This is a genomic window from Spiroplasma endosymbiont of Lasioglossum villosulum, assembly GCF_964020195.1.
GTDB lineage: Bacteria > Bacillota_I > Bacilli_A > Mycoplasmatales > VBWQ01 > Spiroplasma_E > Spiroplasma_E ixodetis_A.
Genome location: NZ_OZ026539.1, coordinates 519,042 through 576,712, shown reverse-complemented (window position 1 = coordinate 576,712; position 57,671 = coordinate 519,042). Strand labels below are relative to the sequence as shown.

The following is a 57,671-nucleotide window of genomic DNA, read 5'->3' as shown; positions in this document are numbered from 1 at the left end:
ACTGGCGGTGCTTTATTCCAATGTTTCGTTGATACAAATTTAACTGTTGATCAAAAAAAAATGTGTATAAATTGAATTGTTTTATTTTTAAACTATCAAGATGCAGTTATTCTTTATGATGAAGAAAAAATTAATAGTTTACAAAAAGAACTTTCAGAAACATTCACAACAGATTATTATAAAAATGCTTTAAAAGAATTTAATAATGCAAATCTTATATATAAAAAAACTATACTTACCAATTTTAAAAACGTATGTTTGGAAAATACTTCACAAGATATTGTTAATATTATCACTGAATTCCATCAGTCATTTATTAAAACAATAGATGAACATAAAAAATCACTTACCTTTTTGAATTTAAATAAAATATATGAAAATCTTTTATTATTATTTTTTATAATTCACTACCATTTAGGCTATCAATTTAAACAAGAATTAATTCCAATCATTAGAAGTTTCACTAATATGATTAAAATTCCTATTTATATTGAACAAAATGATAGTCATGTTAAAATGTTATTAATGAAAAAAATTTTGCAAGATAATGAACAATTATTTGAAGATCTTGAATTAATTCAATTGAGAAATTTTATTCATAGTTTAGATGATATATTTGCTAATGGTCTTAATATTAGTAGTGCCATTGAAAAATTAATATTAACTAGACCACATAAAATAAAACATTCAATGAATATGTTATTTAAAAAACACGATATTAAACTACAAGAAATACTTTGAAAAAATAACAAAGAAAGTAATCCTACTATTGGTAATATGATTATGCACTTATTTGCTTATGAAACATATTATGTGCAAAGAAATCACAACTATGAAACATATGAACAACTAGTATTAAATAATGTTTTAACAGATCCTCTTTTTCAAAAAATATTTGTTGAATATAAAACAAAAAATCAAATTAATAAGGTTATTTAAAAATAATAATTACTTTAATTTTCTAAGTAAAAAATTAAAGTAATTTTTTTACACTTTTTTATACAAATTAAAAAACATAAATCAAAATATATATTATTTTTTTTATATCTAATCTTAATATTTAAAAATATAAATATTTTTAAATATCATTATAAAATTAACTTGTCACTACTATTGGTTTTTTCTCCAAAGTGACATAATTAACATTTTTTTATATTGAAAGGAACAATAATAAAATGTCAACAAATAAATATGATTTTGATATTGAAAAAGATAAAAATTGAGAACAAGCAGTGAAATGTAAAGAAAATATTTTTATTAAATGCCGAACAGAAAAAAATAGCATTATATGCAAATTATTAGAAGATAAAGATAAAACAGAAATGCAACAAAATGAAGTAAAAACATTTCAAACACTATTTAAAAAAAGAACGTCAGAAAATAAAAATTTATGTAATGAAAATTTAGAAAATATACAATTTGAACAAATAACTACATGAAATAAATATTTACAAAAAGAAATTAACAGTAATACCACTAATTATTTTTTTGATAAAAAAAGAAGAAGCAATACTTTTTAATCAATATTATATTAATTTTACAATAAAAATGTACCTTTAAATTTTTAGGTACATTTTTATTATTTTCTATTTTTTATTAACTTTGTATCATTCTAATTCTAAATCTTGTGCAACATCCATAACTACTTCTGACATTGTTGGATGTGGATGACAAGAAGAGGCTAATTCAACAATAGTACCTTCCGTTTGCATAATATTAACAATTTCAGCAATTATATCAGTAGCCGTTGAACATAAAATATGAGCACCTAGGATTTCTCCATATTTTTTATCAATAATTATTTTAACAAAACCATCAGTCTCACCATCAGCCAATGCCTTACCATTAATAGTAAATGGTATTTTCTTCATCAAATATTCTTTACCTAAAGATTTACATTCAGTTTCAGTTAAACCAACACTTGCCACTTCTGGGAATGAATAAATACAACTAGGCATTTTATTATAATCTACTTCTTGCTCTTTCAATGGATGATTATCAGCATCCGTTCTACCTTCTTTAACTAAAATATTATTAAGCGCTGCTAATCCTTGTGTTGATGCAACATGAGCAAGCATTCTTTGACCATTAGCATCTCCAATTACATATATATTATCAATAACATTATTGTTAGCATCTAAAGCTTCCAATTTATTATTTACGGCAAATGCTTGATTAGGCTTAATTTGAATTCCCAAATTAGTAAAACCTTCAGTAATCGGCGTTCTTCCAGTACTTAATAAACAATAATCACTAGTTACTGTTAATGGTTTTTTATGTTCTTTATCGGTTGCAACATAATAAGTTAAAGTTTTATCCTTTAATTCATTAACACTATGACCAGTAATAATATTAACACCATTTTTTTCAAGAATTTTAGTTAAAGTTGTGCTAATATCTTCATCTAGTAATGCTAAAATACGATCTAAATATTCAATAATAGTAACTTTAGTACCAAGTGTACTAAATAAACAAGCAAACTCAATTCCAATAACACCACCACCAATAATAGTTAGTGTTTTTGGAACTTCTTTTAAAGAAAGAATTTCAATCGAAGTTAATAATGTTTGGTTTGTTTTTAAATCTTTTTCACTTAAACCTTGTGGACCATTAGGATTATCAAACATTTTTACTTTTGAACCAGTAGCAATTATCATATATTTAGTAGTATATTTCTTTTCTTTACCATCTTTAGCTTTCACTAAAATCGTATTTTTATCAATAGCACTTCCAATCCCTAATAATTGTTCTACTTTATTAGATTTCATTAAAAAGCCAACTCCACCAGTTAAACCTTTAACAACACCAGTTTTACGATCTTGCATTACTTTTCAATTAATTTCAATATTTTTTTTATCTTTAATAGCAACACCATATTTATCAGCATTTTCAATATAATGAAAAACTTTTGCGCCCTTTAGTAACGTCTTAGTAGGAATACATCCAACATTTAAACAGACTCCACCTCAGTTATCTTTTTCAACAATTGCAGTTTTTAAACCCATCTTTGCTGCTCGAGCCGCTGTTACATAACCACCAGGGCCTGCCCCGATAATTATTAAATCAAAATCATAGTTAGACATCTTTTACATTTTCTCCTTAAGCTAAAATTAATGTTGGATTTTCTAATAACTCTTTAAGTCGAGAAAGGAAATAAGCAGCAGGTGCACCATCAATAACACGATGATCAATTGAAAGTGATAATGGAAAGAACTTATGTTCAACAATTTTACCATCAGCAATAATTAGTTTTTTTTGCATCATCCCTAGACCCAAAATTGCTACCTCTGGATAATTAATAACTGGTGTTCCCATTTCAATTCCTGCTGAACCAAAATTAGTAATAGTAAATGATCCACCTTGCATTTCATCACCTTTTAATAGCCCCTTACGAGCTTTATCACCTAATGAATTAACTTGTCTTGCTATTTCAAATAATGAAAGTTGATCAGCATTTTTAATAACAGGAACTACTAAACCCTTTTCAGTATCAGCTGCCATACCAATGTTATAATATTTTTTAACAAGAATTTCATTATTAGCCATGTTCAAAGTTGAATTAAGTAATTTAAATCGTTCTTCTTTTAACGCTTTAGCAACAGCCTTTACAAAGAATGGCATAAATGTTAATTTAGCACTACCATCTGGATCTTTTTCCGCTGGTTCTTTTAAAGTTGCACGTAATTGTACTAAGTTTTCAGCATCAACATTAATCATTAAACTAACATGTGGTGCTGTATAAACTGATAATGACATTTGATTAGCAACAGCCTTACGAATTCCTGATAATGGTAAATGTTCAACATTACCAAAACTTTCGATTTTAGTAACATTAATACCTTGTGAACTAATAGTTGTAGCAGAAACTGAAGATATTGAATTAATAGGTGTTGTTGATGCAGTAGTACTAGTTATTGTACCACCATTCTTGGCATTTAATAAATCATCTTTTAAAATTCTACCACGAGGACCAGTTCCTTTAATTGTTCCCATATCAACACCTAAGTCACGAGCCATTCTACGTGCTAATGGTGTTGCTAATACTTTACCCGTTTGTTGAATAGGTTGCACATTTTGTTTTGGTAATTCAACTGGTGATACTGTAGATGTACTAGCAACTGATTCAGATTTTGGTCAAGAATTTGTTGATGAAGGACTTTTATTATCACTAATCGTTCCACCAAACTCAACAATAACAGCACCTGATTTAATACTATCTCCTTCTTTAACAAGAATCTTAGAAACTTTACCATCCGCTTCGGCTTTAATACTATCTGAAACTTTATCTGCTTCAATATCAACAACATTATCACCTTTTTTTACATTATCTCCAACTTTAACATGAATTTGAGTTACAGTAACTTCATCGATTCCATCCATATCTTTAAACTTCAATTCCATCTTTTCACTTTCCTTTCTTTAAACAACTAACTAAACTGGATAATTCATCATTAGTTTAACTTTTTCCATAATTTTATCTGGACTAATTATAAATCATTTTTCACCTTTAGACAGTGGAACAGTAATATCATAACCTGTTAATCTTGTTGGAGGACATTCTAAATATTCAAAACACTTTTCATTAACAACGGTAATAATTTCTGAAGCAACTGAAAATGAACGAACCGCTTCTGAAACAACTAATAATCTTCCTGTTTTTTTAACAGAATTAACAACTGTTTCTTCATCTCATGGTTGTAATGTTTGTAAATCAATTAATTCAATTTTAAAATTTTCTTTTTCTTCTAAAATTTTAACAGCAGCTTCACAATCATAAACTTTTGAACCATAAGTTACAATCGTTAAATCAGGTTTTTCTTCAGACTTATACTCTTTAAGAACTTTAGCTTTACCAAGAACAGCCACTTCATAAGCATCACTAACTTCTTCTCTAACATCATATGTATAATTATTGCTAGTATAACTATTGAAATAAGTTCCTAAACATTCTAAAACAATAACAGGATCTGGACTTTCAATTGCTGCCAATAATAATTTTTTAGTATCATTAGGTTTTGAAGTCATAACTACTTTTAAACCTGGAATATGACAAAATAAAGCTTCAATTGCTTCTGAATGATGCTCCAAAGCACCATTATTACCATTATTTCAATCATATGAAGGCATACGTACTACCATTGAACAAGTGAATCTACCACGAGAACGATTTCTCATTCGTGCAGCATGACATAACAATTGTTGAAAAGCAGGGAAAGCAAATCCTGAAAATTGCATTTCAATAATTGGATTTAAACCATTAATTGCCATTCCAACTGCACTACCAGCAATAACTGCTTCAGCAATTGGTGCATCAAAACAACGATTAACGCCAAATTTTGCTTGTAAACCTTTAGTTGCTCGAAAAACACCACCAACATTACCGGCATCTTCACCATAAACAACAACATTAGGATTTTTTTTCATTGCTAATTCTAAGGCTAAAGTAATAGCTTGCACATTATTTCTTTTCATAATTATTTTTTCTCTCCTTCATTGAAGAAAGCTTTTGCTTCTGCTTTTTGTTCTATTAATTGTGGTGTTAATTTTTCATATGTATAATCAAATATTTCATCAATTGAAACATTTTCATTTTTTAATGCTCAAGTAATTGCATCATTAACCTTTTTAGTAATTTGTTTATCTAATTCTGCTTGTTTGTTATCATCTCAAAGTTTAATTGATTTTAAATATTCTCTAATACGATCAATTGGATCTTTTTTTAATCATTCTTGTTCAATTTTATAATCTTCAGCAGAAAAATAATCTTTTTTAATATCAAAAGCAGAATGCGCATTTTGACGATAAGTAACAGCTTCAATTAATGAAGGACCATTACCTTTTTTTGCTCTTTCAATTGCTTCTTGTGTAGCATAATAAACAGCAAAAAAATCATTACCATCAACACGAATATTAGGTACGCCAAATGCTGTTCCTTTTTGTGCAAAAGTTGAACTCATTGTTGCTTTAGCAGTTGGTGTATCTAATGACCACTGATTATTTTCAACAAAGAAAACAACAGCTAATTTATGGATAGCAGCAAAATTAATTGCTTCAGAAAACTCACCTTCAGAAGTACCACCATCACCAATCGTAGTAATAACAATTCCTTTATCTTTTTTATATTTTTCAGCAAAAGCAATACCTGTTGCATGTGAATATTGAGTAGCAATTGGAATATTAACTGGTAAAATATTAACACCTTTCGGCATTTGACTTCCCATTTCATTTCCTAATCAATATTGAATTACTTTTTCAACTGGATATCCAGCAGTAATTCATGCTGCATTATTACGATAGGCTGGTACTAATCAATCAATACCTGGTCGTAAACAACTAGCATAAGCAACTTCAACACCTTCTTGACCTTTTGAAGATAAAAAGTTAATAACTTTTCCGATTACTTTTGGAATTCCATTTACTAATTTAACTTGTCCTTTTTCATCTTTTTCATAGTTTAATTCCATTTGCATTTGTTCTTGTATTCGTGAAAAACACATGTTTTCATATGCTTTTAATAAAACCTTACTATCAAATTTTTTTAAATAATCAACAAAATTAGGATTAATTACTCCTTTTTCATTTAATATTTGAAAAATTTCTTTTTGGGGATTATCAAATTTCTCAACTCACATTTAAATTTTCCTCCTAAATATTTTAGCTAATTGCAGTTACACTTTTAATTATACTAATTTTTAAAATAATGAATGAACATACCTTTTCATTATACTACTAATAATTGTTGGTTCAAGATAATTTGTACTAAAATATTAATTTATCTCCCGTTTTATTAATATCATATTTTTTTATTTCCTATTATCATGTAAAAATGAAAAATATATTCTAACAATAAACAAAATAAAAAAATAATTCAAATAATAATATCGTTGTTTATTTATTTTTTTACAACATAAAGTCCTAATAAAATTAGGACTTTATAATAAAATTTATAATCATAAAACATTATCAAGATAATAAATATACAATAAAAATATTTTTATTTAATGTAAGATAAATATTCTTCATATCCTTCTGTAATCATTTCTGATAATGGAATAAAACGTAAAGCTGCTGAATTAATACAATAGCGTAAACCGCCTTCTTTTTGTGGACCATCCTTAAAAACATGCCCTAAATGAATATCAGTTTTTTTAGAACGTACTTCAGTACGCTGCAACATTAGATTAGTGTTATCTTCCTTTTTAAGGATAACTATTTCACTGATTGGTCTTGTAAAACTTGGTCAGCCATGACCAAAATTACATTTATCTGATGATGCAAATAATGGTTCACCTGATAAAATATCGACATAAATTCCCTTTTCCTTATTATCTCAATATTTATTTTTAAAAGGAAGTTCCGTTACTGATTTTATAATGACCTCATATTGTAAAGTAGTTAACTCATTAATAGTTTTAATTTTTCATTTTTGTTTCATATTTTTATTACCTTTTTCTAAATAAAATATTAATTTTTAGTTGAATAATTATTTTCTAACTTTCTTAACTCATCCCTAGTATCTTTAGGTAAACTTTCACCATAATCCATAAGTTTAACCATTTCCTTAAAAGCAGCTTTAGGAATAGCTAATTTTTCAATATCTTTTTCAGTAATATGTAAATTAATTTTATCAATTTGCATAGTTTTTATTTTTCTAACAAAATCAGGTTCGGCTACAAAAACAGAAGATAATCCTATCATATCCCCATATTCTAAGGCTTCTAAACATTTATCAGAACTATTTATACCACCACTCACAATAACAGGAATACGTTAATTAATGTGTTGATAAACAACTTTATTCACTAATTGATTAAAATATTTCCCCTGAGATTGAACTTTATATTTATATATATTTCTTCCCCAACTGGCTAGTGCTAAATAATCAATTTTAATGTTTATTAATACTTGATCCATGAATTGTAAAAAATCTTCAATTGGATAACCTATTTCTTGACCTCTAGTTTCTTCAGCTGTAGCTCGATATCCTAAAATAAAATTTTCACTAGCGTGCTTATCAATTGTTTCTCTTACTGCTTGTAAAATTTCTAATCCCAAACGTGAACGATTTTCTAAATTTTGATTACCATAAATGTCATTTCTTTGATTACTAATTACTGAAAAAAAAGCTTGAATTAAAAGTTTTTGTGCTGAAGAAATTTCGACACCATCAAAACCAGCTTCAATAGCCCTTAAGGTAGCTTTTTGATAATCTTTAATTAATTCTTTGATTTGCTTAATACTCAGTTCTTGAACTTCATGTGGAAAAGGATACATAAAAGATTGTTTAGAAGGTCCAACTACATAACCTAAACGATTTAAACTAATTATAGAAAAACGACCTGAATGTGCTAACTGTAAAATAGCTTTTGCACCTTTTGATTTCATAGCATTAGCAACTTGTTTTAATGAATCAATATGTTCGTCATTAGCAACAGAAAAACCAAATTCAAAAATTTGTCCCTCTAAATTAATATAAGCAGCACTAGATATCGCTAAGTATGCACTATGAGCTCTTTTAAGAGCATAATCAATATCTTCTTTACTAGCAAAACCATCATAACTAGAAACATTTAAGGTAATTGGTGAAAGCACAAACCGATTATCAAAAACAAAATTTTAAATTTTGATTGGTGAAAATAATTTAGAATATTTTTTATTCATGTTAACTCAAAATTAATTCTAACAATTGGTCATTATCTATTTTCTTAAAAAAATATGAAGAAATATCCAATTCTTGTAATTTTATTTTTAAATCTTGTTTAATCATTTTAGTACCTTCAAGACCTTTCTCAAAAATAGTTAAATCTTTTGTAACAAAAAAATCACCACTAATTTTGCAACTTTTAATTTTACCATTATCAATTATTAATGAAATATTCATTGTTCCAATTTCTAAACGTGCTTCACGATTATATTGATAGCGGGGACTTAAACCATAAACCCATTCTCAATTCTTATACTTTTGATCAACTAACTTGTCAATTTCTAGTCATTGCTCATTTGATAAAACGTATCGTTCAACATCTGCTATTTTTTCTACATTCATCAATCGTTTAATAATTTCATCTTTAAACTCAAAAATAGTTAATTTTTTGAATTGTTCATTAAGGTGATTTTTTAATTTATCTACTCTTTGATTAATTGATTTAATTCCTTTTGATTCAATTTTTTTACGACTTGGTTTAAGTGCCAAGATCATAGCATCCAAATCAATATCATAAAGTAATGAATAACCACCATAAATAATATTTTCTTCTTTTAACATAGCTGCTCCAGAAACTTTTTTACTATTAATTGTCAAATCATTTTTTCCACTTTGCATGATATTTTTAATCCCCATATCTTTAAGCACTTTTATAATTGGCTTATAGAACTCTTGGTAATTAGCATAAATCGAATTAGTATTAGAATTTAATGGAATTAAAAAACAAAAATTTACTGAATTTGAATCAATAAAAATAGCTCCTCCTCCAGTATCACGACGAACAACTGGAATATTATTTTTATCCAAATATTCTTTATTAACTTCAACCTCTGGATTTTGAAAATATCCCAATTGAATATGAGGATCACAAATAAAAGGAAATATTATCGTTTTGTTTTTTACTTTTAAATTATGTAGTGCTCATACTTGAATCGCTAAAGCATAAGCTCCATCTTTGATATATTTACCATTTCTTATAGGTTCAATTAAAATCATAATATTCCTCCAATTTTATTAAGTTTGTAAATCAATTTTAATTATCTTCAAGTTCTAAAAATTCTTTTTCAACTACATCTGTTAATTTCAAAATTCAATTATCTTTAGACTTTTTTGAATTGAAAAGAGTTGGATTTTCAATTGCTCTTTGATTATATTCCAAAACCTTTCCTGTTAGTGGACTGCACGCATGCAAAATAGCTTTTGAAGCCTCTACTGTTAATACTAAATCATTTTTATTAACTACATCATTTTCTGTATTATATTTAACATAACACGCCATACCCATATCATCTTGTAATTTGGGTGTAGGACTAATTATGTATATATTATCTTTTTTTTCTATTATTAAACAATTTGCATTTTTTTTCATTTTTTACCCCCTAAAATAAAATAAGAAATGTTCAATGAATAAATTAAGACTATAATAACTTTTCTTAACTCTATCTAATTATTATTCATTTCATATTTATTAATAAAATTTTTTATCTCATTAATATAAGTTTGATGAGCATTTGGCAAAGTTTCAACATGACCAATATTTTCTAAAAATAAATAATTATAATTTTTATTATTACCTTTAATTTGAAAATTATGAATAACATTTGACATGAAAAATGGGACAAAATCATCTTTTTTACCATGAATTAATAAGGTAGGAACTTTAAATCCTGTTTTTAGTTTTTTTAATAAATCATATTCTAAAATATTTGTATTTGTAAATTTTTGATATCTTTTAGATATACCATTACTAATTAATCATCAAGGTTTTTTATAACGATATTGCATAACGTAACGAAATTGAACAAGTAAATTAGAGAATCCACAATCAGTAATTGCTCAATTAATTGAACTGATTGGTGCATAATTCAACAAATAATAATTAATTGTTGATGCACCCATACTATTACCAATTAAACCAATTGTTTCAACTTGATAATTAGTCTTTAATCAATTAATTAAACAATTAACATCTTGCGCACAAGTAAGACCAGTATCACTATATTGACCATAAGTTTTACCATGAGCAACACTATCAAATGTTAAAATATTATATCCTTCTTGATAAAATCAAGACACTAACCTTAAAGCTAAATATTTATTTTCAGTTCAACCATGAAAACCAATAACTCATTTCTTGCTTTTATTTTTTTGAATAACAGTTAAACAACTAATATCTTCATTATTATTATTTTTAATAACAAATTCTTGATAATTTTCTTTTTTTCAATCAATTGGATAACCATATTTATTAAGTTCTTTAATCTTACAATCATAATAATGATAATCAAAACTATTAATATCAACTAATTGATCATCATTAATTTTAACATTTCCTTCTTTTTGATAAGTAAAACAAAATTTAAAAAATTGTTTTTGATATTTTTTTGAATAAAAATAAACAAAAGGAAATAATAAAATAACTAATAAAATTTTGCTAAAAGAATAACAAAATTTTTGATAACCATTCATTAAAATTTCGTCACTAACAGAATCATTTATTACCTTCATTTCCCAGTCTCTCCTATCTAACAAATTTGTATCAAATCCATATTTGATTAAAAAATAACTAGTTTTATTTCTTATGTACCATATCCTTTTTTTATTACAATCTAATTTTCCTTAAAAAATATTTTTTTTCAAGATCTATTTTTAAATTTTATAATTTTTCTTTTTTTAATTATAAAAATAATATATTATTCAATATTTAAATAAACTTATTATATTTTTAAAAAATAAGAATATATTTTGTTTAATTGCTTATTTTCTAGTACCATGTAAAAAAGAAAAATATGATCCAACAGCAAACAAACTAATAAATGTTAGGCAAGAAAATACTGGTTGATAAATATTGGTGAATGATAGTTTATAATCAACTGAAAGAACAATCTGAAAAAAATTATAATAATTCTTATCACTTTGACTATAAAAAATAAAATTAATTCAAGTTATATATTTTTGTGGTACAAAATATCCAATAATAATGGTTGGTGTTGAAATTGTATATGTCATATCAATAAAAAAGTCACCAAATAAAATAGAAGTTAAAAAAATAATTATATTAATTGTTTGAATTATATAAAGATTTTTTATAGAACCAGAAATTAATAAAGCCAAGAAAAAAATAACAATAATATTTAGACTAATACTAAATATAAGACCAAATCATTGTGAAAAAGTTTTCATTGCTAATATTCATACTGTCATGATATTAGTTCCTTGTAACTGATCAAGAAAAAATAAATATCCAAGCAATATAAATACTGTACAAAAAGAAATAACAAAAATAACAATTAATAAACTTAAAATAAATGCAATCTTATTGATACCAAAATTGTGTAATTGTTTTAAAAAAACTGATTCCCGTCATTGACAAATAAGATGACCAATTAAAAAAATATTAAATAATATTGGTAATAAAATATAACTAGAAACTATAATATAACGATTATATTTAATAATTGACTGTGATGTTAAAAAATAAACTAAACTAAGTAAAATAACGGGCATTATTAAAAAGTAAATATAAGTTCTAAATGTTTTTAAAATTGTTTTAAACATATAACTTATACAATGACTAAAAATTACTATACTATTTTTATTTTTCATATTTCACCTTTAAATTTCTATATTAAACACAAATGATTGTTGAGCAATAACATTATTGTTATAAACTGGTTTAATCATTAATTTTAACTGATTATGAATAGATTTTAAATTTTTTAAAAATAATAGTTTTAATTAGTTTCGCCAACACGATATCATTTTTTTTCATCAAAATAATAAATAGCATAATAACTTAAATTTTCAATATTAACAGCATCTCATTGAAAACGAGCATTGTATAATATTTGATTATTAACTGTTCGATTAATTACGTATTCTGATTTTGGATTTAAAATTACTGTATTTTCTTTGATTTGATTATTAGTTGTTGGCCTATTTATTTCAAATTCACCAACATTAAACTTAAAATTATTATTAGTTGCTTTAATTTGTAATCCTAATTTAAAAATACGATTAAAAGTATTAATACCACCAATTTTCTTTAAATCCAAAGTAATTTTAACTCAACCACCTTGTAACTCTTCTTCATTATTTGGTGAAAAAGTTTGACGGTTTGCTATTAACGATTTTTGATCAGTAATAGTAACTAAAAAATTAACTTTAGCATTATTATCACCATTAGTATTATAAATAAAACTGATCTGATGGTCATTTTTAATTAAATTAGTTCCCATAATATCTCAATCATAAACTTTACTTGTATTTCAATCGCCATTAATTATACCACCTTCTTCATTAAAACCCGAACCAATAGCAATTGAATTTCCTTTTTCATACACTTGATCATAATCATAAAAACCAGAAATTTTAGAGATATCTAATGGTTGTTCTGGATGAGCATCATCATAAATTTTTCATTGATAAGTTGGTAAAATATCAGTTAATCTACGATTTGTTCATGGATAATCATTAGCAACAATACTATTACCATTTTGATCATGATTAACAAATTTAATACCACTACCCATTGAAAAATTAGTTTTCTTATTTAAAATTTGATTATCATCAAATAAAGTAGTTCGTTCTTTAACTAAATCACCAATGCCATAACTTGATGAGTTATAACCATTATTAGTTAAATAATTATAAATAGTATCTTTAACAAATAGATTTGGTTTTCCTTTAGTAACTGCAGTTTTTATTCTAGGATCCGATATAAATGCTGCCTCTTGATAATTATCACTTGCATTTCAACCTTGATAATCATTTGCATTATTATTTGCTTGCATACCAATATTATTATTTCTAATAAAAGTATTTGTTCCTGAAAATTGAATATTATTAAATAAATTTGTTGTTTGTGTCGCAAATAAATAAACTCTAGTACCATTAACATTATGATTTTTAGCTCAATTATAAGCATACGATCCAAATGTTCCAGCACCATTATCTAAAAAATCAGAAATTCCAGTATACACATTTTTATTATATTGAGGTTTACCAGCAATCATTGTTTTTGCATACCCTAATTGTCGAAAATCATAACTTCCAAAAAATTGGGCATTAGCTCCAGCATCAAGAATAGTATTTAAATTTTTACCACTATAATTTGGATAATCTGTTAAAAATGATGTTGTTTTATCTGGTGTTTCACCAAAAGTTAATTAAATATCAGTTGGTGTAACTTCACCATTAGTTTTACGATAACCACTATCTGCCATTTTTAATGTTTCTATATCATTATATCCACTAACACCTTTTGAAACTGTAGCACCATTACGATAAAAAATTATTTTTAATGCTTGAATATTTGGATCACTAGCAGTAGCTACTTTATAATTAAATTCTTTAATAATTTCGGCCATAACATTATAATCTAAAACTGTACCATTGGGAGCAGCGCCGTTTGGTTCATTATTAATAAATCAACCATCAAAGCCATTATAATTAGCAATATTAATTAAAATATCAACTATTTTATAAGTACCATCACTATTTTTGCTAAGAAAATCTTTTAACATTTCTTTTGTTAAACCATGATATCCATCAAGAAAAAGATTACCAAATATTGGTGTTCCATTAATGTGTGCACTATCAATAACATCAGCTGGTGGTGGAACAATTGGCCCTTCAAATCAAGAACCTGATCAATTAATAAAATAATTAGTATATTGTCAATTTAATGGTGTATTTTCAAATGGATTTTTTGTCCCCACTATTGTATTATCAAAAGTACGATGTTTTCGTGTTGAAAATCCTAGTTGATTATAATTAATATTCTCATCTTGGTTACTTGAGTTGTATGTTGCTACAAATTGACGTTTCTGTAAAGGTACTGTTGCTCGATTATACTTTGCATCATAGTCTTTTTGTGGATTCCAATCTAAAATTGAATTCATTCTTAAATATTTTCGAGCTGAAGAAGTTATACCAAAATCAGAAGCATAATTACCATTAGGCATAAAACCTTTATTCAAAGGAACGCCAGTCACTGCTTGTTTTTTAATGTTTTGTGTTCATTGAAAACCAGTATTAAATTTTGAATAATTTAAATAATGACCAGTATTGCTTGGTTTAACATTTCCCAAATCATTAATATTACCAATATTATTAATAATATTTTGCGAGTTAGTATTATCAAAATTAATACCATCTCCATAATCTGAATTTGTTCAGTCAAAATTTGGTAAACCATTTAAATAATCACTACCATCTAAACTACCAATATTACAAGCAACTACTAAACTAGCAGGAGCAGAAATTAAACTAAAAACACCAAAAAGTAATAATTTTTTTTTCATTATTTTTTATCCTTTCATTCCTCAATTAAAAAATCTTTTTGATAAATAAGAAAACAACATAGTAAATATCAAGATTCCAATTAATGTTTGCCAAATACTAGTAAAAACAACAAATGATATTTCATTATAATTTTGAATAATTTGACTTATTCCTAGTGGACCTAAAAATTGATATGAAGTAATCAACATATTAAACCAAATAAAATATTTAGTTGGACACAAATAACCAATAATAATAAATATTAAATTATTGTTAGTTACTGTTGGTTGAATTAAAACATCCGAAAAAATAATGAAAAATATGGTAAAAACAACAAGCATTACAAATGATAAATTAAACTTAGGGAAAAATGTTGTAATAAATATGTTAGCAACTGTTAAAAAAAATGTTAATAATATTATAGCAAATATATAGAAAATTCAAATAAATCATCTAATATTAGAAAGCAAATTTAGATGAAAATTAAATATTGAAATTAAAGAATAAATATTATAACAAATAATATTAATAATTACTGATAATGATACCATTATTAAATTTGATAAAAAAATTGTTAAAATAATATAATATTCATTAATACCAATTATTTTTATTCTTTTTAAAAAGTTTTTCTTTCGCCACTCAATCATAAATATTCCTAAATAAAAAGATGAAATAAAAACTGATATTGATAAAAAATTTAACAAAATGGAAGGTAAAATTTGATAGTAACTATAATTATTTCATAATCATGATGATAATGCAGAAATTAAAAAACCTAATAAAAATACAAAAATGTAAGTTCTAGGATTTACAAAAATTACTTTTGAAATTAAAGAAAAAAGTCTTGAAAATTTAGAAACAGTACTTTGTTTGAATAATTCTTTAGTTACCATTAACTTCATTTTGATAATACTCCACCATCATTTTACGTAAACTACCATATTTTTTTATAATTGCATCAATACTTTGGTCTTGATAAATTTCACCATTTTTTAAAATTACTACCCGATCACAAAGTAATTCAACTTCTTCTGGTGTGTGTGAAACAATTAATAAATTAATTTTTTTAATTTCTTTTCATGACTTAATAAAATTAACAAGTTTAATTTGCATTTTTAAATCTAAACCAGTAACTAACTCATCTAAAATTAAAATTTCAGGATCATTTAAAATTGATAAAAACAATTAAATCTTTGTCTTTGACCACCCGAAAGTAAAGAAATTTCTTTTTTCAAAATATCATTTAACTCAAAAACATCAATTAATCCTTTGCCTTCTTCACTTTTAATATATTTTTTATTTTTATAAAATTGTTTTAAATCAATAATTCGTGTACCAACCGGTCAATAACCTTCTTGAAATTGAACACCAATTTTCCGACTAACCTTTTTACCAACATCATCAAGAAATAATACTTTACCTGATGTTGGTTTTAAAACTTGTGAAATAATTTCAACCAAAGTAGTTTTACCAGAACCATTAGCACCTAAAATAGCAAGTGATTGTGAAGCAGGTATCTCTAAATTAATATTTTTTAAAACCTGATTTTTACCATAATTTTTACTTATATTTTCTAGAATAATCATTTTTATTTTCCTTGTAAATTATTATTTAAAATTTCTTCATATAATTGATTAAACATTTTTTTCATATCAGAATCCAAAATTAATAGTAGCTTTACTGTATTGGCAATGGGTGGTTTATTTTACATATATTCACCTTTGTTATTTCGTTCCACATATTTATCAAAAGTATAAAAATCAATAACAATTGATTTTTCAATTGTTCTACCTAAATCTTGAATTCAAATTTTTACTCATTGAAAATAAAAACCAGCTTCAAAATACTTCATAACTCATAAGTTTAAATATTCATTTGCATTAATATAATTACTACTTGGATCATTAATTTTATTAATAGTAAACTCAATAAAATATGTTCGCAATGTTAAGGCCATGTATATTTGCATTGATTGTGAATGAATAATTTTATTATTAATATAATCATTAATATCTGCTGTTGGTATACCAATTTCATCATAGCCAGGTTTACCAGCATTTTTACTTGCTGAATCACGGTATTTATCAAATTCAGCAAGATAAAAATTATTAAAACCATTAACAATATCATCATTAGTTTTACCTACTTTATCAATAGCATCTTGATATAAAAATTGTCAAACATTTAATTGATTTCTATCTTTTTTTGGTCAACCGCGTGTTGGATAAAGAATATCATTTATACTATTTGTTTGATCAAAACTATTATTTACTAAAAATGTAATAACATTGCTAATTGGTGTTATAAAAATAAACATTATAAATAAAATCCATAAATATTTCTTCATATTTCCTCTTTAATATTAGTTATAAGAGTAAGGATATCATAAATAAGAATTTTATTCATTATTTTATTATACTTTTTATGATTTCTTCAACAAGAAAATTTTCACCAAAAATTTCATTAATATTAGCATTTTCAATGATATTAGTAATAGTTGCTAAATTATATTTTTGTTTTTCTAGTTTTTTTTCTAAACTAGTAGTACCTGTTGAGCCTAGGAAATCACCATATATTTTAATATTTTCAATAATTCCTGCCTTAACATTCATTCAAACGTGAATAGTTCCTTTACTAGGAAAAAGTGTTTTATGCTTTAAATCAAAATCTGGAGATTTACCATAAACTGAATAAATATTAATTTATCTATGGTTTTATTAAAATACTTACATATTACTTTAAATAAAAAAAACATAAGAAAGATTTATGCTTTCTATTTCTATTTTAAACGAATAGTTTACATTAAAACTGAATAATTGTTATAATATTTATTATGCAATTTTATAATACTTGCAAATATTAAATAATATAATTATTTTTTTATGAAAAAGATTGAAAGAAAAAGAGGAATAATGACTGAAATAATTAACAAAGATCTTACTTTAACTAATGAAAAAAAAGAAAAAAACAATTTTACAAAAATTGAAAAACTTATGCTATTGCATTAGGACTTATTACCATTGGCACCGCTACTGGTTTAGGAATTTATTATAAAATTAATAATACTTCCAATAAATGTCTTACTAATCAAGACATTAGTGATGCCATTAATAAAATAAATTATACATTGGAAACTAATAAAAAAAGTCAACCAGAAACTATAACTAACAAAATTACTGCTGATTTCATTCAAGCACAACTAACTGGCGAAATTAAAGAACTATTTAACAAATCATCATTTAAATTCAATCAAATTACTATTGCTGATCACAAATTAAATGCTGATGATTTAAAAAAAGCAACCACACTCAAAGCTAAAATCAATTATAACTATGATACAATCACCAATGCCGAAACTAATTTACAAATTACCGTTAATGAAACAATAACAGCAAAAGACATTAGTGATGCCATTAATAAAATAAATTATACATTGGAAACTAATAAAAAAAGCCAACCAGAAACTATAACTAACAAAATTACTGCTGATTTCATTCAAGCACAACTAACTGGCGAAATTAAAGAACTATTTAACAAATCATCATTTAAATTCAATCAAATTACTATTGCTGATCACAAATTAAATGCTGATGATTTAAAAAAAGCAACCACACTCAAAGCTAAAATCAATTATAACTATGATACAATCACCAATGCCGAAACTAATTTACAAATTACCGTTAATGAAACAATAACAGCAAAAGACATTAGTGATGCCATTAATAAAAATAATTATTCAATCACAACAATAATTGATAGCCAACCAGAAACTATAACTAACAAAATTACTGCTAATTTCATTCAAGCACAACTAACTAGCGAAATTAAAGAACTATTTAAAAAATCATCATTTAAATTCAATCAAATTACTATTGCTGATCACAAATTAAATGCTGATGATTTAAAAAAAGCAACCACACTCAAAGCTAAAATCAATTATAACTATGATACAATCACCAATGCCGAAACTAATTTACAAATTACCGTTAATGATAAATTAAAATTAGTAGATGTAATTACAAATACTGAAGTTGAAGGAAGAAATGCCAATAATAACATAGTTATTATTCCTGAAGTACTTAGTTTAAATAATAATTCTGGTGTAGTAAAAGAAGATCTTGAAATAAAAGAGTTTAATAGTGCCTCAATAAATAATCCTGGTCATGCAATTTTAACCGCTAAACCAGAAAGCAACTTCACAGGTGATGTTAAAATCACAATTACAAAATTAATAAATCCAAAAGAGGAAGATTTAATTAATGCTTTTAAAAAAACATTTAATCATTTACCAGAATGATCCCGCAAAATAAGTGATGATGATACTGCTGAACAATGATTAAAACAAATCAAACCAATTGCTGAATCAATTGCGTATGGCGTTCTACGAGATTGAGGATGAAAAGATTGATATGATCCTAATAAATTAAAACTTCATGAAGCTACAGTTGATGGTAGAAACCTAACTGATGATGATCTTGAACGAAAAGATAAAAATGATAAATATATCAATATAGACATTAGATTTGATTATGGCGATGTCAAAAATGATATTATTACTGCTACTCTTATTAAACGATTTCCTCCTGCTGAACCTTATTAAAAATACTTTTTAAATAAAATTAATTATATTATAGAGTGCTAAAATACAACATTGAATTTATTAAAGAATAATTTGAATCATACATGATTTAGAATTATTCTTTTTTTATTCTTATTTTCTTTTAAAGACTTTAACATTTTTATTGATTAATAAAAATATAAAAAAACATTATTGTTAAATAATATTTTTTTGTTTACAAAGCAAAAATCATATTTTTAATAATACTTCCATTTAGTAAATTATCTTTTTTAGAATTTCAACATTTTTTTGTTCACTTTCAAAATTAAAATCCCTATTTTTATAAAAGTAAATAGGGATTTTAATATATGCTTAAACACATACGCTTACTTAACTTTTATTATTTTATTATACTTTTTATGATTTCTTCAACAAGAAAATTTTCACCAAAAATTTCATTAATATTAGCATTTTCAATGATATTAGTAATAGTTGCTAAATTATATTTTTGTTTTTCTAGTTTTTCTTCTAAACTAGTAGTACCTGCTGAGCCTAGGAAATCACCATATATTTTAATATTTTCAATAATTCCTGCCTTAACATTCATTCAAACGTGAATAGTTCCTTTACTAGGAAAAAGTGTTTTATGCTTTAAATCAAAATCTGGAGATTTACCATAAACTCAATCTCAAGTTCGATATTTAGTATTTGCTAATAATTCAATATCAGCAATCATTTTTTCAGAAAATTCCATAATCTTTGTATTTTTTGTACTTTTTAATTGTTCAATAATTAAATTTTGAAATTCTTCAATTGTTATTGGTGGATTTAATAATGGTAAAATATTTGTTACTCGTGCTTGTACTGATTTAATACCTTTTGATTTTAATTTATCCAAATCAGGTTTTAATACTTTTGGTAACATTTGCATATCAACATTAAAAAGAATAGTACCATGATGTAAAATTCGATTTTTATATGTATATTGGGCATTACCCGATATTTTTTTATCATCAACTAAAATATCATTTTTACCACTAAATTGAGCATTTAAACCTAGACTTTGTAAAACATTAACTATTGGTTTTGTAAAAAGAGCATAATTACGAGCATTATCTTTATTTTTATCAAAAATAAAAGTAAAATTTAAATTTCCTAAATCTTGATAAACAGCTCCACCACCAGATAATCTTCGTACAACATTAACTTTTTTTGTTCTTACATATTCATTATTAATTTCTTCAATTGTATTTTGGTTTCTACCAACAACAATAGTATTATTATTTTGTCATAATAATAAGATTTCATCAGTTATATAAGGATTAGTAATCAAATATTCTTCGGCTGCTAAATTAAAATATGGGTCTTTGCTATTATTAATATAATAAATCATTATTAATTTAATCTCCTTTATCTTCAGTTTTAAAATTTGTTCATTTATTAACAAATTTTAAAGTAGTTTTGCAATATGTATCATAATCGGTAGTGACGGCTCTTATATGTTTAGCAAATGGCATAATTAATAATTCACTTATTGTTTCTTCTTCATAATTTATTTTCTCTTCATACATTTTTTGTGCCATTGTTGCTGGTACAGTTTCATCATCATTACCATGAATAAATAATACAGGAATTGAAGAACAATATTTTAATTTATTAATAGGATTAATACTATTAATATTAAATTTATCTTTTAACCTAAAGAAAAATTTAACACCATAATAAAATCAAAATCAATGAAGGTTAAAGTATTGTTTACCCATAATTTTAATAATATGACTAAAACTATCAAATCCACAATCAGAAATTGCACATTTAACACCAAATTTACCAGTATCAAATCGAGATATTGTTTCCAAAACAGTACTAGCACCCATACTATTACCAATTAAAGTAATATTGGGGGGTTGTTTAAAATCTGTTTCTGTTAAATAATTATTAAGACTTAAAATAACAGCATATAAATCATCTGCTTCTTTATTGCCAAAAGTAATTGCATCATGAATATTATTACTACCATGACCTCTTGTATCATAAGTAACAATACTATATCCCTGCTCATAAAAATGTTTAACTAAATATAAAATGCTATAGTAATTTTGTTGTCAACCATGAGTTGCAATTATTCATTTATGATTTTTATTAGATTGATGATTATTAATGAAAAAAGCTGATAACAAGCGATTATCATAAGTAGTTATCGTCATATCTTGTGCTTCCATCATATCCCAATTACTATCATCAATCATTAGTTGTAGAGAATTTTGTAATTCCATATCTCGATTATAAAAACTCAAAGTATTAAGATCAATTTTATCAAAATTTGGATTAGTACTTCGTCCAATTCGTTGAAAATTTTCCATAACATTTCGCATCATTAAACCAATAAAAAAATTAGTAATTAAAAAAAATAATCCATAATGGAAAAGTAAATATCAAAATAATTTTTAATCATCAAGCAATTTTATATTTACTTTCTTTAACTGGTGAAGTCATTCTTGCTCTAAGTTTTAAATATTTTTCATTACTAACCATTATATTTTATTCCTCTCAAAATTAATTTGACAAGACAATCTATTTTTTCTTACCTTTTAAATATGGATCTGGATATGTAACATCTTCTTTTGTTAAAATTCCTGTTGCTAAAAGTGCTGTCGCAGTAACAAAGTTATAAGGCTTATTAAAGTGTGGTAAAAAATACATATCAATTAATGGAATTTCATCAATAGTAACCTTTTTCAATATTGCTAATGAAAACATTGCAATTGTTTCTGTATGATCATGAGTTGAACCAATTTCAGCTCCAACAATACGACGAGAACTCTTTTCTCATATAATTTTAATTTTTACTTCATGATTTTCACTCATAAAAGGTGGAAACACTGTATCTTGATAAAAATATGCTTCTACATTATTAGAACCTAAAATTGCTTTTACAGAAACTTCTGATAAACCAGTAGCACATAACTTTCAACCAAAAACAGTAATTGCATTTGTTCCTTGAACACCAGGAAAGGCGATTCTTGTTTTAGGATCTGTTTTTGCAACATTTAATCCAGCAATTAAACCACTACGTACAGCATTAGTTGCTAAGGCAATATTAACATTTTTATTTCAAGCATTTGAACGAATATTAATACAATCACCAATTGCATAAACATTAGGATCTGAAGTTTGAAAATATTCATTAACTTCAATTGCACCACGAGGATCTAAGTTAAGTTGAACTTTACCATTCTCATCTTTCAAGATAGCAGTATTTGGTAAGAAACCAACAGCCATAATTACTAAATCAGCTTTATATGTTCCTTTATTAGTTTTTACTTCACTCACTTTATCATCTTTAATAATAAATTCTTGTAAAGTTTCTCCTAATTGTAATTTTACTCCTACTTTTTTCATATCTGCTTCAACATCATTTGTAAATTCTTCATCATAATAACGAGGCATAATACGATTTTCAAAATCAATTAAAGTAACTTCTTTTTTATCTTTATAAAAAGCTTCTACTAATTCAATACCAATATAACCTGCACCAATTACTACTACTTTTTTTACTTCCGGTTTACTCAAATCAGAAATAATTTCTTGAGCATGTTGGTATAGTTTTGATAAATGAATGCCATTTGTTAATTTAACACCATTTAAAGTATCTTTAACAATCGCACCATCTTTATGAGCAATTAAACCAGGAATTTCTTTACCACCTGGATTTAAGATTGGTCATGAACCAATTCCTAATACTAACTTATCATAACTTTCAATAAATACTTCATTAGTATCTAAATTTTTAATAGTAACAGTTTTTGCTTTACTATCATATTTAATCATTTCATGTTTTTCTTTAATTTTAACACCTAATGCTCTTAACTTTTCAATTGTGGCATAAAATAATCCTTTTGGATCAGTAAATTCTTTACCAACTCAAAGCGCAATTCCACATCCTAAAAATGAAATATTATCATTACGATCATATGCTACTACTTCACTATTTGAATTAGACCTCATAATTGCCTTTAATGCTGTTGTTCCGGCATGATTAACACCTATAACAACTATCTTTTGTTTTCTTTCCATGCTAAAATCCTCTCTTACTTATTACTTTTTTTCAATTTCTTTTATTGTGTAATCACAAATACAAATATATACATTATTTTATCACTTTTTATTTAATAGTTACAACTCTTTCTTTGTTCAGTAAATGAATATAACAATAATTTTAAGAAGCTGAAATTGCCATTACTGATGAACTACTTCCATCATGATCATGATGATATTTATTAATTTCTAATAAGCCACGACAAGTATCTCAATTATTATTTAAGAACGGCTTATTAGTTTGTTTATTTTTTTTGTCATAATTATTTATTTTATTTATCATGCTTTTATCAAAATTTTCAATTTCATCTTTTTCAAAAATTTTAAAAATTTTCTTTTCTTTAATGTCTTTATATGTCATACTTTTTTCTCCTTGAATCTTTAAAGTATTTATTTTTAATTAAAATTTGATAATTATTAAGTATTTTCACTTAATTTAAACATTATATATCAAAACAAAAAACCTTAATATATTTTTTTTATTTTTTAAATATTTTTTAATAAATTATATGTATCTTGACAAATCATTAATTCTTCATTTGTTCTAATTTTAAAAATAGGAACTTCTGATTGTTTATCACTAATTTCTAAGTAATCATTATACTTATCATTATTTTTATTAGTTACTAATTTTAAAGTAAACACTTTAATTTCCTCAATAACTAATTGACGAATAATTACAGAATTTTCACCAATACCTGCTGTAAATACTAATGCATCAATATTACTATCTAAATCATTACCATATTGAACAATATAATTAGCAATTCTTTGAACAAACATTTTTATTGCTAATTGTGATTGTAAATGATATTTATGGTTTTTATCATTACTACTTGCAAGAACATCACGTAAATCAGAAGAATGTCCACTAATTCCTAATAAACCTGAACTTTTATTTAAATCATTAGTAATAGTTTCAATAGTTGCTTCTGCTTTAACATTACACATATAACCATGAATAGAAGGGTCAATGATACCACTTCTAGAACCCATAATTAAACCATCTAATGGTGTTAATCCCATGCTAGTATTAAAACTTTTACCATTTTTAATAGCACAAATACTAGCACCATTACCTAAATGACAAATAATAGCATTAATCTTATCTTTTGGTTTATTTAAAATATTAGTTAATTTATCTAAAATATAACGATAACTAGTACCATGAAAACCATATCTTCTTACCTCATATGTTTTATATCAATCATATGGAACTGAGTAAAGATATTTTTCTTCAGGAATAGTACTATGAAATGAAGTATCAAATACTGCCACATGTTTAGCATGTGGAACTAATTTTTGAAAAGATGATAATCCTTTTAAAGCTGGTGGATTATGTAATGGTGCTAATGGAATACATGCTTTGATACCAGCAATGACTTTCTCATCAATAACAATTGAGTTATTAAATTTTTGACCACCGTGAACCATACGATGACCAATTCGTTTAATATCATCAAAATTATTAATGACCTTATACTCAATTAATGCATCAATAACTGTTTGTGCTCCTATAACATGATCGGGAATATCTTTCGTTACTTCATGTTTAATAAAGTTATCACCATTAGCAATTTCAATAATAAAATTACTATTTTTAATAGCTATCCTTTCAACTAAACCTTTACAAAAAATAGTAAAATGAGGTTGTTTATCATTATTAATAGCATTAAAAAGTTGAAATTTAATAGAACTACTTCCAGCATTAATAACTAAAATTTTATTTTGTTCTGACATATTTGTTTTATCTCCTTATTAATTCTTAATTAATGTTTGAATAGCAGTGATCAATGCTGTGTAATAAATGTCATCAATAGTAGCACCACGAGAAAGATCATTAACTGGCTGATTTAAACCCAAAACAATAGGACCAATAGCTTTATAATCACCTAATCTTTGGGCAATTTTATAACCAATATTAGCAGCATCTAAAGTTGGGAAAATAAATGCATTACAATGATTTTTAATTGTTAATTCTGGGAATTTTTTATTTCGCACTTCTTGATCTCAAGCAGCATCAAATTGAATTGGTCCTGCTACTTGCACATTCTTTAATTTTAAATGCTGAACAAAGTTAGTAGCATTACGTACTTTATCAACACTTTCACCACTACCACTAGTATTAGTAGAATAAGATAACATTGCTAATTTAATTGGATTAAATTCTAAAAGTTCGCCAAAGTGAATTGTAGATTTTGCAATATCTGCTAATTGTTCAGCTGTTGGATTTAAATTAATTGAACCATCACTAAATAAAAATATTTCTTCATTTTTATTCATAATAAATGTACTTGAAACAGTTTTAGTACCTGCTTTTGGTCCAATAATTTGTAAAGCCGGACATAAAATATCAGCAGTAGTAAAAGTAATACCACCAACAAAACCATTAACTTCTTTATTATTTAATAACATCATTCCATAGTAATTACGACTTAATACCAATTTATTAGCTGCTTCTAAAGTTAAACCCTTTGCTTTTCTTAATTCATATAATTGATTAGTAAAATTTGTTACTTGATTTTCTTCAATAGATAATGTTTTAATATTAGAATTTTTAATATTACTAGGAATTTCTTTATCATTATTAAATAATAAAACTGGTGTAATAAAATTTTTAACAGGTGAATTATCATTAATAATTTTTAAAGCTACTGCCTGTACTTTTTCATTATCACCTTCTGGAAATAAAATTCTGATTGATGTTTTGCTTTTTTGTAAAATAGATAAAATAAAATCTAATAGTTTCATATTATCTTCTCTCCTTTAATTTGTTAATTTTGATTGCTAATAATAGTTGCAATTGCTTTATTTTGTACTGCTTTAATGATATTATTTTCAACCTTAATATCAAATACCATAATTTTCAAGTTAGCTTCCATGCACATTGTTGAAGCAGTTAAATCCATTACTTTTAATTGTTTATTAGTAATATCTTGATATGATAAATGTGAATAACGAATAGCATTTTTGTTAATATTTGGATCTTTATCATAAACACCATCAACGCCATTTTTTGCCATTAATAATATATCCGCATTAATTTCAGTAGCACGAAGTGCTGCTGCAGTATCCGTTGTAAAGTATGGTGAACCAATACCACCAGCAAAAATACAAACATAGCCTTTTTCAAAACTACTAATAGCTTTTTTGTAATAAAAAGGTTCAGCAACTTGATTAATCTCTAATGATGTTTGCACAATAACTTTTACGTTAAGCGCTTTTAACTTTGATTCAATTACCAAAGCATTCATAATAGTTGCTAACATTCCCATATAATCAGCATTAATTCTTTTTAAACCAATCTTTTCTCCTTGTTTAGCACCACGTCAAATATTACCACCACCAATTACTAAACCAACTTCTACTTTTGCCTTAACTAGGGTTTGAATTTGTTGACAAACATTATCAATACTTTCATTATTATATAATTCATTACTACCATCACCTAAAGCTTCACCACTAATTTTTAATAATATTCGTTTATATTTAAATTGTTCCATTTTTGATCATCCTCCTTAAATTTAATATTATAAGAAGCCACAGATTGCTTTGTGGCTTCTTATTTATTTACTATTATCACTAGATAATGAATCATTATTTGCGCTTTCAGCGACAGTTTCTAATTCAACGTTAGCAATAACTTTTTGTGCTAAATGATCTTTAACAAAAAGTTGTGCTTGTGGAGTAATAATTATTAAACGTTTTTTAATTTTTTTAATACCCTGTTCATAAACAATTTTTAAAACATTTTTCTTTTGTTCCAATGCAACAATTTTACTAGTATTAACGCTTTGTCCAAAGAAATAAATATTATGTTCATCAACTGCGATACCAAAATCAAAACTAAAAATATATGCTAATCCTAACATGATAACTAAAAATATATACTCTACTATTAATAAACTTAAAAAAGCAGGATCAGATTTAATATATTCTGGTTCAAATGTTCAAACTTGCATTCCAATTGGAACAATCGAGATAACTAAACCAATTACCCCAACTATTAATGTTGCTACTAATAATTTTAAATTCAAAAATTTAATAGTTGTTTTTGGTTTATTAAAACTATATCATCCTCAAACAAGAATAACTAATAATAATATAAACATTACTAATGCAATATAATATATAATTTGAAAATTCACTTTATTTACCTCCTAAATGTTTATTTGGCAGAACTATCAATTTTTTCACCTAATTGATAACGTATCATAGCTATAATTGTAGCATGATTTTTAGTTAAATATTCTTTAACCTTAATTGTATTATCTTTAATATAAAGTTGATCAACAATAGTTAATTCAGATAATACTTTTTCAAAACGACCTCTTATAATATTTTCAAGAATATTATCAGGACGTTTTTTTGCTTTCAATTTTTCTTCTTCTTTTGTTTTTTCACTAATAATTGATAATTCTTTATCACGAACTGTTGCGGGTATGTGAGCAATATCAATGTATTTAGCATCTGCTGATACTAATTGCATAGCAACATTATTTGGAATATCACTTTCCTTATCAACACCTTTGATAATAACTAAACCACTATATTTACCACCACCATGGATATATGAACCAAAAACTTCATCACTATTTTTACTTAAATATTGAAAACGATTTAAAACAATATTTTCACCTAATTTAGCGATAGCAAATCTTATCTCATCATTTAAACTTTCACTACTTCCATCAGCTTTTAACATTAAAGCTTCTTCAATAGTTTTAGGTTGATGTTTTAAAATTGTTTCTAAAATCTTAGTAAATAAATCATTAAAATCTTCTAAATCAGCAACTTGTTCAGTTTGACAATTTAATTCAGCAATAATTGCATTATTACCACTAATAACAACTTTAGTAACCCCTTCAGTGGCTTTATTAATACTTTTTTTCTCTGCTTTTGCTAAACCTTTAATTTTTAATAGGGAAAGTGCTGCTTCAAAAATATTATTTTTTTCTATCAAAGCTTCTTTACAATCAGTAATTGGTAAATCGGTTGTATCTCTTAATTTTTTCAATAATTTAACATCTACTTTAACTTCTGACATATAAACTATTCTCCTTTATTCTTTATTTTTTTCAATTCCATTTTCAGTTTTATTTTCATCAAGACTAGTAGTTTCTTCTACTACTATTTCTTTTTTATCAATAACTGGTTTTACACTTTGTCCTTCATTAATAGCTTCAGCAATTTTCTTTGTAATTAAAGTAATTGATTTTGTAGCATCATCATTACCAGGAATAATATAATCAATATTATCTGGATTTGAATTACTATCACAAATCGCAATAATTTTGATACCAAGTTTAACTGCTTCTTCGACAGCAATTTTATTAGTAATAGTATCAGTAACAAAAATAGCTTCTGGTAATTTATACATATTTCTAATACCACCAAGGTTACGTTCTAAACGTGCTTTTTCTTTAATTACTAACATTTGCTCTTTTTTTGTTAAAAGTTTAATTTCTCCACTTTTTTCTTTATTTTCAATATCAATTAACTTTTTAATACTTGATTTAATAGTTTTAAAATTAGTTAAATTACCACCTAATCAACGTTCTGTTACATAAGGTGAATTACAACTAATTGCAAGTTCTTGCACAGCTTCTTTGGCTTGTTTTTTTGTACCTACAAATAAAACTTTACCACCATTTTCACTAGTTTCTTTAACAAAGTGACAAGCTTCATCTAATTTACGCATTGATTTTTGTAAATCAATAATATGAATACCATTTCTTTGACCAAAAATATATTTACGCATCTTTGGATCTCATCTTTTAGTTTGGTGACCAAACTGAACTCCCGCTTCAAGGAGTTGTTCACGTGTTACAACTGACATATTGTCTCCTTCTAATTTGTTTTTCTTCCATTTATTTCTAACATTGGCCACTTTTTAATTAAAAAGCACTAGGCAATGAATTCACAAATGTGTTGCTTATTTTCATTAAATTAAGCCTGTATATTGTAGCATATTTTTTATATTTTAAACAAATTATTTTTAAACATAAAAATAGAATTGTATTTTAATAAATTATATTATAAAAATATTTTTTACTTTTCTTAAAAAATAATACCAATAAAAACACACAATATATTATAAAAGTAAAAAGTAAATTACACATATAAAATATTTATTTATGATATAAAATAACAAAAACTTAATATTAAGTTTTTTAAACTAATTACTTTAATTTTAAAAGTAAATAATTTTTTTATATTTAAAAAGGAAGATGGAAGAAAAATGTTTAAATCTAAAACACAAGAAAGACAACAACTTAAATATCATTTGCAAAATCAACAAAATAGATTAAAAGAAACTGTACTAGAAGAACAAACAATATGTGGAGTTACAGAATCATTTGTGAAACTTACTGAACAACAATTAAAAAGCACAACTATGCTAATAGAAATGAAGTAACTAATTTAAAAATAGATCAAAGATTAAGAAATAGATTTGCCATAGAAACAAAGACTAAAGGAACAACAAATTGTGGCATTTGTTCTGGTGATGTTTTATATGATAAAGAAATAAAAGCAAGTAAAATAAAATAGCACAAAACATAAAAACTGTTTATTATGCTCCACCTTCTACCCATTCAATGTGAATCCCTAAAAAACAAGGTAAACAATGAAATGAAGAAATGAAAAATAAAAGTAATCAAAATGCTGGAAGTTCTCATTGAGATAGAAAACAAAATAGTAATCCTTTTAGTTCTCCATTTAAATAAAATTAAATATAACTATATAAAAAGAAGAGTGAAATTTCACTCTTCTTTGTTATATTTATTAATTTTAATAATTAAGATATAAATAAAGTCTCTTCAGTAGCAAATTGAATATCACCAATTGATATTTTTACTTTTATGGTATTTCCTTTAACAAAATTTCCTGTACCTTCTGCAGCTTCACTAACTTTAATTTTTAAAGCACCTTGTTTAATAAGGTCAGCAATACTTTTTACTGTTTTACCTTCAAGTTCAGTAGTTTTAAAATATTGTGTTAAATCTGTACCAACTGGAAATTTTGCTTTTGGTTCCCCAACTGCAAATCCAGGAATAGATTCAAAATTAGCATTTGATATTGTAGTTGGTAAAATTGATGTAACTAATCCTTGAACTGATTGACCCAAAATATCTAATGAGAAATTATCACCTAATGACTTATTATTTTTTTGAAAATTAAAAATTAGTGTTCCACCAGTAACTACATAATCAGCATTATCTGCCTTCTTAGAAATTGCAGGTGAATATGATTAAACATTGATACTAATTTCATTTGTTTTTTTAACCTCAAATATTCTGTTTTCACCTTCACCAGTTTTTGCTTCAATTTTTAAAACATTAACTAAAAAATTCGCAGCATCATTTGACTTAGCTTTTTGCTCACCAGTATCACCTTTTAATAAAGCTGTCGCAGTAATTGCTAATTGTTCAGATTTTCATGATGCTAATTTACTAGTTGCATTAATATCAATACTCAATTTAACTAGTGAATTAGCATTTGTATCTAAAAAACCAAAATCTTTTTTAACTTGAACATCCATTTCTTTAGTTGGTGTAGGATTTGGATTTGCTCCTCCTCCACAAGCCACAACTGAACTTGCTGCAACAGTACTTAAACTAACTGCTCCTAATAATTTTAACAACGTTTTTATATTTCTCATAATCGTTCGTACTCAAAAATTTTTTTCCAAAAATAAAAATTATTTTCTGTTATTATTATACATTCTTTTTTCAGTATACATAATGTTTATAGTAAAAGTCATTTTTTAGTGTTATTTATTCTTTTAAGAAAAAAATATGTAATTTTATATTAATTAATAAATATTTTTTATTTTTATATAACGATTTACAATAAAAACTATCTGGTAACTTAATACTTCCTGAAACACTATTTCATAAATTTTTAATAACAGGAATTGATATTCCTGCTAACATGGCACCCATCAAAAATTGAGGAAAATTACCACTAACTGCCTGACACTCTTGATCAGTCATTGGTTCTAAATCTTCTAAAATCATATTTATCAACCTCCTAAAACTTATTTTTATTTAAAAAATAGTTTTTTCCTTTTTAAATTTTATAAGTTTAAAAAAATTAAAAAAAAGAATATTTTATTTGATACTCAAATAAAATATTCCTTTAACTAAAAATTTTAATTGTTAATAATTACAATAAATTCAATTTAAACTATTTTTATAATTTCTAAAATATTAATTAAAATTTTTGCTTATATATAAGTACCCTTCAGTTCCTGCTGCATATAAATTATCACCTTGATCAGTTGTTAAAGCAAGAATATGTTCTCAACCATTTTCTATTCCTATCATTTTATAAAATATAGATGAGTCTTTTACTTTTTTATAAACTTCATTTGAATCAACACCAATAAATAAACTACCTTCTTTATCTATTACTAAACGTTTAATTTCATGGCCTGTTTCTAACATTTTAGCATACATACTACCATTATCAGAGCCAGCAAAAATATTATTTGTACTATCTATTACTAAACTTTTCATTGATCCAGCATCATCTCGTTGTTTAATTAATTTAAATTCACTTATACCATCATAACTTTTATAAATTTTACCACGATTATCAGCACCCGCATAAACAGAACCATCTTCACCTACTGCTAAACTATTAATATAATCATGTGTTCCTAACATATGATTAACATTACCATTTTTATCAATGCTATATACACCATCATCGTTACCAGCATAAACAATGCCGGTTTTTTTATTAACTGTTAAAGCTCATATTCAATTTGTTGAATCTGGCAATGAAATTTTTACAAATCTATTTTTACCATCACTTTTGTAAACAACACCACTATCAGTTCCAACATAAACATTATCTTCTGCATCAACTATTATATTTCTAGCAGTTTTACCTGAATCCAATCCATCCATTAAAGTTTCTATTCCTGTAACAGTAAGCTTATAAACTTTATCTTCTTGCGTTCTAAAAATATTATTTCGTGAATCAATTGCTAAAGCATAAATTTTCTCATTTGTTAGTTTTTTATTAATAAAGTTAGTAACGGTGTAATATAAATTAACTTCTCCTATATAATTACCTTTGCCTTTAATTGTAACGTTATTTTTATCTTCTTTTACAATATCAAAATCATTAATAGTTAATAAACTAGCTTCTGGATTTGCTTCTTTAATGTTTATTAATAAGGCCGCTTTTGTTGGAATTTCATTTTTTCCACTATTAACTTGTCCTAAATTAGGTTCAACGATGATATTTTGCAAATTAATTTCGCTTATATTAGTAATTAATTTTTCTTGACCAAAATTATCATAATATATAATCCCCGCTCCAATTGTTGAAGTTGAAATACTTAATGGTGTAATTACAGATAATATTTTTTTAAAATTCATAATTATATATCTCCTTTAATCTTCATTTATAATTTTATAATATTGTTAAAATTTTAATAATTTGTTTCTTAATTTAAATTAATAATATCATTTTTATGATATACAAAATTATATATCATAGTATATATTTGTCAATTACAGTATAGATAATTTAATAAATATTAATTATTTTGTTTAGTAAAATTATTTAATATAACTTTAAAAATATCTAATCAAAGTCTAAATTCAACTAGATATAAAAAAAATAATTTTATATTCATCTAAATAACTAACTAATTTGTTTTGAAACTTTTGTCCTTACATATAAATCATTATTAATATTAAACAGATTTAAAACTTCACCATTACTTATATCCCAGTTAGGTATTAATTCAAAATTATTATCATTTTTACTTTTAAATATTTTACCTTGACCAACACCAGTTTTTGTTCCTACATAAATAATTCCCTTAATATTTAATAAACTATGAATCTCACCAATATCACCAGCATCTTTGCCTCATTCTGTAATCTCATGAACAATACCATCATTAGTAATTTTAAATAATTTACCTTGACCAATACCAGTTTTTGTTCCTATATAAACTATATCATTAACAGTTAATAAACTATGAACTTCACCATTATTTTCTTTTCAACCAGGTACCTCAATAAATGTTGTTCCACTTGTTGATTTATATAATTTACCTTTGTTTTCAACAGTTTTTGTTGGTACAAAAACTGTTTGATTACTAGATACTGCTAAACTTGTAATTAAAGTTTCAATGTTACTAAATCAAGAACATGTTGCTCAATTATCAGTAGTATAGTATAAATAACTCGTAGTCTTACTTGTATTAGCTGCAGCATAAATTATATTACCATTGCTAATGTTTATAAAATTTGTAATAAATCCATAATTCCTTTTTCACCCACGACCAGGAACTTTATTAAATTCTATTACATTATCTTTGATGGCATTACTCTTATATAAAAAGCCGGTTCCCATATATTCTAATATTCCTAAATAAAATGTTCCATTTAAACTTAATAAACTATAAAAATTACCGCGTTCATCAATACCAGAGACGTTAATTTTGGTAAATTGTTCACCATTTTCTAATTTATACAATCCATTTGTAGTCGTTGTTGCTCATACCACACCTTTATCATCTACTGTTAAACTAGAAATACTACTAATAAAATTATTTTTACCAGATATATTTTTAAAACCTTTTATATTATTATATTTTTTTCTTCGTTTTCTACTTCTTCTGTTTCAACAGTTGCTGCAATACTACCAGCAGTGGCTCCACCAACTAAAGTAGTACCACCAACAATAGCAGTAATAATTTTTCCTTTTTTAACCTCTTTTGCCATATATTAAAACATCTCCTTAATACTCTTAAGTTTTTCAAGTTCTTAGGGACGTTGCCCCTAGTTGCTTCGCAACCTACCCCAATGGGCTTTAAAGCCCATGGTTCCACCAACCAAGGTTCTGGTTGGAACCAACCTTTAATATTGCTTTATTAACCTTTTTATTTTTTTTTTATTTTTAATAAATATAAAAAAATTCCCACGCAAATAGGAAAAAGAATAAATTACCCTACATACTTAACCTGAATTTTAATTTAACCGAACCGAGGTATGCCTCTCTTTCTTTTAAAAAAAATCATAATAAATATATATAAATACATTACGTAAAAATATTAAATTGTCTTTAATAAAACTATTATGTTTAATACAATTTGAATAATTAAAAATTAATCAAATCCAAAAAAAAGTAAATATCTAATTATTCTTTGCGTGAAATTGTATAAACAATTGTAATAGTTAAATATTTACTCTCAATAACCCTTTACTACTATTAACTCGTTACATTAATGCAATTATTAAGCAAATAAATATCTACATACATAATAACACAAAAAACAAAAAAACAAATAAAAACGTAATTATACTTCCACGCAAATAAAAGTATAATTACAAATAACATTATATATATATATATATATATATACAAGTATTGTAATTAAAATTTAATTTAACTTTTTATTACCAAAAATTATTTTTTCAACTTTATCACCAAAAATTTTATCTAACCAAGTTGAAACATCTTTATCTTTATGAATTAAATAACCAATTTCACTAGTCCGTAAATAGTGTTTATGCGATAAAGCACTTAAATATATATATCGTTCATAATCTTCATAATCCTTAAAGTAATCATTTACAACAGTACTTTCAATAATACCACCAGTTAAAATAGTATTACCATCACTATCTTTTGGAGTTTTAAAATAAAATACATTTGTTGCATTAAAACTTGCTTTAATTATATCTTGAATTGTTATTTTTTTAATACCACGAATTATAATAGGATTTTTACAATTACGACTAAAAGCATATGCTTTAATGCCTACATCCACTTGATTTAAAGACTTAATATCATCAAATGCTTTTGTAACATATTTACCTAAATATTTAATAACAAATTCATTTGTACCTTTTTTAACTACTTTTAAATCACTAAAACCATGAGTTCATCATTCTAATAACATACTTTTATGTACTTTTCTATTAAAAACTATATGAAAATGAACTGCTCCACGAGATTGATATTCATAAACATAAAAATACTTTAATTCACCTAAATATTTTAAACGTTTAGGGTCATTTCATCATTTTTTTAATTTAATAAAAAATAAGCCAATATCTTTCTTAGCTTTTTTAATATCTTGCATATTATCTTTATAGGTTAAAGTAACAAAACTCATTATTTTACTATCATAAAAATTATGCAATGCTTTTTGAATTAAGTTATTTTTTGCACGAACAGTACTATTTCTCAATTTTTGCTTATTACCAACATAACATTTACCTTTTTTATTTCCAATATTACTCAAAAATGAAATAGGTAACACTATATTTTTTACATAACAAGCATAAAAAACCTTTTTAATATAAAAATCTTGTTGCATAATAAAAAACAATCCTTTGCGTGAAACCAAAATAATCTTAAAAGACTATAAAAGTTGTAATCGTTAATTATTGATTAATACAACAATATAATAACACATAATTATATAAAATATAACTATAAACAAAATAAAAGAAAAACGTTACTTAATAATCTAGATTAATTTTACATGATTTACATATTATCATTTTGATAATTATTTTTTTATATTTTAAGTGTTTTAATATAATTAAATAGTTACAAATTCATTTATTTTAAAAATAGATAGCATGAAGTTAGTTCATGCTATCTAAAAATAAAACTAACTAATATAAATATTAAAATATTTTATATTATACTTTTTAAGTAAAATCTCTACGATTGAATAAGTATCAACTACCTGCTAATAATCCTAAACCCAATATAACATATATTGATATTAAAACCGGAAAATTAATAATTTTATGATTTCCTGAATTACTATCAACTTGACCATTAACTTCATTAAAGGAAATAAGATATGGATCATCAATTGATTGAAATATAGATGGATTAACATATAATGATGTTTGTTCATTAATAATACCATTAAATAAATAAGATCATTGATAAAAAATATTAAAATAACGACTAATTCTCTTTTGACTTATTTTACTATTAAAATCATTAATTTCTTGTTTAGTAAATTTTTTATTTAATGAGGTAAAAACATTTTCAACTGTATAATTAACACCGTTATCCCCTGGTTTAATTAGTGAATTTGGATTAATATGATTTTTACCAACACCAACTCCGGTCATTATTTCTTGATAACTCTGTTCTTTTCATTGACGAAAAACATTAGAAATATTAATGATATGTTTAATTAAACTAATATCATCATTAGTATAAGGTTTTTTAATTAAACCATTAACTATCTCATTCATAACTAACTGTTCTCTTTCTGGACTATAGTTATTAGGATAATCAATATCACTAATACTATTTTGATAAACTTTCTTCATTATCTTTTCTATTTCATTTATATAAGAATTATTTGTTTGTTCACTTTTAAATCAATTTAAATCATTAGAACTAACTTTATTTTCTATTTGATGATAAACAGCAACTGCTTGTGAAAGAGCAAAATAATCTTTTGAAATTCTAATCATACCATCAATTCCTGAAGCAAAAATACTACTTAAAGCAGCAAACATTATTGTAATAGCAATTGTTGCTTTTGCATTTAAAACTAAAGAAATTAATAATGCTGTTGAAGTAAAAATTAAATCAAAAATTAAAGCAATACCAAATAAAATAAATAAATATGGCAATAATGTCACAAACAATGTTGTATCACCAATACCAGGCAACATTAATATAATACTTGCAAGAAATATTGATAAAAATATATATGAAATTACAATTGTTTGAAAGGATAATCATTTTTCAAATCAAATTCGATTACGACTAATTGGTTTCGATACTAATATTAATAATGTTCCATCTTCAATTTCATCACGAAAGATTTGAACAGATTTAATACCAATAAAAATAAGTAACATCAAACCTATAAAACCAGAAAAAGCTATTCCTTTTCAAGATGATAAATAAAATAATTTTACTAACTCACTAGTTCAACTAGTATTTGAATCATTATTAATAATACCTGAAGCATTAAGACCTCAATTAAGTCCTAAAATGATTACTGTTAAAATAAAAACTATTCATGTTGATGGAGAAACTAAAATTTTTTTAAAAGTATAACGAAATATTGGCATTTTTTATTCTCCTTTCTTCTTTTGATTTGCTTCCATAACAATACGTTCATACATTGTTTGCAAATCAACAATATATGGCTTTAATAAATTGATATTAACATTGTTATCTAAAGCAATTTTTAAAATTTTATTAATGTCTTCTTGACAATTAATAGTTATTAATAAAGTTTTACCTGTTTTTTCTACAGAAAATTGATCTTCTTCTAAAGCAATTTGTAATTTATCATTGCAACTAATTTCATATTTAGTTTCACTATGATTAATTTGACCACGATAAACTACTTTACTATAATTCAATATTGTTATTTCATCAGCTAAATTTTGTAATTCTGACAAGATATGTGATGAAATAAATATGGTTTTACCTTGTTTACGTAATTTTCTTAAATCATTAAATAATTCGGTTCTAGCTGTTGGATCTAAATTAGCAGCTGGTTCATCTAAAATTAAAACATCTGGATTATTTAATAATGATTGTGCTAATAACACCTTTTTTTTCATGCCTGAAGAATATTCATTAGGACTACGTTTTTTAAATTTTCATAAATCCAAGTTTTTTAAAACTTCTTCAGTTTTAACTTTTGCTTCTTTATGAGTTAAACCACTAATTTCATCCATTGAAACTAAATATTCATAAGTACTAACTCTTCGTGGAAATTTTGCTGCTTCAGGAATGTAACCAATATGTTTCTTGGCAGCAACACTTCAAGCATTTTTTCCATAAATAAGTAAATCACCTTTAGTTACTAACATTGCACTCACTAAACACTTGATAGTAGTTGTTTTACCCGAACCATTTGGTCCAATAAAACCATGAATAGTTCCTTTTGGAACACTAATTGTGGCATTATCTACTGCAACAAATTTTTTAAAGCTTTTTGTTAAATTTCCAATTCCAATAGCATATTCAGAATACTCATGATTATTATTAACAACATAATCAGTATTAAAAATATGAAAAACTTTTTCTTTAACGACATTTTTAAAATTTTTTAACATATTTAAAAAATCCTTTCTTTTTTGAATTTAAAATTCTTTTTTATTATTTTTTTGACTTTGATCTAATTTTTTTTATGACTTTATATATAATAAATATTAATAAACTTAAAGCACCAACTACCAAAATAAATACTATTAACATACTTAACATTGGAGTACCACCAGTAGTAGTAGCATCATCTTTTGTATACTTAGCAACAATTTCTAAAAAATTTCATACAAACATATTTATTTTCTCCTTTGCTTTTTAATAAAATATTTAATTATTTTTTTATTTAATGCACTTTTAAAATATAATTATTGATAATTATTTGTAAGGATATAATGGCATTTTGTGATTTTTAAAATTAAGACTATTCTAAAAATATTTATTTTTTAACAAATAATATTTTTAGTATTTTAAAATGGTATTTTACGTTTTTGTAAAAATACAAATCAATTGTTTACTTACTAAATATTTTAATAAGAACGTACTTATTTTCATCACTATTTTTTTTTTACTAATTGTAAAATGAAATTAATTTTTATTATATGTATTATGTTTTAAATTTATTGAATTAAACTCATTTTTCAATCATTAACAAATATATAGTCTTTTAAAATTTTATCTTTTAAAAAAACCTTTTTATTTTTACTAATAAAACTTATGTTTCTTTTAATAACTTTAGTATTGATTATAGAAATATCAGAAACTAATAATTTTGAATTACTACTATTAGTAGTAGTATTTAACAACAAAGTATAGTTTTCTTCATTTTCGGCAAGTAATAAAAATATACTTCATAATTGTTTTAAAAAAACTAAAATATTAATTTTATTTTCATTATTAATGAAGATAGCTTTAATACCTTGATAATTAAAAATAAATAAAGTTAACTTAATTATTTGCGTAATACTAAAAGTAAAAAAACATTTAAAAAGATTTAAAAATAAACGAAAAACTAAAATATATATAAAAATAAAAGGAATAACAGAAAAAATATTAATAGCATTTAATAAATTCAATGTTTGATTAGGAATAGCAACTAAATTGAAAAATAAATTTACAAAAAGAAGCAAAAAACTAATAAATTGTAAAGTATATTTTCTTTCCATATTATTATTAATTCCTAAAAAGAAACTAAAAATAAAAAAATAAAAAGTTAAAAGTGTAAAAATAGAAATAAAATAATTTAACATCATAAAATTTGAAAACAATAAACTTGAGTAACTTGTAAACTATTATTAAAAACAATATTGTATGGTAAAATTTGCGTTAATAAAAACATTAATAACAATAAATAAAAAATCTTTTGATAACTAATATTACCAAAAACATGTTTTCTTTGAAAATTTAATATTTTATAATTAATAACTAATTTATTTTTAATAATTTTAAAAAATAAATATGCAAACAAAAAAATTCATAATAAAAACATTAAAAAAGAAAAATTTGAAAAAAATTGAAAAAAATATTCATATTACTTTACTACTTTCTTTAAGATTTATTAAGAACTTACTTAATAAGTTAGATTATACCAAAATATAATTTTTCTTAAATAAAAAATGAAATAAAGAATAAAATAATTAACTCTAATTAATATAAATTTTAATTTTAAATAAAATACCCTTTCTTCAAACAAATCATAAATGTTTATTCAAAACAATTTATTTGTCTAAAGAAAGGGATAAAAAACTAATTTAAATATATTTTCAAAAATAAATTTAATTTTATAAGTCAATTTTAATATCTTGACGATCGCTATCTGATGCAAGAAAGTAATCTTTTGAAACTAAATTTAATGTTGATGCTACAACATTACTTGGAAAGGTTTTAATTTTACTATTGAACACTTTAACATTAGCATTATAAAATCTTCTAGCAGCAGCAATATTATCTTCACAATCTTTGGCACCTGATTGTAATTGTAAAACAGTAGTATTTGCTTTTAAATCAGGATAATTTTCTAATAAAGCATTAAATTTTCCAAAAGCTGCATTAAGTGCACTATCTGCTTTTGAAAGATCACTCATTGTTTCCATTTTTCCACTTCGTAAAGATACAACATCTGTTAATGTACTTTTTTCAAATTTCATATAATCTTTAGTAGCATCTACTAATTTTGTTAATAAATCAAAACGACGCTTTAATTGTACATCAATATCAGAAGCAGTTTCTTCAATTGATTGTTGTAATCTTAGAAAATTATTACGAGAAACAATAAATAAAATTATTGGAAATATTAAAACAAAAGATAAATAAACCATAATTTTTCCAAATAGTGACGGTTGGGCAGTAAATGATTCATTGCTAGGTTTAATTGTTGACATAATTTTCTCCTTTCTTATCAATATCTAATAACAAACTATGTTTAATAACTAGTCCATTCTTGATAAGTTAAATATTATTTACACACTAAACCATAATAATTTTACTATATTTTTAAATTTAAGTAATGTATTTTTTTAAGTTTTTATTTAAGCTTATAATATTTTTTATTTAAATTTATACTAAAATAATTACCTTTGCCAATAATAATATGATCAACTAAGGTAATATTAAAAACCTGAAAATTTTTTTTAATTTCTTCGATGATATATAAATCAGATAGTGAGGGTTCACTATTACCACTAGGATGATTATGAATACAAATTACTTTACTTGATTTATGAATAAGTGTCAGATGCAACATATCTTTAACATCAATTTTCATAGTATCATTAGTACCCTTATATAATAAATTTTGATGAATTAATTTATTTTGATTATTTAATAATAATAAATAAAAATGTTCTTGCGTTAAATTTTGATAATATGCATTAACTAAATTAAAAACATCTTCGGGAATAATAATTTTAAAATATTTTTTTTGACTTTCAATACCACCTGGTAACTTAATACTTCCTGAAACACTATTTCATAAATTTTTAATAACAGGAATTGCTATCCCCGCTAACACGGCACCCATTAAAATTGAGCAAAACCACCACTAACTGCCTGACACTCTTGATCAGTCATTGGTTCTAAATCTTCTAAAATCATATTTATCAACCCCCTAAAACTTATTTTTATTTAAAAAATAGTTTTTTCCTTTTTAAATTTTATAAGTTTAAAAAAAAGTAATAGGATTTTCTAAATTATATTTAAAAACTTTAACTTTTGTTGATAATTTTTCAATAAGTAATTGAAAAAGAAAATCAACAAATTTTTGTTCCATATAATGACCAACCAAAATAACATTAATTTTTCTATCTTTAGCTTCCATAATATAGTTTCATTTCATTTCTCCAGTAATTAATAAATCAATATTGCTAGATAAATTACTAATAATATCACCACCAGCACCAGCAGATAAAGCAACAGTCACTATATTGTTATCACTCAATTTATTATTAACCAATTGTATGTTTGCAACATTAAAATATTTTTTTAAGTTATTAATCAATTCTTTTAATGGCATTTGTCTATCAAATTTACCAACTATTGCCAACTTTTCTTCATTAATAAAATGAATATTTTTAATTCTTAATTCTTTAGCCATCAACATATTCATACCTACTAATGATATATCAAAATTAGTATGTAATGAATATACATTAATATCTGCTATTAGTATTTTACTATATAATTCTTTTTTTCAATTTGAAATATTAGATTGATTAATATCTTTAGCAAAAACTAATGGATGATGAGAAATTATTAAATCAATATTATTATTAATGGCCTCAGTTAAAACTTCATTAGTAACATCTAAACAAACTAAAATTTTATTAATATTGGTTTTTGTTTTTGATTTAATTTGTATTCCTGAAAAATCTCATTCACAAACATCTTTTAAAGGAAAATATGTTTCTAAAACATTAATTATATTATTGATAGTTAACATGTTAACTATTATCCTTTATAAAATTCTTTAATATGTTTAGATTTAGACGGATGTTTTAATTTTCTAATTGCCTTTGCTTCTATTTGTCTAATTCTTTCTCTTGTAACAATAAATTCTTTACCAACTTCTTCTAGAGTTTTTGGAGAATCGTACTTAGTAATATGACGATGAACAACCTTATCACTTAACAATTCTGTTTTATCTAAACTAGTATCATAGTGTAACTGTAAATTATTAACTACTGTTTTTAATTCAGTAATTTCTTTTTCATCTTCACAAAGTTCTAATAATCTTCTTAATTTTGTTGGTAAAATTCCAAAACGCATTCTAATAACTTTTTCTTCTCGTTTTGTTAATACTTCAGCAAAAACACGATCCAATTGTTCTCTTAATCAATGTCTTTCAGCATATTCATCGGGAGATAGCATATTTTTATCTTTAATAAAATCACCAAAATGTGTATCATCTTCTTCACCAATTGGTTTTTCTAAAGATACTGGTTCAATAGCAAGTTTTTTAATTTCACGAACACGATCGGCTGTCATGTTTTGTCCCATTTTATTGGCAATTTCCTCATGAGTAGGATCACGACCTAATTCTTGTGTTAAGTTTCTTTCAATTCTTGTTAACTTATTAATTCTTTCAACCATATGAACAGGTACACGAACCATTTTACCTTGATCAGCTAAACTTCGTGTAATTGATTGTCTAATTCATCAAGTAGCATAAGTTGAAAATTTAAAACCACGGCGATAATCAAATTTATCAACTGCTTTAATAAGACCAATATTACCTTCTTCAATTAAATCAGCAAAATCTAAACCACGATTTAAATGTTTTCTAGCAACAGAAACTACTAATTTTAAATTTGATTTAATTAATTGCTCACGACCATATGTTCTTTCCTCAACATCTTTTGATTCTAACATTTTAGCATATTTAATTTCCTCACCTTGACTCAATATTTGACTTGTTCCCAAAATATTAAAATAAGACTTAATTCCATCTTTTCTTCTTGTATCATTAGAGATCCCCATTGTATTTTTAAAACTCAAATCACTAACTAAAATATCAATATCTAAATCATCAGGTAATTGTTCATCATCAATATCGGGAAAATTAGCATCATCTTCAACTTCATCCATCAAAATATCAGTAAAGACTACTCCTTCTTTTTCTAACCGATCAAAAATTTCCTCAATCGTATCATCATCTAATTTTAAATGTGCAAACTCTTTAATGACATCTTCTTGTTTTAATTCTTTTGCTTGACTCTTTTCTAATTTTTTAATTAAATTACTTTCTACTTCCTCTAAAGTTAAAAGTTTTTTCAATTTCGTTTTTTGTTGTATAGCAGCCATATTTTCACCTTATCCTTAATTTATCATCATACTTATTTTTTCTTTATTTTATTTTTTAATACTGATATTTCTTTTAATAACAATATTTGTTTTTCAATATTTTTTTCAGATTTCAATTTATCATTGATCATTTTTATTTCATAATCAATTAGTTGATTATTAATAATTTTTAAGTAATCATTAATAATTTGAGGTTTTAAATCAAACTTTTTATTTTTATACTTATCAAGAAGTTTTTCTAAAATATTTAAAAGTGAATTACCTTTAAGTTCTTCTAAAATTAAATCAAAATTAATTGCTTCTATTTGATTATTTTGATATTTTTGACTAATTAAAAAGTATAAATTCATAAAATCTTGATTTGGAAAAATAATTTTTTCTTTTTCTAAAATTAAATAAACATTTCTTGATAACATTACTAAAAAAATAAGTTGTTCTTGTGCTTCAAAAAAAATATTTTTTACTTCTATTTTAGATTTATTTTTGATACTAAAAGTTGTAGTTACTAAATTATTATCAATATTTAAAATTTGTATTAAGTCTTCAGTGGATAAATTAGTTATTTTTGCTAACATATTTAAATAAAACTTTTGAGTAATAACATCATTGATTTTTGTTCAAATTGGAACTAATGATTTTAAAAATTCATTAAGTTCATAACTATCTTTTTTAATGTTATATTTAGTTAATGATAAATTAATTGCAAATTCAAAAGGATGAATAGTTTTTTTTATTATTTCATAAAATTTTTGAGGAAATTTATTTATTAATTCATCAGGATCAAATTTAGTATCATTATTGATAATTTGTACTTTAAAATTATTTGATAATAAAACACTAGCTATTTTTAAAGATGCTATTTTTCCTGGTAAATCACCATCTAAAAAAATAATAATATTAGTAGTAATTTTTTTTAAAAGTAAAATATGTTCTTTTGTTAAATTTGTTCCCATTAAAGCAACAACATTTTTAATATTTTGATTATTTAGAGCAATAACATCCATAAAACCTTCAGTCAAATAAATAACTTCATTTTTTTTAATATAATTTCTAACATTATTAAAGTTATATAAAATTTTACTTTTCTTAAAAAAATCTGTTTCTGGACTATTAATATATTTATAACTTTTATCTTCTCTATTATAATTTCTTGCAGAAAAACCAACACAGTCTCCATCTTCATCTTTAATAGCAAACATAATTCGATTTGAAAAGGTAGGAAGAAGTTGATCCTTATTATTAATTTTCATAAGTCCTAATTTTACAAATTCAATATTATCTTTATAACCTTGTGCATTAAGATAATCTATTAATTCATTATTAATAGGTGCATAACCAATATTAAAATATTTAATATTTTCAGTAGTAATATTACGATTTTGTAAATATTTCATTGCTTCTTGACCAATATCAGTTAGTAACTGATAACTAAAAAAATTCATTGCAATATTATTTAAAATTTTTAGTGGATTTTTTTTAGTTTCAACATTAAATTCAGATAAATTAATATCAAACTCTTTTAAATTTAAATTAACATTATCTGCTGCTTCTTTAAGAGCATTAATAAAATTAATATTTTTATATTTTTGTAAAAAAATAAAAACATTTCCTTGTTCACCACAAGAAAAACATTTATAAATTTGTTTTTCTTGTGAAATTGATAATGAAGGAGTAGAGTCTTCATGAAAAGGACAGATAGCTCAAAAATTATTGCCTTTACGGATCAAATTTAAATATTTACCCATAACTTCGACAATATTAATTTTTGCTTTAACTTCATTAATTTTTTTATTAAACTCGATATCCATATTTTTTCACACAATTCTAACAAATAATGTCTAATTTGTCATATAAATATTCTTTAAGTTGATCAACTTTAACTATAACTTGATTTGTAGTATCACGATCTCTAATTGTAACAGTACCTTTAGTTTTTGTGTCATAATCAATTGTTACACAATACATAGTACCAATACCATCTTGATAACGATAAGATTTACCAACACTTGATGATGCTTCATAAATTACTCTTAATTGTGTTTTATTTAACATTTCAAAAATTTCATATGCCTCTTTACCTAATTTTGTTTTATTTAAAGACATAACAGCTACTTGATAAGGGCAAATACTCTTATTTAATTTTAACACTAACCGTTCTTTATCGTCTTTTAAAACTTCTTTTGTAAATGCTTCACAAACTAAAGCTAATAAAAGCCTTTCAACACCAATTGAAGGTTCAATAACTGAAGGAATAACCATTCTTTTTACTGTAACATTAGGATCTTGAATCTCAAAATTTATACCAGAATTCTCACTATGTTTTGTTAAATCATAATTCCCACGATTAGCTATACCACATAATTCACTCATACCAAAAGGAAAATTATATTCAATATCAGTAGTTGCTAATGCATAATGTGCTAGTTGATTTTGTTCATGATTTTTAAATTTTATATTTTTTGAGTTCAATAAACCTACTAGAGAGAGAAATTCTTTACATTGATCAACTCAATAATTAAATCAAGTATTATCATTTTTATCCTTTGGAATAAAGAAAAATTCTAATTCCATTTGTTCAAATTCTCTAGTACGAAAAATAAAATTACCAGGAGTTATCTCATTTCTAAAGCTTTTACCAATTTGACCAATACCAAATGGTACTTTTTTATTACAACTATTTCTTACATTATTAAAATTTATAAATATTCCTTGTGCGGTCTCAGGTCTTAAATAAATTTTATTTTTATCTTCTTTTAAAACACCTTGATATGTTTCAAACATTAATTGAAATTGTCTAACTTTAGTTCAATCTTCATTATTGCATTTAATACATTTAATATGATTTTGATTAATATATGTTTCTAATTTTTCATTACTTCAATTATCACAATTAATACTAGGAAAATAATGATTAATTAAATTATCAACTCGAAAGCGAGACTTACATTTTTTACAATCAATTAATGGATCACTAAAATTACTCAAATGCCCTGAAGCTTCTCAAACTTTAGATTTCATAATAATTGAACTATCTAGCCCAACATTGTATGGATTTTTTTCGACAAAAAAAACTCATCAACTTTTCTTAATATTATTTTTAAGTGCTACACCAAGCGGACCATAATCTCAACTATTAGCAAGACCTGAATAAATTTCTGATCCTTGAAAAATAAAACCATTTTCTTTTAAATGAGTAATTATTTCCTTCATTGACTTATCATTGATAATTTTATTAATCATTGCCCCTCCATTAATCATAAAAATTTTCTTAAATATCTTAAATAATACATAAAATCTCTAAAAAGAATAATCTTGTTAATAATATGTTCATAGATAGGTTTTGTCAACCTATTATAAGTGTTATATATTATTAAAAACAATATAACAACTAATTATTAAAATATTTATGTAATTATTAATTTATTATTATATTTTTGACAGTGGTTTTCTAAAATATTAAGAATTTTATTAAGTTCTTCTTTTTCAACTTTTCATTTATTAATATCTTGATAATTTAATAAATAAAGTTGATATATTTTTTTAAACAAAACAATGTCAAAATTAATTATAGCTAATTTTAAAGAACAATTTTTACAAAAAACACCACCCAAATCATAATTAATTAAATACAAATTAGTTATTTGATTACAATTAATACAATTAGTAAAGTTAAACTGAATTCCTTGAAATATTAAACTATGAAATAAGAAAAAAACATAAACTTTCTTAAAATTACTATTTATCATTAACTGTTCATATAAATTAAATAAAAAAGAAAAGATATTTTTATTATTAATACTAATTTTTTCTAAATAATTAATAACTATCTTGTTAAAACTCTTAATCAATTGATAACTTTTTTCATTTATAAAACTATTAAAACTTTTTATTTTTTTATATGTTATACATAAGTTTGAACAATCATAATTTTGATTAAAAATAAAAATTCAACAATCTAAAAGACTATATTTATTTAAATTGATTTTTATTTCTGGTAAAGAAACTATTTTAACACCATAATTTGATGTTAAAATAGTAACATTATTTATTGATTTAATGTAGTTAATGTTTAAAATCAAACCAGTATCAATATTAAACATATTTTAACTATAACCTAACTCTTTTAATTTTCTAGGATTATTTCTTCAATCAGGTATTACTTTTACAAAAGTTTTTAATATAATATGAGAATCAAAAATACTTTCTAAATCTGTTCTAGCTCTTATTCCAATTTCTTTAATCATACTACCTCCTTTACCAATAATAATTCCTTTTTGTGAGTCTCGTTCAACAACAATAACAGCATTAATATCAGTAATATTAGTATTTGGATTATAATTAATACTTTCAATTAATACTGCTACACTATAAGGAATTTCTTCTTCTGTTAAATTTAAAATTTTTTCACGAATAATTTCCTTAATTAAAGTATTATCTGAAACATCATCGTTATTTTCGATTAAATGATTCTTTTCACCAATTGGTAAATACTCATATAGTTTTTTCAATAATATATCTAAATTCATTTCTTTTATAGCAGAAATTGGAATTATTTCTTTAAATGGTAATAAATCTTTTCACTCATTAATTTTATCCATTAATTTTTCTTTTGTTACTAAATCAACCTTAGTTAATAAAAGTAGAATAGTTGTATTTACCCTTTCTGATAATAATTTAATAATATGTTTATCGCTATTTCCAATGTATTCATTACATGGCGCTAATAAACAAATAATGTTAGTTTCTTTAGTGGCGCGGTTAGCATCGCGATTCATCATTCGTCCAAGTTGGTTATTATGTTTATGAATGCCGGGAGTATCAAAAAATATGATTTGCATATCATCACTATTATAAATACCTTGAATTTGATTTCTGGTTGTTTGTGGTTTATTAGACACAATTGCCTTTTTTTCTTGAAGAATGGTATTTAATAAAGTTGATTTTCCAACATTACTTCTACCAATAAAACTAACAAAACCTGATTTAAAATTATTATTCATAAATTAATTCCCTTTCAATGAACTTGGTTTAAACGCTAAAGGTAATAAGTCTTTTACTAATATTTTACAAATTGTTTTAGTATCATTATTTTCATTTTTATTACTAATATAAATAGGACATGTTTCTGGCATAATTTCAATCATAAATTGACGACACATACCACAAGGAGAACCAACAGTTTCACTATCAGTAATTAAAAATAAACTAATAATATCTTCTTTTTTATAACCTTGAGCAATAACTTGTGACAAAGCCGCTCTTTCAGCACAAATGCCTACTGAGTATGCAGCATTTTCAACATTTACTCCTAACACTTCTTTACTATTTTTCAAAATTACTATTGCAGCAACTCTAAATAAAGAATAAGGAGCATAAGCATTTTTTTGTATTGCTTTTGCTTTTTTCAATAATACTAATAAATCTATAACTTGTTCCATTATACCACTCCTTATTTTCTAGTAATACCAAGAATATTTAAAATTTCATCTTGTAAATCAAACATAACCTTTTCTTCTACGCTATTTTGATGATCATATCCTAATGTATGAAGTAATCCATGAATAAAAAGAAATGATAATTCTCTAATTAAACTATGGCCATATTCTTGTGCTTGCGCTACTGCCTTTGAATAACAAATATAAACATCACCTAAATCTCTAATATCAATATTAATATTTGGAAAATCATCATCATTATTTCCAAATGATAAAACATCAGGAACATAATCTTTATGACGATACATTTTATTTAATTCAATACTAGTCTGTTCGTCATTAAAAATAACAGCAATACACCATGTAATTTTCTGTTTTAACTTAATAGCTACTGCATTTAAAATTTTTTCTGATAAAATATTAAAATTTTTAATGTCATAGTTATGATCATTGTAAATATTTACAATATTAATTTTTGCTGGCATTTATCTACCTAACTTCTTTTTGATTAAATTATATCAATATTTACATTTATGTTGTAATATTATTTCAAATAAATGTTAACAAACTTTCTTCACCAATAATTATTAATACCATTTGATTTAAATATGTATTAGAATTAATATTTTCTTCAATTAAAAGTTGATTATTATCATTTCATTTTGGAAAAAAATTGTTAAATAACATTTATTAATAGAGAAAAAAATAGTAATTTGATTAAAACTATTAAACTTTAAACATTCTTCTCTTTTAAAATCTAATAAATAAGCAAAGTGTCCCTTATTTTCATATCTTGTCTCACTTATAAAAATAGTTTGACCATTACCAGCATAAACATGAGGAATATTAATAATTTTTAAACCTAATAAGAGTCCTAAAAAAAGAAAAATTGAACTACTCCCTAATAAATAAGTACTTTTTCTAAAAAAAATCATTATTCATTACCATCTATACTTTTATAATTATTTAAATCAATTACATTTTTAAATAATTTTACTAGTGTTAAATCATGACCTGCATAAATAATAATTTTTTTTTATAATGATTCAATAATAAAGTTATTAACTTTATTTTTAAATCATTATTGATGTTACTCAAAATTTCATCTAATAAAATTACTTTTCAATCATAAAAAAATAAACTTAAGAAAATAATTATTTGTTTTTGACCTTGACTAAGATTAGCCCCATATTCTTGATAATAATAAAATGTTGTTAAACCTAAACTGCCCAAGAGATCATTAAATCCTAATTTTTGAAAATTTATTAATTTTTCTTTTGTAATATTAAATGATAAGATATTTTCTAAAACTGTACCGTTATGAATAATAGAATTTGAATGTAAATAAATACATTTTTTTTGTCAAAATTCATATGAAATATTATCTAATCCAATTTCATTATTAATTAAAATTTTACCTTGAAAAGGCACATATTTCTGAATTAATAATGATAGTAAGGTTGTTTTACCAATGCCAGAAGGACCAATAATAATATTACTTTGTTTTAATATTAAATTTAAATTACTAAAAACTACTTTATTTCTTAAATTAAAATAACAATCTTTTAATACTATTTTATTAATTGATATTGAAAAAAAATTTTTGTTATTCTTATATTGTAATCTACAATTAATAAAAACCGGAAAGAAAATAAGACTATTACCAATATTTTGAAAAAAAGAATTAATATAAATACTAATACTAGTAATAAATATTAATTGAGATAGATTAATTTTACCATCAAAAATTAATATTAATGATAAATATATAGTAATAAAACTAATAATATTTTTAATAAAACTTGTTAACGAACTATTATTAATAACTAAATTATTTAATTGTCAATAATTATTAATATGTGTATTATACTTTTTAACTAATATACTTTTAATATGCAGTTGCAAATTACGAAAATAGGCATCTTCAAAATTTTTTTGACTTAAAATTATTTGTTGCTGCAAATCTAATTTGGTAACTAGTTCTTTTTTTACTAATGGTTTTTTTCATAACATTATTATAAAAATAATTAATACTGTTATAAAACCATTTAATAAATTTACTAATCAAATCATAAAATGAATCTTAATCAAAACTATGCTAACAATAACACTAGTAATAAAATTAATAATTATCTCTAAACTATTATAACAAAACATAGTTGATATATTATTAATATCTTGATATATTTGTAAAAAATCACTACCATTATATTTTTGTATTTCTATTGGTTTACTTTTAAATCATTTATTATGAAATAAATCTACTAAAAAGTTATTGAAATAAAAATAAAATTTTTGACATATTTTATTTAAAATATATTCAATTAAAATTTTCATTAAATTAATAAAAAAGAAACTTAATAATAAAATCATTGCTAACTGTAAACTATTATTTAAAATAATTTGATTAATAAAATGCTTATAAAATACTTGTGCTATAAAAAAGGTAGTAACCAAAAATAAATTATTAATTATAATAATTAATGAATAATATAAATAATTTGGAATCAAAAATGGTGAAAAATTTTTAATTTTATTCATCTTTTTTTTATTAGTAATAAAGAATTTATTTATTATATTAGTTGAAATAACAACATTTGTAAAAAATTTTTGCAAAATCTTCAATATTTTTTCAACTAAGTTCAATATCTTCTGGATTTGCCACCAGTCATTTATTTTTTTTCTTTTTGTAAATAACTACAAAATGAAATCCAACATTAGCATTATATATTTGAATAATTAATGGTTTAACAATTATTAGTGATTTTAATTTATCAAAATTAATATTATAAGATTTTAATAATAAATTATAATTACTAGCCAATTGTTTTAATTCTAAAAGATTAATTCCCAATTTTGTTAAAAATATATCTTTTTTTATGTCATTAATTAATAACTTCTTCTTAAAATAAAACCTATATATCATAGCAAGACATGCCAAACCACAATCATTTTCTGTTTCTTGTTGAACAAAAGGATATTTCATATAAAAAATCACCGCCAATAATAATTAACAGTGATTACCATTTTTTCCTTTTTATTACTTACGATGTTTTTTCTTTTTAGCAGCAACGCTTTGTTTTTCGCGTTTTTCATCACGCGCAGAAAGAAAATGTTTATGTCTTTTTTCTGCTCTTTTAGTTTCTTGGGCCTTTTTACTAAATCCTTTTAAAAGACGTTGAAACTCTTGTTCACTACTTGTTCGTTCTTCGTTTTCTTTGTTGTCTGATGATGGTGATTTTTTCACTGAATGCATTCATGTCAGCTCCTATTTTTTATTTTACTTTAACAATTATATTAGTAAATTAAAAAATTATCAATATTTTTATACAATATTAAACTTTTTATTTTAAAAAAAATTAAAAGTAAGATTATCTTTTAAAATTTCACACTTACTAACTATTATTTAATAATACTTAATGATTTTATCATATTTTAAATGTTTATGTTTTTAATAAATAAAATAAAAATTTATTTATAAAATAAATCTAAATGAACGATTTGACACTAAAAATAGAATAAAATTTAAATCTTCTTTAGAAAGTTTACCAACAACGTTACGAATACCATCATTTTTAATTTTATTTGTAATAATATGTAATTCACCGCGATAATTTTATGCTTTATTATTAAGAATAACAACATCACCTTTTTCTAATCATTGATTAGTATTGTTAGCGGGGATATCCAATTCTTGATATATAACTCGAGAAATAACACTACGAATTATATCTCGTGCTAAATCAGATCTAACTTTATGAATATTTTTGTCAAAAAGAATCTGTTGTTCACTATCAGTAATATTAGAATTTAACTCAATTTTTAACGATAAATTTTTATAATCAATTTCATTTATCATTTTCAAATCATATTCTGTTAAAAACTGGTTAGCAATAATTATCATATCAATGCATAAAGCAATATAATGACGAATTTGTGTTACCAATGGTCAATCACGATGCAGTTCTAATGTTGGTAAATTATCATTATATTTTCAAGGTCCAATTTTATCTTTTCCTAATAATGTAACAAAGCTGGCAAATGAAATTTTATTAACAACGCTTTCAGATTGATTTAAACAAAAAAAGTCAATATCAGCACCGGTATATCTTTGTGGATAAAAATTATAACAACTAATAAGGTTATTAACATTAGCTTTATAAAATAATATTAAGTAGTTGATATCATTAACAACATATGAACCATTAATAAATATTTTAAAATTTAAACGATTTTGACTTAATTTTGCTTAATGTTTAATATCAATTCCTTCATTGCAACGAATACCCGATAAACCATACATTTTAAAAAACTTTATGAAATCAAGTCGTTTATTAAGATTCAGATTAAATTCATTAATAAATTCAATATTAATATCTGCAAAAACATGCATATTATACTTTTTAGCAATTTGTGTTAATACTACTAATTTTTTTAAATTTTCATAATCTGTTTTTTTAAAACTAATTAAAGTTGTAAAAATAGTTCTAATATTATTCTTGGCTAATAATTCGGTATAATTTTTAATTTCTTCTAAATTTGCTAAATATAAATAAACTGCAGCACCAATTTTTTCCATTTACTTCCTCCTTTACTTTTTATATATTAATTTTATCATTTTGTAACTTAATAATTTTTAATTTTTACAATAAATAATGTAAAGGATTCCTAGTTTGATAAAATAACTACTTCTACATAAAAATAAGAAAATTGACTACGCTAATCTTAATTTTAATACACCTTATACATTAATAAATCTATAATTTACATTTATTCATGTTAAGTATTAACTTTATAAATATAATTATTTTTTATGCTAATATTTATTTATAATTTAATAAAAGTTGATTCCTAATATAGAAATTTATTTATATTAGGTTTTTTATTAAATTAAAATTAAAGAAAGGAAAAAGATTAAAAGATATGCCTTTAATTTATATAGAAAAAGAAAAACTATTACAAAATGAATGAGAAAAAAGAAAAAAAGAAGCAATAAAAAATATTAACAAAAAAATACCAGGTGAATATTTATTAAAAATATTTGAAACTATAATCTTAGATAATGATACAAAAGTTAATGAGGAAAATCTTCAACAATCTCAAGAATTCGAAACATTTGAAGAAAAACCATTACAAGATAATGAAAATAAACAAGAATCAAAAAACTGAACACAATTTAAAACAGATTTTCCAAATATTGCACAAATAATAAAAAATAGCAAAAATACTGGCATCAAAATATTAACATCTTTAATTACATTTTTTGAAATTAATGATGACCAACTTGGAATTACAGAATATATACTAAATTTAAATGAAGAACGTAAAAAAGAAAAAATGAACATTAAAGAAATTGAAGAAAAAATTAAAAATATTTGAAAAGAAATCAAAGAATTAGAAAGCAAGCTATTTTCAGATGAACCATTATCATTATGATCTTGTTCTTCTGAATTAAAAGAAGAAAAAATTAGTAAAAAATTGAACTTGAACTAATAAGAATAGGGAGGTTCGAAGTATCACAAGCACAAATGGAACAATATTCACCAGAAATAAAACAAATTATAAACGATTCAAAACAACTTTTAAAAGAATATGATGATGAATTAAATAAATCAATTACATTATAAATAATTTGTGTAATTACTTAATAAAAGGTAAATTTTTAGTGTTTATTAAACAAAAACAAACATTTATACTTTTTTATCTTATTTAATTATTATTTTTGATATACTATAAGTGTTTATTACTATATAAATTAAAAAAAGAGGATAAAATGAAACAAAAGCAGATTCAAAAAACAAATGATAAAAATGATCAAAAATTAAAAAAAACTATCGAAACGATTGATATTCAAACTAAAAATAATTTGAATTCAAAAGAAAATGATGAACAAACTGAAAATGATAAATACGAATTAAAAAAACTTAAATTTTATTTTATAATTAAATTATTAACAATAATATTTGCATTTTTATTGACAGTAGTTTTATATTTAGGTTTTTTATTAACAAATAAATTAGACTTAGATACATTATTAGAATTTGAATGACCTTTATTACTACTAATGGGAATTACAACCACAACATTACTTCCAAGTAAAATATCTAAAACTACTAAAATTTAAAATAATTTTATAATTATTATTTCTTATTGCTTAAATTATATCCTTTTAACAAAAAATATTATTAATCTCTTTAAAAATAAAATTTTAAAGAGATTAATTTTTATTTTAAATTAAAAAAATAAATTATCACCAAATAATAACGTCTTATAATAAATTTTGATATGAAAAACTCTTTTCTACAATATTATGTTCATCTAAATCATTTATTGATTTTCATTTTTTACCATAATTTAAACTACTACTTCCTAATATTTTAGTTTTCTTTTCTAATTTATTAACTTTAGTTTTTAAAATTTCAATATCACTTTCTAACTTATTAATTTTAGTATTTAATCCATTATGTTCGCAAATTAATTTATCAAAACTATCCTTACTATATTTATTATTAATTGCTTTAATTTTATTACTTTCTCACATTCCACAAGTCAAAAATTTAAGTGGTCAATGTCACCATCTTCTTGATAATTGTTTTTCATTTTTGAAATTCAAATTAAAATTATTAATTTGTCCACATATTTTATTTTTAGCTTCTTTTAGTATTTTTAAATCATGTATTTTTTCTTGCATTTCTTTAAAAATTTCACTAATGTCTGAACTATCATATAGTGTTAAATCATCTAAACTTTTAGAACTATCTCTATGCTTTATTTCAACTTCTAAATCAGTTTGTAAACCTAATACAAATAACTTATCTTCTGAAGTAGTTAAAACATTACTTAAATCATATTTATATATATTTTTAAAATCTATTGACAATGTTCCCTTATTTGCTTGTGCTTCTAAAAAACTAATAGTTACAGTAAACAAAGATAAAATTGGCATTATTGCTTTATCAGAATATTTTTTTGTACTTTTTCCACAATTATATTGAAGATATTTAAGATTTTTAATAACATTAGGAATATCTGCAACCAAAAATATTCCTTTTAATTCTTCAATAATTCTTTTAAAATAAGGAATTTGAGTATTATGTTGTTTTTGATATTTTAACTTTATACTTTCAAGTTTTTTTATTAACTTTGTTGCAGATAACATTTTTTCTTTTACCATTTTTTAATTTCTCCTCTTTTAAAAAATAAAAAAAACCCATTTATTTTTAATAAAAATAAGGGTTATAAAACTTATATTAAGTTTATGATTTTTATTATACTATCTTTTTTTAAGATTTTATTAATATACTTTTGGCATAAAATAATAATTAGTTTTTCTAAATTTTAAAAAATTATTTATGTAAAAAAACTAAACATTTTCCTTTTTTAATAATTAGTTTTGGTCTTTCTTTTTTGTTAAATTCATTACTAATAGTTTGTGTACTATTATTAGTAACAGTAATATCCTGATTTGGATAAAACTTACAACCACTAAAATTATAAATTACTTCTTCATTGTCTAAACTAAAAAAAGAAATATATTTATATGTTAATTGTCAATTGTAAAAAATATATTCTGATTTTGCTTTTAATAAAAAACAATAATTATTTTCACCTAATAAAATTGGATTAAAACATTCATATTTTTTTATTATATTAATACTAGCAAGTAACATATCCCAACGTATTCCATCACTTACTATCACTATTTGTTGAAAATTAATTTTTTTGGAAATTGCAGTAACTATCGCAAGTTCACTATCAATAAAATCTTTTTCTTTATTAAAAGTAATAATTTCAAAATTATGTATTTTACTTTGATCATTTAAAATCTTTAACTGTTGTTTATTAACGGTATCATTATCACCACAAATAAACTTAATTGGTTTTTTATATTTTAATAATGATAAAATACCAGTTTCAACACCAATAAAAATTGGATTAATAAATTGTTCTCAATTTAAATTATAATCACGACAAACAATTACTAATTGTTTAATATCACTATTTTTCATAATTTGTTAACATCGCAACTTGTTTTTTTACTGAATTATCACTATTTAATAAATAACTACCCGCTACTAGGTAATTAGCACCAGCAGTAATACAATCATTTGCTGTTAAATTATTAATGCCACCATCAACAGCAATTGTAATATTTGGAAAATTATTATCGATATGTTTTACTAACATTTTAATTTTATTAATAGTTAAATCTAAAAAACGTTGTCCACCCGCACCTGGTTGCACACTCATAATTAAAATTGTATCAAGA

Annotated in this window: 63 protein-coding genes and 2 pseudogenes (2 of these 65 cut by a window edge); 7 read left to right on the top strand and 58 right to left on the bottom strand. The window is 23.5% G+C overall.

The features are described 5' to 3' along the window. Nucleotides 1-939 carry the 3' portion of a hypothetical protein gene (locus AACK81_RS03305; RefSeq protein WP_338962628.1) on the top strand. It extends 39 nt beyond the left edge of the window, so 939 of the gene's 978 nt are visible here — the last part of the coding sequence; the start codon falls outside the window, past its left edge; the stop codon is at nt 937-939. Nucleotides 940-1,175: 236 nt separating this feature from the next. Continuing rightward, entirely contained in the window at nt 1,176-1,520 is a 345-nt protein-coding gene (locus AACK81_RS03300; RefSeq protein WP_338962626.1) for a hypothetical protein, read from the top strand. 66 nt (nt 1,521-1,586) lie between these two features. Here AACK81_RS03300 and lpdA read toward each other — a convergent pair whose 3' ends face one another. From lpdA to AACK81_RS03210, 17 genes and pseudogenes are all read right to left on the bottom strand, one after another. Continuing rightward, a complete protein-coding gene (gene lpdA / locus AACK81_RS03295; protein ID WP_338962624.1) occupies nt 1,587-3,083 on the bottom strand; it encodes a dihydrolipoyl dehydrogenase in 1,497 nt (498 codons plus the stop codon). Nucleotides 3,084-3,099: 16 nt separating this feature from the next. After that, nucleotides 3,100-4,401, bottom strand: a complete 1,302-nt coding sequence (locus tag AACK81_RS03290) for a dihydrolipoamide acetyltransferase family protein (protein WP_338962622.1) — start codon at nt 4,399-4,401, stop codon at nt 3,100-3,102. Between the two features lie 30 nt (nt 4,402-4,431). Further along, nucleotides 4,432-5,472, bottom strand: coding sequence for an alpha-ketoacid dehydrogenase subunit beta (locus tag AACK81_RS03285; RefSeq protein WP_338962620.1), 1,041 nt, complete (start codon nt 5,470-5,472; stop codon nt 4,432-4,434). Between the two features lie 2 nt (nt 5,473-5,474). Beyond that, nucleotides 5,475-6,632 (bottom strand): thiamine pyrophosphate-dependent enzyme, encoded by a 1,158-nt coding sequence (locus AACK81_RS03280; RefSeq protein WP_338962618.1) that lies wholly within the window; start codon nt 6,630-6,632, stop codon nt 5,475-5,477. Between the two features lie 362 nt (nt 6,633-6,994). Continuing rightward, nucleotides 6,995-7,435 (bottom strand): peptide-methionine (R)-S-oxide reductase MsrB, encoded by a 441-nt coding sequence (msrB, locus tag AACK81_RS03275; RefSeq protein ID WP_338962616.1) that lies wholly within the window; start codon nt 7,433-7,435, stop codon nt 6,995-6,997. A 29-nt stretch (nt 7,436-7,464) separates the two neighbouring features. After that, a pseudogene (locus AACK81_RS03265) lies at nt 7,465-8,661 on the bottom strand (NADH-dependent flavin oxidoreductase). A 1-nt stretch (nt 8,662) separates the two neighbouring features. After that, entirely contained in the window at nt 8,663-9,700 is a 1,038-nt protein-coding gene (locus AACK81_RS03260) for a lipoate--protein ligase (protein WP_338962612.1), read from the bottom strand. Between the two features lie 37 nt (nt 9,701-9,737). Further along, entirely contained in the window at nt 9,738-10,073 is a 336-nt protein-coding gene (locus AACK81_RS03255; RefSeq protein ID WP_338962610.1) for a hypothetical protein, read from the bottom strand. 74 nt (nt 10,074-10,147) lie between these two features. Next, complete coding sequence (locus AACK81_RS03250) at nt 10,148-11,212, bottom strand: alpha/beta hydrolase (protein WP_338962608.1); 1,065 nt, start codon at nt 11,210-11,212, stop codon at nt 10,148-10,150. 249 nt (nt 11,213-11,461) lie between these two features. Further along, complete coding sequence (locus tag AACK81_RS03245; RefSeq protein WP_338962606.1) at nt 11,462-12,310, bottom strand: hypothetical protein; 849 nt, start codon at nt 12,308-12,310, stop codon at nt 11,462-11,464. Between the two features lie 128 nt (nt 12,311-12,438). Continuing rightward, nucleotides 12,439-13,719: a hypothetical protein gene (locus AACK81_RS03240; RefSeq protein ID WP_338962603.1), complete on the bottom strand. Its 1,281-nt coding sequence runs from the start codon at nt 13,717-13,719 to the stop codon at nt 12,439-12,441. A gap of 153 nt (nt 13,720-13,872) precedes the next feature. Beyond that, entirely contained in the window at nt 13,873-15,009 is a 1,137-nt protein-coding gene (locus AACK81_RS03235; RefSeq protein WP_338962601.1) for an endo-beta-N-acetylglucosaminidase, read from the bottom strand. A gap of 6 nt (nt 15,010-15,015) precedes the next feature. Next, on the bottom strand, nt 15,016-15,894 hold the full coding sequence (locus AACK81_RS03230) for a hypothetical protein (protein ID WP_338962599.1): 879 nt from the start codon (nt 15,892-15,894) through the stop codon (nt 15,016-15,018). Further along, nucleotides 15,875-16,177: a hypothetical protein gene (locus tag AACK81_RS03225; protein WP_338962598.1), complete on the bottom strand. Its 303-nt coding sequence runs from the start codon at nt 16,175-16,177 to the stop codon at nt 15,875-15,877. Before AACK81_RS03225 ends, AACK81_RS03230 begins: the two co-directional genes overlap by 20 nt. Continuing rightward, nucleotides 16,159-16,578 carry an ATP-binding cassette domain-containing protein gene (locus AACK81_RS03220; protein ID WP_338962595.1) on the bottom strand — a complete coding sequence of 140 codons (420 nt, stop codon included), beginning with the start codon at nt 16,576-16,578 and terminating at the stop codon, nt 16,159-16,161. Before AACK81_RS03220 ends, AACK81_RS03225 begins: the two co-directional genes overlap by 19 nt. A 119-nt stretch (nt 16,579-16,697) precedes the next feature. Then, nucleotides 16,698-17,339: a hypothetical protein gene (locus AACK81_RS03215; protein ID WP_338962593.1), complete on the bottom strand. Its 642-nt coding sequence runs from the start codon at nt 17,337-17,339 to the stop codon at nt 16,698-16,700. Nucleotides 17,340-17,397: 58 nt separating this feature from the next. Then, a complete protein-coding gene (locus AACK81_RS03210) occupies nt 17,398-17,688 on the bottom strand; it encodes a lipoate protein ligase C-terminal domain-containing protein (RefSeq protein ID WP_338963030.1) in 291 nt (96 codons plus the stop codon). 431 nt (nt 17,689-18,119) lie between these two features. Here AACK81_RS03210 and AACK81_RS03205 point away from each other — a divergent pair, with 431 nt between their 5' ends. Next, nucleotides 18,120-19,592 (top strand): hypothetical protein, encoded by a 1,473-nt coding sequence (locus AACK81_RS03205; RefSeq protein WP_338962591.1) that lies wholly within the window; start codon nt 18,120-18,122, stop codon nt 19,590-19,592. A gap of 358 nt (nt 19,593-19,950) precedes the next feature. On the opposite strand, the gene AACK81_RS03200 is transcribed toward AACK81_RS03205, so the two are convergent. The 11 genes from AACK81_RS03200 to rpsB all read right to left on the bottom strand — a co-directional run bounded on the left by AACK81_RS03200 (nt 19,951) and on the right by rpsB (nt 29,487). After that, the gene (locus tag AACK81_RS03200; RefSeq protein WP_338962589.1) at nt 19,951-20,943 is read right to left on the bottom strand and encodes a lipoate--protein ligase; all 993 of its coding nucleotides are present in this window, start codon (nt 20,941-20,943) and stop codon (nt 19,951-19,953) included. Nucleotides 20,944-20,950: 7 nt separating this feature from the next. Next, a complete protein-coding gene (locus tag AACK81_RS03195) occupies nt 20,951-21,928 on the bottom strand; it encodes an alpha/beta hydrolase (protein ID WP_338962586.1) in 978 nt (325 codons plus the stop codon). 16 nt (nt 21,929-21,944) lie between these two features. Continuing rightward, nucleotides 21,945-22,085 carry a hypothetical protein gene (locus AACK81_RS03190; protein WP_338962584.1) on the bottom strand — a complete coding sequence of 47 codons (141 nt, stop codon included), beginning with the start codon at nt 22,083-22,085 and terminating at the stop codon, nt 21,945-21,947. Between the two features lie 39 nt (nt 22,086-22,124). Further along, nucleotides 22,125-23,627: an FAD-dependent oxidoreductase gene (locus AACK81_RS03185; RefSeq protein WP_338962582.1), complete on the bottom strand. Its 1,503-nt coding sequence runs from the start codon at nt 23,625-23,627 to the stop codon at nt 22,125-22,127. Nucleotides 23,628-23,769: 142 nt separating this feature from the next. After that, on the bottom strand, nt 23,770-24,009 hold the full coding sequence (locus AACK81_RS03180; protein ID WP_338962580.1) for a hypothetical protein: 240 nt from the start codon (nt 24,007-24,009) through the stop codon (nt 23,770-23,772). 125 nt (nt 24,010-24,134) lie between these two features. Then, nucleotides 24,135-25,388 carry an acetate kinase gene (locus AACK81_RS03175; protein ID WP_338962578.1) on the bottom strand — a complete coding sequence of 418 codons (1,254 nt, stop codon included), beginning with the start codon at nt 25,386-25,388 and terminating at the stop codon, nt 24,135-24,137. A gap of 18 nt (nt 25,389-25,406) precedes the next feature. Further along, nucleotides 25,407-26,399, bottom strand: coding sequence for a phosphate acetyltransferase (gene pta, locus AACK81_RS03170; RefSeq protein ID WP_338962576.1), 993 nt, complete (start codon nt 26,397-26,399; stop codon nt 25,407-25,409). A 23-nt stretch (nt 26,400-26,422) separates the two neighbouring features. Further along, entirely contained in the window at nt 26,423-27,151 is a 729-nt protein-coding gene (gene pyrH, locus AACK81_RS03165; protein ID WP_338962574.1) for a UMP kinase, read from the bottom strand. A gap of 63 nt (nt 27,152-27,214) precedes the next feature. Next, nucleotides 27,215-27,796 carry a hypothetical protein gene (locus tag AACK81_RS03160; RefSeq protein WP_338962572.1) on the bottom strand — a complete coding sequence of 194 codons (582 nt, stop codon included), beginning with the start codon at nt 27,794-27,796 and terminating at the stop codon, nt 27,215-27,217. A gap of 20 nt (nt 27,797-27,816) precedes the next feature. After that, on the bottom strand, nt 27,817-28,695 hold the full coding sequence (tsf, locus tag AACK81_RS03155) for a translation elongation factor Ts (protein WP_338962570.1): 879 nt from the start codon (nt 28,693-28,695) through the stop codon (nt 27,817-27,819). A 15-nt stretch (nt 28,696-28,710) separates the two neighbouring features. Then, nucleotides 28,711-29,487, bottom strand: a complete 777-nt coding sequence (rpsB, locus tag AACK81_RS03150; RefSeq protein WP_338962568.1) for a 30S ribosomal protein S2 — start codon at nt 29,485-29,487, stop codon at nt 28,711-28,713. Nucleotides 29,488-29,889: 402 nt separating this feature from the next. On the opposite strand from rpsB, the gene AACK81_RS03145 reads away from it, so the two are divergent. Further along, nucleotides 29,890-30,066, top strand: coding sequence for a hypothetical protein (locus tag AACK81_RS03145; RefSeq protein WP_338962566.1), 177 nt, complete (start codon nt 29,890-29,892; stop codon nt 30,064-30,066). A gap of 181 nt (nt 30,067-30,247) precedes the next feature. Next, complete coding sequence (locus AACK81_RS03140; protein ID WP_338962563.1) at nt 30,248-30,376, top strand: hypothetical protein; 129 nt, start codon at nt 30,248-30,250, stop codon at nt 30,374-30,376. A 71-nt stretch (nt 30,377-30,447) separates the two neighbouring features. Here the strand turns inward: AACK81_RS03140 and AACK81_RS03135 are convergent, their stop codons facing one another. The 27 genes and pseudogenes from AACK81_RS03135 to AACK81_RS03005 all read right to left on the bottom strand — a co-directional run bounded on the left by AACK81_RS03135 (nt 30,448) and on the right by AACK81_RS03005 (nt 53,981). Beyond that, nucleotides 30,448-30,777, bottom strand: a complete 330-nt coding sequence (locus AACK81_RS03135; protein ID WP_338962560.1) for a hypothetical protein — start codon at nt 30,775-30,777, stop codon at nt 30,448-30,450. Nucleotides 30,778-30,900: 123 nt separating this feature from the next. After that, nucleotides 30,901-31,311 (bottom strand): hypothetical protein, encoded by a 411-nt coding sequence (locus tag AACK81_RS03130; protein WP_338962558.1) that lies wholly within the window; start codon nt 31,309-31,311, stop codon nt 30,901-30,903. A 115-nt stretch (nt 31,312-31,426) separates the two neighbouring features. Then, nucleotides 31,427-31,669, bottom strand: coding sequence for a hypothetical protein (locus AACK81_RS03125; RefSeq protein ID WP_338962556.1), 243 nt, complete (start codon nt 31,667-31,669; stop codon nt 31,427-31,429). 192 nt (nt 31,670-31,861) lie between these two features. After that, nucleotides 31,862-33,043: a hypothetical protein gene (locus AACK81_RS03120; RefSeq protein WP_338962555.1), complete on the bottom strand. Its 1,182-nt coding sequence runs from the start codon at nt 33,041-33,043 to the stop codon at nt 31,862-31,864. Between the two features lie 268 nt (nt 33,044-33,311). Then, entirely contained in the window at nt 33,312-34,154 is an 843-nt protein-coding gene (locus AACK81_RS03115; RefSeq protein WP_338962553.1) for a hypothetical protein, read from the bottom strand. Nucleotides 34,155-34,258: 104 nt separating this feature from the next. After that, complete coding sequence (locus tag AACK81_RS03110) at nt 34,259-34,402, bottom strand: hypothetical protein (protein ID WP_338962551.1); 144 nt, start codon at nt 34,400-34,402, stop codon at nt 34,259-34,261. Between the two features lie 659 nt (nt 34,403-35,061). Further along, entirely contained in the window at nt 35,062-36,003 is a 942-nt protein-coding gene (locus tag AACK81_RS03105; RefSeq protein ID WP_338962549.1) for a rolling circle replication-associated protein, read from the bottom strand. Nucleotides 36,004-36,343: 340 nt separating this feature from the next. Continuing rightward, nucleotides 36,344-37,741: an ABC transporter permease subunit gene (locus AACK81_RS03100; protein ID WP_338962546.1), complete on the bottom strand. Its 1,398-nt coding sequence runs from the start codon at nt 37,739-37,741 to the stop codon at nt 36,344-36,346. 3 nt (nt 37,742-37,744) lie between these two features. Continuing rightward, entirely contained in the window at nt 37,745-38,740 is a 996-nt protein-coding gene (locus AACK81_RS03095; RefSeq protein ID WP_338962544.1) for an ABC transporter ATP-binding protein, read from the bottom strand. Between the two features lie 43 nt (nt 38,741-38,783). After that, the gene (locus AACK81_RS03090; protein WP_338962543.1) at nt 38,784-38,966 is read right to left on the bottom strand and encodes a hypothetical protein; all 183 of its coding nucleotides are present in this window, start codon (nt 38,964-38,966) and stop codon (nt 38,784-38,786) included. Between the two features lie 323 nt (nt 38,967-39,289). Beyond that, nucleotides 39,290-39,835 (bottom strand): hypothetical protein, encoded by a 546-nt coding sequence (locus AACK81_RS03085; protein ID WP_338962541.1) that lies wholly within the window; start codon nt 39,833-39,835, stop codon nt 39,290-39,292. A gap of 77 nt (nt 39,836-39,912) precedes the next feature. Beyond that, a complete protein-coding gene (locus tag AACK81_RS03080) occupies nt 39,913-40,158 on the bottom strand; it encodes a hypothetical protein (RefSeq protein WP_338962539.1) in 246 nt (81 codons plus the stop codon). A 292-nt stretch (nt 40,159-40,450) separates the two neighbouring features. Next, nucleotides 40,451-41,050 (bottom strand): LemA family protein, encoded by a 600-nt coding sequence (locus AACK81_RS03075; RefSeq protein ID WP_338962536.1) that lies wholly within the window; start codon nt 41,048-41,050, stop codon nt 40,451-40,453. A 143-nt stretch (nt 41,051-41,193) separates the two neighbouring features. Beyond that, nucleotides 41,194-41,688 (bottom strand): JAB domain-containing protein, encoded by a 495-nt coding sequence (locus tag AACK81_RS03070; protein ID WP_338962534.1) that lies wholly within the window; start codon nt 41,686-41,688, stop codon nt 41,194-41,196. A 141-nt stretch (nt 41,689-41,829) separates the two neighbouring features. Then, nucleotides 41,830-42,606, bottom strand: a complete 777-nt coding sequence (locus AACK81_RS03065; protein ID WP_338962532.1) for a Nif3-like dinuclear metal center hexameric protein — start codon at nt 42,604-42,606, stop codon at nt 41,830-41,832. Between the two features lie 8 nt (nt 42,607-42,614). Continuing rightward, on the bottom strand, nt 42,615-43,967 hold the full coding sequence (locus AACK81_RS03060; RefSeq protein ID WP_338962529.1) for a sigma-70 family RNA polymerase sigma factor: 1,353 nt from the start codon (nt 43,965-43,967) through the stop codon (nt 42,615-42,617). A gap of 32 nt (nt 43,968-43,999) precedes the next feature. After that, the gene (dnaG, locus tag AACK81_RS03055; protein WP_338962527.1) at nt 44,000-45,775 is read right to left on the bottom strand and encodes a DNA primase; all 1,776 of its coding nucleotides are present in this window, start codon (nt 45,773-45,775) and stop codon (nt 44,000-44,002) included. A gap of 16 nt (nt 45,776-45,791) precedes the next feature. Then, nucleotides 45,792-47,207 carry a glycine--tRNA ligase gene (locus AACK81_RS03050; protein WP_338962525.1) on the bottom strand — a complete coding sequence of 472 codons (1,416 nt, stop codon included), beginning with the start codon at nt 47,205-47,207 and terminating at the stop codon, nt 45,792-45,794. A 164-nt stretch (nt 47,208-47,371) separates the two neighbouring features. Next, on the bottom strand, nt 47,372-48,067 hold the full coding sequence (gene recO, locus AACK81_RS03045) for a DNA repair protein RecO (protein ID WP_338962523.1): 696 nt from the start codon (nt 48,065-48,067) through the stop codon (nt 47,372-47,374). Between the two features lie 3 nt (nt 48,068-48,070). Next, nucleotides 48,071-48,967, bottom strand: coding sequence for a GTPase Era (era, locus tag AACK81_RS03040; protein ID WP_338962520.1), 897 nt, complete (start codon nt 48,965-48,967; stop codon nt 48,071-48,073). A gap of 3 nt (nt 48,968-48,970) precedes the next feature. Then, nucleotides 48,971-49,405, bottom strand: a complete 435-nt coding sequence (cdd, locus tag AACK81_RS03035; RefSeq protein ID WP_338962517.1) for a cytidine deaminase — start codon at nt 49,403-49,405, stop codon at nt 48,971-48,973. Nucleotides 49,406-49,416: 11 nt separating this feature from the next. Next, nucleotides 49,417-49,887: an rRNA maturation RNase YbeY gene (gene ybeY / locus AACK81_RS03030; RefSeq protein ID WP_338962514.1), complete on the bottom strand. Its 471-nt coding sequence runs from the start codon at nt 49,885-49,887 to the stop codon at nt 49,417-49,419. A gap of 46 nt (nt 49,888-49,933) precedes the next feature. Continuing rightward, entirely contained in the window at nt 49,934-50,089 is a 156-nt protein-coding gene (locus AACK81_RS03025; protein ID WP_338962511.1) for a hypothetical protein, read from the bottom strand. A gap of 315 nt (nt 50,090-50,404) precedes the next feature. Next, nucleotides 50,405-51,943, bottom strand: a complete 1,539-nt coding sequence (locus AACK81_RS03020) for an ATP-binding cassette domain-containing protein (protein WP_338962509.1) — start codon at nt 51,941-51,943, stop codon at nt 50,405-50,407. A 37-nt stretch (nt 51,944-51,980) separates the two neighbouring features. After that, nucleotides 51,981-52,388, bottom strand: coding sequence for a cysteine peptidase family C39 domain-containing protein (locus tag AACK81_RS03015; RefSeq protein ID WP_338962507.1), 408 nt, complete (start codon nt 52,386-52,388; stop codon nt 51,981-51,983). Nucleotides 52,389-52,442: 54 nt separating this feature from the next. Continuing rightward, nucleotides 52,443-52,658 (bottom strand): hypothetical protein, encoded by a 216-nt coding sequence (locus AACK81_RS03010; protein WP_338962504.1) that lies wholly within the window; start codon nt 52,656-52,658, stop codon nt 52,443-52,445. A 219-nt stretch (nt 52,659-52,877) separates the two neighbouring features. Beyond that, nucleotides 52,878-53,981 (bottom strand): annotated as a pseudogene (locus tag AACK81_RS03005) (MupG family TIM beta-alpha barrel fold protein). Nucleotides 53,982-54,325: 344 nt separating this feature from the next. Here AACK81_RS03005 and AACK81_RS03000 point away from each other — a divergent pair. After that, nucleotides 54,326-54,895 (top strand): hypothetical protein, encoded by a 570-nt coding sequence (locus AACK81_RS03000; RefSeq protein WP_338962501.1) that lies wholly within the window; start codon nt 54,326-54,328, stop codon nt 54,893-54,895. A 280-nt stretch (nt 54,896-55,175) separates the two neighbouring features. Next, entirely contained in the window at nt 55,176-55,526 is a 351-nt protein-coding gene (locus AACK81_RS02995; protein ID WP_338962499.1) for a hypothetical protein, read from the top strand. 144 nt (nt 55,527-55,670) lie between these two features. On the opposite strand, the gene AACK81_RS02990 is transcribed toward AACK81_RS02995, so the two are convergent. The 3 genes from AACK81_RS02990 to AACK81_RS02980 form a co-directional block, all read right to left on the bottom strand. Continuing rightward, nucleotides 55,671-56,576: a hypothetical protein gene (locus AACK81_RS02990; RefSeq protein ID WP_338962496.1), complete on the bottom strand. Its 906-nt coding sequence runs from the start codon at nt 56,574-56,576 to the stop codon at nt 55,671-55,673. Between the two features lie 172 nt (nt 56,577-56,748). Next, nucleotides 56,749-57,411, bottom strand: coding sequence for a hypothetical protein (locus AACK81_RS02985; protein WP_338962493.1), 663 nt, complete (start codon nt 57,409-57,411; stop codon nt 56,749-56,751). Then, nucleotides 57,401-57,671 carry the end of a ribulose-phosphate 3-epimerase gene (locus AACK81_RS02980; RefSeq protein WP_281749492.1) on the bottom strand. Its footprint extends 416 nt past the window's final position, so the window shows 271 of its 687 coding nt (coding positions 417-687); its start codon lies beyond the right edge, outside the window; its stop codon occupies nt 57,401-57,403. The genes AACK81_RS02985 and AACK81_RS02980 overlap by 11 nt, the downstream gene beginning before the upstream one ends.